Origin of the sequence: Allobosea sp. Root381, assembly GCF_001429395.1 — a bacterium.
In the GTDB taxonomy this organism is placed as follows: Bacteria; Pseudomonadota; Alphaproteobacteria; order Rhizobiales; family Beijerinckiaceae; genus Allobosea.
In genome coordinates, this window is record NZ_LMJT01000011.1 from 57672 (window position 1) to 104138 (window position 46467).

The window sequence follows — 46467 nt, forward strand, 5'->3', positions numbered from 1 at the left end:
CCGCCGAACTCGTAATTGGTGACGCTGAGCAGCAAAAGCACAGCGAGCGGCCCGAGGATCGTCAGCAGCAGCAGGATGAAGGCCGGCAGCGCGAAACCGAGCCCGGTAAAACGTTCGATCCGGAACCTGCGGCGGGCGGTGGGCGCGAACGCCGCCGGCGATGTGAGGGCAAGCGTCATGCTCCGGCCCTCAGCGGGACGACGGAGCCGATCGCTCCGGCCTGGCCGCGCGGCTCGATCCGGTCGCCATCGGCGCCGAAGACATGGGCAGCCGTCTCGTCGAAGCCGAGCATGACTTCGGCGCTCTCATTCACCCCGGCGGCCGTTGCGGGCGTCGCGCGCATCGTCACGCCCTGCGTATGGCCGGCAAGGTCGAAATGCAGGATGTATTCGGAGCCGAGATTCTCCTTGCGTCGGAGCCGCGCCGAGAACGAGGCACGCCCGGTCTCGCCATGGGCGAGCGACAGAGCTTCCGAGCGGATGCCGAGCGTCACCGTCTGCCCCTGCGCCGCGGGCACGGCCAGAGCCATCGGCCGCCCGAAGAATTCGAGGCGGCCGCCGGCCGCAACCGTCGCGGGCAGGAGGTTGATCGCCGGGCTGCCGATGAACTGCGCGACCTTGAGCGAAGCCGGCTTCTCATAGAGCTGCGATGGCGTGCCGAGCTGGAGGATGGCGCCTGAATCCATCATCGCGACGCGGTCGGACATCGTCATCGCCTCGACCTGGTCGTGCGTGACGTAGACGAAGGTGGCGCCGAGCCGCTTGTGCAGCTCCGCCAACTCCGTGCGCATGTGGACGCGCAGCTTGGCATCGAGATTCGAAAGCGGCTCGTCCATCAGGAAGACGTCGGGGCTGCGCACCATGGCGCGGCCGAGCGCGACGCGCTGGCGCTGGCCGCCGGAAAGCTGGGACGGCTTGCGATCGAGCAGATGGTCGAGCTGGAGTTGCGCCGCAACCGCGTCGACATCGGCCCCGATGCCGCGCATGACCTCGCGGCGCTGCCCGGAGAGCAGCTTGAGCAACGGCAAGCGCTGCCAGAGCTTCAGCCGCGACATCGTCAGCGGCAGGGCCATGTTCGCCCGTACGCTCATATGCGGGTAGAGCGCGTAGGACTGGAACACCATCGCAACGCGCCGCTCATGCGGGCGCAAGTGATCGACACGGTTGCCGCCTATGGCGACGCTGCCGCCGTCCTGATGCTCAAGCCCGGCGATGATCCGGATCAAGGTCGACTTGCCACAGCCGGACGGGCCGACGAGCGTCAGGAACTCGCCCTCGGCGATCTCGAGATCGACGCCGCCGAGCACCTTCGTGGACCCGAAGGATTTGGCGATGGAGGACAGCGCGACTGTTGCCATGTCGTTCGCCTCTTTCCTGTAAAGCTCGGATCGCAGAGTGGGCCGGATGCGGCGCGGGATACCGCCGACAGCGTCTCGTCAGGCCGCGCGGGGCGGATAGACCTCGTGGATCACATCGTCGATCCAGAGCGTCTTCAGCGCCGCGATCTCGTGGATCGTGGCCGCGAAATCCCTGCCGTCGAAATCATAGGTGACGGCGCCGAGCGTGGTCGAACCCGCCATGCCGGGCTGCAGCTCGGGACCAACGACGAAGCCGGAGGACGGCCCCCAGATGTAGCGGGTGCCGCCGACCGTGAAGTCGTGGGCGCGGTGCAGATGTCCGCTGGCGACGAAGGCGACATCGTGTCGGACGACGAGATCAAGCAATTGCGCGCGCGGCCGCGGCGGCACGCTCCAATAGCCCTTGTCGCCTTCGTCCGGCGCCTCGACGAAGAGCGGGCGGTGCAGGAACCAGCCGAGGCGGCGCCCGCCTGCTTCGGCGATCTGGCCTTCGAGCCAGGCGAGCTGGCGTCGCTCCTCGGCTTCGTCGCTGCCGAACAACATCGAGTTGAGCCCAATCAACCGCCAATCTTCGAGGTCGCGGACCCAGAAATCCTCACCAAGATAGCGGCGCCAGCGGGCGAGGCGCTGATCGTTGACCGGCTGGTGCGGGTGATAGGCTTCTCCGACATCGTGGTTGCCCGGGATGCTCAGCACCGGCACGCCGATGGCATCGAGCAGCCCCCGGCAATGCGACATGTCCTCGTCGATATCTGCGCCATCGACGGTAACGTCTCCGGTATGGATCACGAGCGCCGGCCTCTCCGCCGCGAGCCAGGCGGTCAGCGGCTCCCAGTTGCAGGCGAAATGCGGCTTGTTCGGACTGAGATGAGTGTCCGAGATTTGCACGACACGGTGCATGGCGTCCCTCCAGACACGCGCCCCTCACGGGGTGCGGGCTGCCTCGTGGGCAGCGGTTTTGCCATGAACCATACAGATGAATGTTTGATGACACAAATGTATTTCAGGGGTACCAGGAACTCCCCGAAGCCCTGTCGCGATGCGAGTGTCCGCCGCGCCACACACGGCTTGCCGCTTAGTCCCGCTCGCCCAAGGAAGCGATCATTGCATAGCGGGACGCGCGCCGCCGCGATGACGGCGCGAGCCGGCCCTGCCCATCAAGCCGCCTTCTTCCGTTCCGCGATGCGTGCAAGGTCCGTCAGCAGGCGGCGCGTACCCTTGAGGCGTGCTTCCGCCGTCTCGAAATCATCGATGAAGACGACGCGCATGTCGGGGCGGACCTTGGCCAGCATGCCGATCTTCGCGACATAGGAGACGAGGCCTTCCGGGTTGGCGAACTCGTTGTCGCGGAAGGCGACGATGATGCCCTTCGGGCCGGCCTCGACCTTCTCGACATTGGCGCGCTTGCACAGCGCCTTGATCGCGACGATCTCCAGCAACTGCTGGACCTCCTCGGGCAGTGGCCCGAAACGATCGACCAGCTCCGCCCCGAAGGACTGGATGTCGCCGTCATCGTCCATGGTCGAGAGGCGCTTGTAGAGCGTCAGCCTGAGCGTCAGGTCGGCGATGTAGTGCTCGGGGATCATCACCGGCGCGCCGATCTGGATCGACGGCGACCACTGCGCCTCGCTCTCGAATTCGACGCCGGCCTTGAGCGCCGCGACGGCCTCCTCCAGCATCTGCTGGTAAAGCTCGTAGCCGACTTCCTTGATATGCCCGGACTGCTCGTCGCCGAGCAGGTTGCCGGCGCCACGGATGTCGAGATCGTGGCTCGCAAGCTGGAATCCGGCGCCCAGCGTGTCGAGCGACTGCAGCACCTTGAGCCGGCGCTCCGCCTGGTCGGTCAGCTTGCGGTTGGCCGGCATCGTGAAGAGCGCATAGGCGCGCACTTTCGAACGGCCCACGCGGCCGCGCAGCTGATAGAGCTGGGCCAGGCCGAACATGTCGGCGCGGTGCACGATCAGCGTGTTCGCGGTTGGGATATCGAGCCCGGATTCGACAATCGTGGTCGAGAGCAGGATGTCGTACTGGCCCTCGTAGAAGGCCGTCATCACGTCCTCGAGCTGGCCCGCTGCCATCTGGCCATGGGCGATGCCGACCTTGGCCTCCGGCACCTGCTTGTCGAGGAAGTCCTTCACATCGGCGATGTCCTCGATGCGCGGCACGACATAGAAACTGCGGCCACCCCGATAGCGCTCGCGCAGCAGCGCCTCGCGCACGATCAGCGGGTCGAAGGGCGTGACGAAGGTGCGCGTGGCAAGACGGTCGACCGGCGGCGTCGCGATGATCGAGAGCTCGCGCACGCCGGTCATGGCGAGCTGCAGCGTGCGCGGGATCGGCGTCGCCGAAAGCGTCAGCATATGCACCTCGGCACGAAACTCCTTGAGGCGTTCCTTATGGGCGACGCCGAAATGCTGCTCCTCGTCGACGATGACGAGGCCGAGATCCTTGAACTCGACGCCCTTGCCGAGCAGCGCATGGGTGCCGACGACGATATCGAGCGTGCCGTCCTTCGCACCCTGTTTCACCGCCTTGAGATCGGGAGCCGAGACGAAGCGCGAAGCCTGGCCGACCTGCACCGGCAGGCCGCTGAAGCGATCCGCGAAATTGCGGTAGTGCTGGCGCGCCAGCAATGTGGTCGGCACCACGACCGCAACCTGCTTGCCGTTGAGCGCGCAGGCGAAGGCGGCGCGCAGCGCCACCTCGGTCTTGCCGAAGCCGACATCGCCGCAGACCAGTCGGTCCATCGGCCGCCCCGCCGCCATGTCGTCGAGCACGGCGTCGATCGTCGCCTGCTGGTCCTCCGTCTCCTCGAAGGGGAAGCGGGCGCAGAACTCGTCGTAGAGCCCCTCCTGCGGGATCAGGCGCGGCGCCTCCTTCAAGGCGCGGGCGGCGGCGATCTGGATCAGCTTGCCCGCCATCTCGCGGATGCGCTGCTTCAGCTTGGCCTTGCGCGCCTGCCAACCGCCGCCGCCGAGCTTGTCGAGCTGGACCTCGGTATCCTCCGAGCCGTAGCGCGAGAGCAGCTCGATATTCTCGACCGGCAGGAAGAGTTTCGTGTCGCCGGCATAGTGGATCTCGCAGCAATCATGCGGCGCGCCCGCTGCGGTGATCGACTTCAGCCCGATGAAGCGGCCGATGCCGTGATCGACATGGACGACGAGATCACCCGGTGAGAGCGAGGACAGCTCCGCGATGAAATCCTGCGGGCGCTTCGCCTTGCGGCGCGGACGGACGAGCCGGTCGCCCAGGATGTCCTGCTCGCCGACGACCGCGAGCTTGCCGGCCTCAAAGCCGGTCTCGAAGCCCCAGACCGCGAGCGCCGTCGTGCCGGGCTTGAGGTCGAAGGCGGCGCGCAGCGAGCCGGTCATCTGCACGTTCTTCAGGCCGTGGTCGGCCAGCACATGCGCCAGGCGCTCGCGCGAGCCCTCCGACCAGGCGGAGAGAATGACGCGCTTGCCGTCCTTTTCGAGCGCCTTCACATGCGCCACGGCCGCATCGAAGACGCTGCCGGCATTGTCGGCGCGCTCGGCGGCGAAGCTTCTGCCCTGTCGCGCACCCAGGTCGATGATCAGCTTGCCGTCGCTGTCGGGCAGCTGAAACGGCGTCAGCGCCGCGACGCCGGACTGGTCGATGACGCCGCGCCAGTCGGCCGGCGAGAGATAAAGCGCATCCGGCTTCAGCGGCTTGTAGGGCATGCCGCCCGCGCTCGGCTGCTCCATCGCCGCCTTGCGGGCATCGTAATAATCCTTGATCAGGCTGATGCGCTCGCCGACGGCATCCTCGACCTGATGGTCGAGCACCAGCGGCACGTCGGGCAGATAGGTGAAGAGCGTATCCAGCCGCTCCGCCAGCAGCGGCAACCAGTGTTCGAGACCGGCCGGCCTGCGCCCCTCGCTGACCGCCTCGTAGAGCGTATCGTCGCGGCCGGGCGTGCCGAAGGTCGTGATGTAGCTCTGGCGAAAGCGCGTGATGCTCTCGCTCGTCATCTGCGCCTCGGACATCGGCACGAGGTCGAGCCCGCGCAACTGCCCGGTGGTGCGCTGCGTTTCGGGGTCGAAGGTCCGGATCGATTCCAGCGTGTCGCCAAAGAAGTCGAGCCGGATCGGCGCCGGCATGCCCGGCGGGAACAGGTCGACGATGCCGCCGCGCACGGCGAATTCGCCGGTCTCGCGCACGGTCGAGGTCCGCAGATAGCCGTTCATGTCGAGCCAGCGCGCGAGCTGCTCGATATCGACCATGTTGCCCGGCGCGGCCGAGAAGCTCTCGGAGGCGACCTTGGAGAAGGCCGGCACGCGCTGCAGCGCGGCATTGACCGTCGTCAGCAGCAGGCGCGGCCGGTCGCCCGACTTGGTCTTCGCCAGCCGCGACAGTGTCGTCATCCGGTGCGCCACGATGGCCGGCGCGGGCGAAACGCGGTCATAGGGCTGGCAGTCCCAGGCCGGGAACGACATCACCTCGAGATCGGGCGCCACGAATTGCAGCGCGTTCTCCAGCACCTGCAGGCGCTGCCCGTCGCGGGCGACGAAGACGAGCATCGCCGCGCCTTCGGCCTTCTTGGCGCGGGCGCGAGTGAGGTCCGCGAGGACGACGGCGTCGAAGCCGTCCGGCACGCTGGCCAGCGTCGGCTTGTCGCCGCGTTTCAGCGCGTCGAGGATGCGGTCGCTCTGCAGCTTGGCGATCTGGGAGGGAGGCGGAATGCTCATGGGGATAACGATCGTCAGGAGAACTTGGCGCGGGGAACCCCTCTCCCGAATGGGAGAGGGGCAGGGGTGAGGGCCTGCCCTCTGAAGCTTAGGCGGCCGCGGCGCCGTTGCGCCTATTGCGGAGCGGGCGGGCCCTCATCCGGCGCTACGCGCCACCTTCTCCCATCCGGGAGAAGGAAGGCGTCGCGAGTGTCCCGAGGAAGAGCGGCACTTAGAATCCATCAAACATGGATCGGCTTCTCGTGATGGTGGAAAGCCTTCAGGCGCCGGAACAGTTCCGTGTCGTAATTCTCCGGCACCTCCGCCTCGCCGGTGATCCAGCTCAGCAGGTCGCGGTCCAGCACCTCGATCAGCCGCTCGAACTCGTCGAGCTCGGCATCGGTTAGGCCGGCGATATGCGCGTCGGCGAAACCGCCCATGATCAGGTCGTTCTCGCGCATGCCGCGATGCCAGGAGCGGAACAGGATCTTGCGCCGGCGCGGGTCGAGATCGGCGCTGGTTCGGGTCGAGCCACTCATGGACACCTCGGAGACTGAAAGCACGGGATGGCGCAATGACGAACGGGCCGGCCCCGTCGCGGAGCCTGCCGATGCAGGCTATATAGCCATCGCATCCCGCGGAGTCAGCGGCCTTGCGGCCGCAAATCTTCGCGCTCCTGACAAGACCCGGTGACTGCTTGCGCCCCTCCCTGCTCGATCCCCTGTTCGCTCCGGTCACGACGCTGCCAGGCGTCGGCCCCAAGACGGCCAAGGCGCTCGACAAGCTGCTGGGCGACGAGACCCGGCCGGCGCGCGTCGTCGACCTGTTGTTCCATCTGCCGACAGGCGCGATCGACCGGCGCCCCAGTCCCTCGATCGCCGATGCACCGATCGGCGGGGTGGCGACCTTCGCCGCGCGCGTGACCGAGCATCGCCCCGCGCCCACCAGCAAGGGCAAGGCGCCCTATCGCATCCTCGTCGAGGACGAGAGCGGCGACGTCACGCTCGTCTTCTTCCATGCCGATGTCCGCCATCTGCTGCAGACCATGCCTGTGGGTGCCTATCGCATCATCTCCGGCAAGCTCGAACTCTGGGAGGGCATGCGCCAGATGGTGCACCCCGACCGCGTCCTCGACCCCGCCCAGGCCGCGACCCTGCCCGCGATCGAGCCGGTCTATGGCATGACCGAGGGCGTCGGACCGCGGGTGATGACACGGATCGCCGCGGCAGCGGCCGAGAAATGCCCAGACCTCGCCGAATGGCAGGACCTGCCCTTCCTGGCGAAGGCCGGCTTCGCGCCCTTCGCAGAGGCGATGCAGGCGCTGCATCATCCGCCCGATCTTAAGGCGGTCGAAGGCGATACGGTGATGCGCCGACGCGTCGCCTATGACGAGTTGCTGGCGAGCCAGATCGCGCTCGCTCTGGTGCGTCGCCAGCAGAAGAAGATCGCCGGCCGCGCCACCAGCGGCGACGGGCGGATCAGGCGGTCCATCGAAGGCGCCCTGCCCTTCACGCTGACCGATGGCCAGCGGCAGGCGCTCGCGGACATCCATACGGATATGGAAAAGCCCGAGCGCATGCTGCGCCTCCTTCAGGGGGATGTCGGCTCGGGCAAGACCGTGGTCGCGCTGATGGCGATGGCGGCCGCCGCCGAGGCCGGCCGCCAATCGGTGCTGATGGCGCCGACCGAGATCCTGGCCCGCCAGCACGCCGAACGCCTGGCGCCGCTCGCCGAGAAGGCCGGGCTCAAGCTCGCCCTCCTCACCGGGCGCGAGAAGGGCGCCGGCCGGGCGCGTGTGCTCGAAGGACTGGCCAATGGCGAGATCACCATCGCCGTCGGCACCCATGCTCTGTTCCAGGAGGGCGTCGCCTTCCAGGACCTCGCGCTCGCGATCGTCGACGAGCAGCATCGCTTCGGCGTCCACCAGCGTCTCCTGCTCGGCTCCAAGGGCGAGGCGGTCGACGTGCTGGTGATGACCGCGACGCCGATCCCGCGCACGCTCTCACTGACCTGGTTCGGCGACATGGACATATCGGTGCTGTCGGAGAAGCCGGCCGGCCGCAAGCCGATCGCGACCAAGGCGATCTCGTCCGAGCGGCATGGCGAAGTCGTTGGAGCGGTCGGGCGCGCCGTGCAGTCGGGCGCGCAGGTCTACTGGGTCTGCCCGCTGGTGCAGGAATCCGACACGCTCGACGTCGCCGCCGCGCAGGAACGCTACGAAGGCCTGCGCGAACTCTTCGGCGACAAGGTCGGCCTCCTTCACGGCCAGATGCCTGGGCGCGACAAGGACGCCGCCATGGCGGCGTTCCTCGCCGGAGAGACGCGCATCCTGGTCTCGACGACCGTGATCGAGGTCGGTGTCGACGTGCCGAATGCCAGCGTGATGGTGATCGAGCATGCCGAGCGCTTCGGCCTTGCCCAGCTTCACCAGCTCCGCGGCCGGATCGGCCGCGGCTCTGCGGCCTCGACCTGCCTCCTGCTTTACAAGGGCCCGCTCGGCCCTGTCGCCGAGGCGCGACTGACGATCATGCGCGAGACCGAGGACGGCTTCCGCATCGCCGAGGAGGATCTGCGCCTGCGCGGCGAGGGCGAGGTGCTCGGCACCAAGCAGTCAGGCTCGCCGGACTGGCGCATCGCCCGGCCGGAGGTCGATGGCGACCTGCTGGCGGCGGCGCGCGACGACGCGCGCCTCCTAATCGAGCGCGATCCGCATCTCGACGGCGAGCGTGGCAAAGCCGTCCGGACCCTTCTCTACCTGTTCGAACGCGACGTCGCGATCCGGCTTTTGCGGGCGGGCTGAAGCCACGCTCAGTGCTACGCGCCCGTGCGGTTTTAGGCCGCCTCCGGGATGCGGGCGATCACCTTGAGCTCGAAATCGAAGCCGGCCAGCCAGGTCACGCCGACCGCGGTCCAGGTCGGATAGGGCGGATCGCCGATCTCCTCGGCTCTGATGGCCATGACCGTGTCGAACTGCGTCTGCGGGTCGGTGTGGAAGGAGATGACGTCGATGACGTCGTCGAAACTGGCGCCTGCCGCCGCCAGGACGGCACGAAGATTTGCGAACGCCCGGCGAACCTGGTCTTCGAACACCGGCTCGGGCGATCCATCCTCGCGGCTGCCGACCTGTCCGGAAATGAAGAGCAGGTCGCCGGATCTGATAGCGGCCGAATACTGATGGAGATCATAGAGGGCATGTCGATCGGCGGGAAAGATCGCGTCGCGTTTGGCCATGTCGGCTCCTTTGCGGGTTTGAGGACGACGCGGCGAGCGCCGTCTCCTCTTGCCGGCTGGAGATAGGGCTGCGACATTGTTCGGATAATGCTCGATGACCGACATGGCTTGATGCAAAATTGCCATCAGTAACCCGCCCTTCGTTGAGCGACCTGACCGCGTTCGTGACCGTCGCGACGCGACGCAACTTCCGGCGTGCAGCCAACGATCTCGGCACGGCGCCATCGACCTTGAGCCATGCCATGCGGGGTCTCGAGGAGCGCCTGGGCGTGCGTCTGCTCAACCGCACGACACGCAGCGTTTCACCGACGGAAGCGGGCTTCGAACTGCTCGCCCGCCTTCAGCCGGCGTTGGCGACCTTGGACCAGGCGCTCGACAGCGTCGCCGGCTTTCGCGGCCGCCCCTCCGGGACCGTTCGGATCAACGCGCCGCGGCTTGCAGCGGCACTCCTGGTGCGCGACATCCTGCCGGTCATGGCGGAGCGCTTTCCGGACGTCGTCGTCGATCTGGTCGTTGAAGGGAAGCTGATCGACATCGTCTCGGCCGGGTTCGACGCCGGTGTTCGCCTCGTCGAATCGATTCCGAGGGACATGATCGCCGTGGTCTTCGCCGACGCGGTCAGCTTCTTCTGCGTCGCATCACCGGACTATCTCGAACGCTTCGGCGAGCCGATGACGCCCGATGAACTGACGAAGCATCGCTGCATCGGCCACCGCGTACCAAACGGCAAGCTCTACCCATGGGAATTCGATCGGGCCGGCCGGCCGTTGATGGTCGACACGAGCGGGCCGGTCATCCTCGACGACGAGGAATTGATGGTAGAGGCCGCCATCAAGGGGCTCGGCATTGCCTATGTCGCCAGTCCAGCCGCCGATGCCGCGCTGGCAGCGGGGCACCTGCGTCGGCTTCTACCGGCCTGGACGCCAGCTCCCGAGAAAATCGCGATCTACTATCCCGGACACCGGGCGGTGCCACCCGCGCTGCGGGCTTTGCTCGACGTCATCAAGGCGGCGCGGTAACACCCCCGAAGGGGCGGTCGAGAACGCGGCCCCAGGCTGCGCTATCTGCCGGCTTGAGGCACTATGCGCGCCGCCACCTCTCCCGGCTGGATCAGCCCAGCCGACATGATCAGCTTGGCGCCGTCCTCGACCGAGATCGACAGTTCCACGACCTCGCGGCGCGGCAGGTAGAAAAAGAAGCCGGTCGTCGGGTTCGGAGTGCAGGGCAGGAAGACGCCGAGTTGCTGGTCGCTATCCGGCAGCTTGCCGGCGATCTCGGGGGCAGCCTCCTGCGCGATGAAGACGATCGACCACATGCCCGGCTGCGGGAACTGCACCATCCCGACCTTGCGAAAGGATGTTCCCGACTGAGAGAAGATCGTCTCGAAGACCTGCTTGATGCCCTTGTAGAGGCTGCGCACGACGGGCATGCGGCCGAGGATCGCCTCGCCGGCATTGACCAGCGAGCGGCCGACCAGATTGGCCGTGAGGAAGCCGAGCAGCATCAGCCCGATGATCCCGATGACCAGGCCGATTCCGGGAATGGGAAAGGGCAGATAGGCATCCGGCAGGTAGGAGTTGGGGATCAGCGGCTTCACCCAGCCGTCGATCAGGTTGACGAACCACCAGGTCACCGAAGCCGTGATCGCGAGCGGCGCGGCCAGCACCAGACCGGTGAAGAAATAGCGCCGCAGCCTTGTGCCGAAGCTCGGTCTCAAGAGGTCGGGTTGGATGATCAGCCGGGGGTCGAGCGGGCTCTGATTCATTCGAAATGTCCGATCCGGCTGGCCTCGCGCGGCCGCTTCACGAGCGTGATGCGACAGACGTGCCAGTCGCCCCGGCAGAATTCAAGGATTGCGGGACCTTTCGCCGTCTTGCAGCTTGAATAGATACGGTGTTTCGCTGCCGCTGGTGCAAAATCCAACACGAATCGGCACGGCGATCCAGGCGATGACGCGCGGCGTTAGACTATTTCGCCGCCCGCTGCTTTTCGCGGCCGGCTGGATCCTCACCGCGATCGGCGTGGTCGGGTTGATCCTGCCGTTGATGCCGGGCACGATCTTCCTCATCGCTGCGGCGTGGTGCTTCTCGCAATCCTCGCCGCGCTTCGAGGCCTGGCTGCTCGGCCATCCTCGGCTCGGCCCGCAGGTTCTACGCTGGCGCGAGCGGGGCGCCATCGCACGCAGGGTCAAGTACATCGCCTGCGGCTCGATGGCGCTGAGCTTCGCGATCCTGACCCGGACCGATGCGCCGCCCATCGCCCTATGGCTGAGCGGCGCCTGCCTACTGGCGGCGGCCGGCTATGTCGCGAGCCGGCCGGAGGCGTAAGCGAGGCCCACGGCCTCACTCGACCGTGACGGACTTCGCCAGGTTGCGGGGCTGATCGACGTCCTTACCCATGAAGACGGCGGTCTGGTAGGCGATCATCTGGATCGGCAGCGCGTAGGCGATGGGTGCGAAGGTCGGGTCCATCTCCGGCATGATGATCGTCGCCTCCGGCACGATGCCGCATTCGGCAGCGCCCTTTGCGTCGGTGATCAGGATGATGCGGCCGCCGCGGGCTGCAACCTCCTGCATGTTGGAGGCGGTCTTCTCGAACAGGGTATCATGCGGCGCGACGACGATCACCGGCATGGATTCGTCGATCAGCGCGATCGGGCCGTGCTTGAGCTCGCCCGCCGGATAGCCCTCGGCGTGGATATAGCTGATTTCCTTGAGCTTCAGCGCTCCCTCCAGCGCCAGTGGGAAGGAGGTGCCTCGGCCGAGATAGAGCACGTCGCTCGCCTTGGAGAGCTCGCGGGCGAGCTTCTCGATCTGCGGCTCGAGTTCGAGCGCCTTGGCGATTAGGCCCGGCAAGGCTATCAGGCTCTGGACGTGGCGTGCCTCCTCCCCGGCAGAGAGCGTGCCGCGCCCACGCGCCGCGGCGAGGGCCAGGCAGGCGAGCGCGGTGAGCTGGCAGGTGAAGGCCTTAGTGGAGGCGACGCCGATCTCGGGGCCGGCGAGCGTTGGCGCAACGGCGTCGCTCTCGCGCGCGATCGTCGAGGTTGGAACGTTGACGATGGAGAGTACCTTCTGCCGCTCCTGCCGGGCATAGCGCAAGCAGGCGAGCGTGTCGGCCGTCTCGCCCGACTGCGAAACGAACAGGGCAAGCCCGTTCTCCGGCAGCGGCGCCTCGCGATAACGGAACTCGGAGGCGACATCGATCTCGACCGGCAGGCGGGCGAGCTTCTCGAACCAGTATTTTGCCGTCAACCCGGCGTAATAAGCGGTGCCGCAAGCGGAAACGGACAGGCGCGAGAGCGACTTCCAGTCGACCGTGCCCTCGAAGGGCAGGCGAACAGTGCCGGTAGCCATGTCGAGATATTGCGTCAGCGTATGGCCGACGACCTCGGGCTGCTCGTAGATCTCCTTCGCCATGAAGTGGCGGTGATTGCCTTTCTCCACCAGGAAGGCCCCGGCTGCGACGCGCTGGGCCCGGCGCTCGACCGTGTTGTTGGCCTTGTCGTAGAAGGTCGCGCCCTTCCGGTTGAGCACGACCCAGTCGCCCTCCTCCAGATAAGCGATGAGATTGGTGAAGGGCGCCAGCGCCAGCGCATCCGAGCCGAGATACATCTCGCCATCGCCCACGCCGACCGCGAGAGGTGAGCCCTTGCGGGCGCCGATCAGCAGGTCCTCCTCGCCTTCGAACAGGAAGGCGAGCGCGAAAGCACCGTGGAGGCGCGGCAGGCTCGCGCCGACCGCGTCGACCGGCGTCAGGCCGCGGTCGAGCTCGCGGGTGACGAGATAGGCGACAATCTCGGTGTCGGTCTCCGTCTCGAAGACATAGCCGTCCGCCTGCAGTTCGGCGCGCAGCTCGCGGAAATTCTCGATGATGCCGTTATGGACGACGGCGAGCTTGGCGGTCGCATGCGGATGCGCATTGGTCTCGTTGGGCTTGCCATGGGTGGCCCAGCGGGTGTGGCCGATGCCGATCAACCCTTCGAGAGGCTCGCTGGAGAGGCGCACCTCGAGATTCCTGAGCTTGCCTTCGGCACGGCGACGGGTGAGCTGGCCCCGCTCCAGCGTCGCGACGCCGGCGGAATCATAGCCGCGATATTCGAGCCGCCTGAGCGCCTCGACGACCTGGGTCGCGACCGCTTCCTTGCCCAGTATCCCGACGATGCCGCACATGCGAGAACCTCTTCAGACGTTGCCGTTGCGAGCCGGCATAGCGGGCCGGCTCGACGAAGCAAAATCACTCTAAATGTCGAACTATGAACGCGGGCCTGCGCGAACGGCGCGGTTTCAGGGCTTCTTGGCCGCGGCCTTCCGCGCCTGCGAGGCTTCGCGGAAGGCGTGCGCCCAGCCTTCCTTGGTGACCTGACGGCCGCGCCCAACCGCGAGCGAATCCGGCGCGACGTCCTCGGTGATGACCGAGCCGGAGCCGATGAAGGCACCGTCCCCGATCGTGACGGGCGCGACCAGCGAGGAATTCGAGCCGACGAAGGCGCCGGCCCCGATCATCGTGCGATACTTGAAGAAACCGTCGTAATTGCAGGTAATTGTTCCGGCTCCGATATTGGCGTTGGCACCCACGGTGGCATCGCCGATATAGGTCAGGTGATTGATCTTGGCGCCGGCGCCGATCTCGGCAGCCTTCACCTCGACGAAATTGCCGACCCGGGCCTTGGCGGCGAGCCGCGCGCCCGGTCGCAGACGGCCATAGGGCCCCACCGACGCCCCCGGGCCGATCTCGGCGCCCTCCAGATGCGAGAAGGCGTGAATCACAGCGCCATCGGCGACGCTGACGCCAGGACCAAAGACGACATGCGGCTCGATCACCACGTCGCGGCCGATAAGCGTATCGTGACTGAAGAAGACCGTCTCGGGCGCCGTCAGCGTCGCGCCTTCCGCCATAACGGCGAGACGCTTGCGCCGCTGGAACTCGGCTTCCGCCGAAGCGAGCTGGATGCGGTCGTTGATGCCCTGGACCTCGCTCTCCGGCGCTGTCAGCGCGCCTGTGGCCAGCCCGCGCGAGCGCGCGACCGCAACCGCGTCGGTCAGGTAGAACTCGGACTGGGCGTTGTCGTTGCCGATCGCATCCAGCAACGACAGCGCCTGCTTGCCATCGAGCGCCATCATGCCGGCATTGCAGAGGCGGATCTCGCGCTGTTCCGGCGTCGCATCCTTGTGTTCGACGATGGCCTCGAGTTCGCCGTCGCGCGTAACGAGCCGGCCATAGCCTGACGGGTCGCGGGCTTCGAAGCCGAGCGCGACGACGGCCTTGCCGCCGGAGAGCGCGGCACGCAGCGCGCCGAATGTCTCGGGGCGGAGCAGCGGCGTGTCGGCGAAGGCGAGGATGACATCGTCGTAGCCCACTGCCAGCGCCTCACGCGCCGCCAACGCCGCATGGGCTGTGCCGCGCCGCTCGGCCTGGATCGCGATCTGCGCATTTGGAAGCAGCGCCTGCGCCTCGCGCGCGACCTCCGGCCGATCGGGGCTGGTGACGACGACCACGGCATCCGCGCCGGCCTCGGACAGCGATGCCAGCGCATGCGCGAGCAGCGAGCGGCCACCGACCTCATGCAGAACCTTCGGCCGCCCGGATTTCATCCGTGTCCCCTCGCCCGCTGCGAGGAGAATCGCGAGGCAGGACCGGCCGGACTGCATTTCCGTCATGATTGTCGTTTCCTTTGCGGCGAATGGCTGGCCGCGCGGCGCCGAACGCGGGCGCTGGCGGTTGGTGCCGCGCGGAGCCTCGCAGGTGCCGTCGATAGACGATTCGGCCGGCATTCGCCAAAGTCAACATGGTAGCCGCCTCGTCCGGCTGAGACCAGCACAAGGAGACGAGCGATCCGCTACGAATTAGCGATACTGCCGCTTTTCAGATCACGGCGAAATGCTCTAGAAGCGCGAGTGGGCGAGGGTAGCGCCCGCTGATGTTGGATATGATGTCGAAACCCTTGAATCGTCGGCAGTTTCTCGAAGCCTCCGGCGGCGCGGCGGCAGCCTCGCTGATCGCGGCCGGCGCAGCCCATGCGCAGACGCTCTCGCCGACCGCAGCGATCAACCAAGCCTTCCTTTTCGAAGGGAAACAGTTCGACGCTTCGCTGGTGGTGGATGCTGCGCGCATCCTGGCGCAGCGCCCGGTCGTGCCGCAGGTCGCGACCGATCTGCCCGACGGCTATGCCACCCTGCCTTTCGACCAATATTCCGGCATCCGGGCGCAGCCGAACGCCCTGATCTGGGCTGGCGATAACCGCGGCTTCACGGTCGAGCCGCTGCATCGCGGTTATGTCTTCGCGAATCCGGTGAGCCTTTTCACGGTCGAGGACCAGACGGTGCGGCGTGTCGCCTTCGACCGCAGCAAGTTCGACTACGGGCGTGTGACGCCGCCGCCGGCCAATGTCGACCTGCAGTTCTCGGGCATGCGGATCGCCACCGGGCTGGAACGACCCTTCGAGGTCGCGACCTTCCAGGGCGCGACATTCTTCCGGTCGCTGGCGCGGGGGCAGAATTTCGGAGCGATCGCGCGCGCCCTGATCCTACGGCCGGGCGAAACGCGCGGCGAAGAGATCCCATTCTTCCGCGCCTTCTGGATCGAGCGGCCGACCCCCGCCTCCGGCCTGCTCGTGATTCACGCCCTGCTCGATTCCGAGAGCCTGACGGGCGCGGTCCGGATGACGCTGCGCCCGGGCGACGTCACGCTGATCGATGTCGAGATGACGCTGTTCGCGCGCCAGGCGCTCGACCATGTCGGCTTCGGCTGCACCATGGGCACCTTCCTTTCGGGCCCGCAAAGCCGGCGCACCTTCGACGATGTGCGGCCGGCCGTTCACGAGGTTTCCGGTGTGCAGATGCGCTCCGGCACCGGCGAATGGATCTACCGGCCGGTCAGCAACCCGGCGACCCTGCAGGTTTCCTCCTTCGTCGACAACAACCCCAAGGGCTTCGGCCTCGTCCAGCGCGAGCGCGACCCCACCGCCTTCATGGATGACGACCAGCGCTTCGAGCTGCGGCCGAGCGTCTGGATGGAACCGCTGGGCGAATGGGCAGCCGGTTCAGTTCAGCTCATCGAGATTCCCAGCGAATCCGACGCCAACGACAACATCATCATGTATTGGCGGCCGCGCCAGCCGCTCGCGGCCGGCAGCGAAACGGCGGTCGCCTATCGCCAGGCCTGGTGCTGGCAGCCGCCGGAGCGACCGGGCCTCGCCCTCACCACGCGCGTGCGCCAGGGACGGGGCACGCAGACGCGGCGGCGCCGCTTCATCGTGGACTTCACCGGCGACAAGCTGGCGGATCCCGCCATGGTCGCCTCGACCCGCGCCAACATCACGACGCAACCGGGCCAGATCCACAATGTCCGGCTCTGGCCCTTCCCCGAGCGCAAGCTGATGCGGGTCGGCTTCGAGGTCGATCCCGGCACGGAAACGCTTTGCGAGCTCAGGCTCGTGCTGGAGTCCGGCGGGCAGCCGGTTTCCGAAACCTGGTTGAACCGATGGACGTGGTAACCGCGATCCGCCCCGACGAGTCCGCACCGCGGACGCGATCCTCCATGGCGGCGCACGAACCTGCGACTCCGCCCGAAAGCCGGCTGGTCATGCCGGTGCAGTCGTTCCGAAGCTGGAGCGCGTCCGACCGGAGGAAGCCGGTCGCGCCGCAAAGCTGGACGACGCCCTGGCTGAAGCGGCTCTTCGTCTTCGGCGGCGGGCTGGTGCTGACGGCTTACGGCGCCTGGGAAATGTACAATGTCGTGTCGGTCAGCCGCACGACATCCCTCCAGTACGTGCTGCTCGTGCTGTTCACGATCAACTTCTCCTGGATCGCGCTCGCCTTCACCAGCGCGGTGCTCGGCTTCTTCGGGCTCCTGTTCGGCAAGAGCCGTTCGGAACGCGTCGAGGCGCTGAAGCACCGCACCGTCGTGGTCATGCCGATCTACAACGAGTCGACGGCGCGCACTTTCGCGGCGCTGGCGGCGATTCGCGAATCAGTCGAGGCAACCGGGCTCGGCGACCATTTCGACTACTTCATCGTGTCGGACACGACGAACCCGGATGTCTGGGTCGCCGAGGAGCGGGCCTTCCTGGCGCTGCGCGAGCGGCTCGGCCCGGATTCGCGGGTCTACTATCGGCATCGTCCCAAGAACCATCACCGCAAAGCCGGCAACATCGCCGATTTCGTGACGCGCTGGGGCGGCCATTACGAGCACATGGTCGTGCTCGACGCCGACAGCCTGATGACCGGCACCTGCATCGTGCGCCTTGCCGCGGCGATGGAGGCCGATCCCGATTCCGGCATCATCCAGTCGCTGCCGCTGATCATCAACCGCAACACCTTTTTCGCCCGACTGCAGCAGTTCGCGGCGAGGGTCTACGGGCCGGTGATCGCGACGGGGCTCGCGATGTGGTCCGGCCGCGACGGCAATTACTGGGGCCATAACGCGATCATCCGCACCAAGGCCTTCGCCGACCATTGCGGCCTGCCCGATCTCAAGGGCAAGCCGCCCTTCGGCGGCCATGTGCTCAGCCATGACTTCGTCGAGGCCGCGTTGATCCGGCGCGCCGGCTGGTCGGTCTACATGCTGCCGGACCTGATCGGGTCCTATGAGGAAAGCCCGCCCTCGCTGATCGACGTCTCGGTGCGCGACCGGCGCTGGTGCCAGGGCAACCTGCAGCATTCGCGGGTGATCGGCGCCAAGGGCTTCGTGATGCCGACGCGCCAGCATTTCGCGACGGGCATCATGGGCTATCTGGCCTCGCCCTTCTGGCTGCTGCAACTCGTCGTCGGTATCCTGATCGTGCTCCAGGTCAGCTATGCGCGGCCGGAGTACTTCACCCAGGAATTCACGCTGTTTCCGGTCTGGCCGCGCTTCGACCCCGAACGCGCCTTGAACCTGTTCGCGTTGACCATGGCGATTCTGCTCGCGCCCAAGCTCTTCGGGCTGCTGCTGACGCTGTTCAACGGCAAGCTGCGCCGGGCCGGAGGCGGCGCGATCCGCCTCGTGACCTCGGCCCTGATCGAGGTCCTGTTCTCGGCCTTCTTCGCGCCGATCATGATGCTCATCCAATCGGGATCGGTGTTCCAGATCCTGCTCGGGCGCGACACTGGCTGGAATCCGCAACGCCGCGACGATGGCTCGATTCCGCTGAAGGACATCATCCGCCGCCACCGTACCCATACCGTACTCGGGGTGGTGACGGGCCTGTCGGCCTTCATGATCGCGACCTCGCTGTTCGCCTGGATGTCGCCCACCATCGTCGGCCTCGTGCTCGCGATCCCGCTGTCATGGGCATCGGGCCAGCTTGCGATCGGGCTTTGGCTCAAGCGGCACAAGCTCCTGGTGACGCCCGAAGAAGGCGAGCCGCCGGCCGTGGCGCTACGCGCCAATGCCCTTCAGGCCGAGTTCGACGAGGCCGGCTTCGACGATGCCGACGGCCTGAGGGCCCTGCATGCCGATCCGGCACTGCGCGAGGCGCATGAAGCGATGCTGCCGGCGAATGCTCCACGCCGTCGCGGCGAGATCGAGCCCGACCGTGCCGTGGCACAGGCCAAGCTGGTCGACGCCGAGACCATCGACGACGCGGCTATCTGGCTGAAGCCGAAGGAGCGCATGGTCGTGCTGCACGACCGCGCCATGGTGGCGCTTCTGGCCTCCCTGCCCGGCCCGCGCGCCGCCGACTGAAGCCTACTGCGGACGCCCGGCGTTTTATTCAGAAACTCATCGCGGCGGCGTTGATCACGCCGGCCGCCAGCGAGGCCGCGCCGAGGAACAGCGCGGCGGCGAGTTCGCCAGCCGCGATTCGAGCCGAAAGATTGGGCAGGACCAGCCTGACCAGCGCATAGACGATCAATTGCACGACGATGGCGACCGCCCCCCAGATCACGAGATCGGGAATGGTGTTGGCGTGAACGACCGCGCTCGAGAGTGGCAGCGCGAAACCCGTCAGGCTTAGCCCGAGAGACAGCGCCGCCGCGATGTTGTTCTGCCGGATCAGGCCGAACTCGTTATGCGAGGTCGCCAGTGTGTAGACCAGCAGGTAGAGCCCGACCAGGACCAGAGATACCGAGAAGAACAGGAGGAAATCGGGTAGCTTGAGCAGCGCCTGCGCGATCATGGTCGTCTCGAATCCCCCTGAAGCATAGACCCGAAAAGCGCCGCGCGGTTTTCGGCAAATATCGAGGCAAGATCGAATATCCGGATCATCGCTCGATGATCCGGTCGATTGCGTCTACCCCGGCCCTCAACTCAGCTCGAAGGCAATGACGCAGCCATGCGCAGCCTCGGGCGGAACCACGATGCGCTCGTCGCCCTGCGCAAAGGATATGCCTGCCGCCTCGAGCCGTTGCGCCACGGCGTCGAGATCGGGCACGGCAACGCAGAAGCCCAGGAAGCGGGCCGGCGTCGTGTCGGGCTCGACATGGTAGATCGCCTGCGCGGCTTCCGGGTCCAGCACGTCGATGCGCCCGCGCGGCAGGGTCAGGACCAGATCGGCATTGCCCTCCAGCACCTCGGGAGAGCCGGCGAAGGTGGTCAGGAAGTCGCGATGGGCCGCTGGATCGCCGGTGACGATGATGGCCGATGCGAGGCCCGTCGCGCCGTTGCCATGCTGCTGGAACGCAGGATTCCAGAAATTTTGGGGCTCGTGCTGCTGGCAGACGAAGAAGCCGCACTCAGGCGCGAGCGGGTCGGCCGCGAAGGCAAGCGAAAAGGCGACACGCACCTCGCTGCCATCCGGGCGCCTGGCCTGGCGCTCGAAGAAGAACGGCTCGAAGTCCCCGATCCCCGCGCGCTGGAACGCGGCGGCATCGGCCGTCGCATCGGTGCTTTCCAGAACCAGCATGGAGAGCCCCTCGCCACGATCCAGCGCGTCGCGGACGAAGCTGCCGAATGAAAAGGTACGAGGCGTGGGCGGCAGGAGCGCCTTCTCGTCGCCGATCGTGATCAGCTCAAGGAAGGAGCCGGGGAACTGGACGATCCGGTTTTCGGTGCCCCAGGGGTGGCGATTGCGGGCGCCCACCTTGAAGCCGAGCTTTTCGTAGAACGCCCCTGCGGCATCGAGGTCGCGGACCCCGATGACCAGATGGTCGAGCCCGCGTGGGGCTGGCGCGTGGATCGGGGCGGTCTGGACGGTGTCGGGCATGGGTTCGCTCACTGCGGCAGGCTCGGAATCCCACCTCTAGCAGGTCGCCCGGCCCGGGTCAGCCCGGACCCGCCAAAGCCGGGCCGAACCGGCTCAGACGAGCCGGCTCTGCACCACCGCCGCCTCGATGAAGCTGGCGAAGAGCGGATGCGGTTCGAAGGGGCGAGATTTCAGTTCCGGATGGTACTGCACGCCGATGAACCAGGGATGGTCGGGGTATTCGATGGTCTCGGGCAGCAACCCGTCCGGCGACAGGCCCGCGAAGCGCATACCCTTGGCCTCCAGCCGCTCGCGATAGGCCATGTTGACCTCGTAGCGATGGCGATGGCGCTCGGAGATCTCCGTCGCCCCATAGATTTCCGCGATCTTGGAGCCGCTGCCCAGCGTCGAGGCATAGGCGCCGAGCCGCATCGTGCCACCGAGATTGCCGTCGGCGCCGCGCTGCTCGAGTTCGTTGCCGCGCATCCACTCGGTCATCAGGCCGACGACGGGTTCGGTCGTCGGGCCGAATTCGCTGGAATTGGCATTCTCGATGCCGGCGAGCGAACGCGCACCCTCGATCACCGCCATCTGCATGCCGAAGCAGATGCCGAAATACGGCACCTTGCGCTGCCTTGCGAAGGTTGCCGCCTTGATCTTGCCCTCGGCACCGCGATGGCCGAAGCCGCCGGGCACGAGGATGCCGTGGACATGCTCCAGGAACGGCGCCGGGTCCTCCTTCTCGAAGACCTCGGACTCGATCCAGTCGAGATTGACCTTGACCCGGTTGGCGATGCCGCCATGCATCAGCGCCTCGATCAGGGACTTATAGGCATCCTTCATCCCGGTGTACTTGCCGACCACCGCGATGGTGACCTCGCCTTCCGGGTTCTTCACGCGCTCGGAGATGCGGCGCCAGTTGGAGATTTCGGGCTCGGCCGAGGCGTCCATGCCGAAGGCGGCCAGCACCTCGTTGTCGAGGCCTTCCGCGTGGTAGGACAGCGGCACGTCGTAGATCGAAGCGACGTCGCGGGCCTCGATGACCGCGGTCTCCCTGACGTTACAAAATAGCGCCAGCTTGCGGCGCTCCTCGCGCGGGATCTCGCGGTCGGTCCGGCAGAGCAGGATATCCGGCTGGATGCCGATCGAGCGCAGTTCCGCGACCGAGTGCTGGGTCGGCTTGGTCTTCAGCTCGCCGGCGGTCGGGATATAGGGCAGCAGCGTCAGGTGGATGAAGATGCACTGCCCGCGTGGCAGCTGCTGGTTCACCTGCCTGATCGCCTCCAGGAAGGGCAGGCTCTCGATATCGCCGACCGTGCCGCCGATCTCGACCAGGGTGAAGTCATAATCCTCGTTGCCGTCGAGGATGAACTCCTTGATGGCGTTGGTGACATGCGGGACGACCTGGATGGTCGCGCCGAGATAGTCGCCCCGACGCTCCTTGGTCAGGATGTCCATGTAGATTCGGCCGGTGGTGATGTTGTCGCCCTTGTTGCAGGGCCGACCGGTAAAGCGCTCGTAATGGCCTAGATCGAGGTCGGTTTCCGCACCGTCATCGGTCACGAAGACCTCGCCATGCTGATAGGGGCTCATCGTGCCCGGATCGACATTGAGGTAGGGGTCGAGCTTGCGCAGGCGGACCGTATGGCCACGCGCCTGCAGGAGAGCGGCGAGCGCCGCCGCCGCCAGGCCTTTGCCGAGCGAGGACACCACGCCGCCGGTGATGAATACATACCGCGTCATGGGAGGTCACCTTTAACGCCAGGGTTTCGATTCGGTAAGCGCTTCGATGCAGGCCGCCCCCGCACGATACGCTTGTCCACAACGGAGAAGCGGGATCTGTTTTTTCGAAACAGTACCTGCCTCCCCAAAAGAGAGGGGCCGGTCGCCCGGCCCCTGCCCTCGTCCTTACTGCTGCGGCGCCGGAGGCGCCGGCGTCGGCGGTTGCGGCGCGCCGCTCGGCGCCTGCATCTGCCGGAGCTGGTCGAGAACGCCGCCGGCATTGGGCGCGCTCGGGCCGCCGGGTGTAACAGGCGCATTCGTCGCGGGCGCGCCGTCGATGATCGAGCGCTGGACACGGCCGCTGCTCGCCATCACGGCGAGCACGATCGAGGTCAGGAAGAAGGCGCCCGCGAGAATTGCGGTCGTCCGCGTCAGCGCGTTGGCTTGGCCGCGGCCGGTCATGAAGCCGCCGGCGCCAGCGCCGCCGCCCGAGCCCATGCCGAGCCCGCCGCCCTCGGAACGCTGCAGCAGGACCACGCCGACGAGCGCGACCACGATGATCAGGTGGATGACGATGATGACGTTCTGCATGTTCTCAACAGACTGAGACGGGCTCACGAAATGGGTATGGCGCGAGCCGCCGCCAAGGGCTGCCCGCACCTCCTGCCCGCCTCTCGCCGGGACCCGGCAGGCGAACTCGGCGCGGCACATAGCATGAGCCGGCGAAGCGCACCACCCCGGAAGAGCCGCCATGCGGGCATTCGCACGGCGTCATCCGAGCGGCGCGACTTGTCGGCCTCAGGCGCAGGCGCGGGCGATCGCCAGGAAGTCCCCGGCCTTGAGGCTGGCGCCGCCGACGAGCGCGCCATCGACATTGGCGACATTCATCAGCTCGGCGGCGTTCGACGGCTTGACCGATCCGCCGTAGAGCAGCCGGACACCGGCCGCGGCGGCCTTGCCGAGCAGCCGGGCGAGCTCGGTGCGGATAGCCTCATGCATTTCCGCGACATCGGCCGCAGTCGGCGTCAAACCAGTGCCGATCGCCCAGACCGGTTCATAGGCAACGACCAGCGTCGCCGCCGTCGAGCCCTCGGGCAACGAGCCGCGCAGCTGCTTCTTCACCATGGCGAGCGCCTTTCCGGCCTCGCGTTCATCCTTCGTCTCGCCGACGCAGACGATCGGCACGATCCGGGCCTTCTGCGCCGCCTCGGCCTTGGCCTTCACCGTCGCGTTGCTCTCGCCATGCAGCGTGCGCCGCTCGGAATGGCCGACGATCGCGAAGGTGCCCCCGGCATCCGCCAGCATCGCGGCCGAGATCTCGCCGGTGAAGGCGCCGCTTGCTTGCGTGCTGCAATCCTGGCCACCGGTGGCGATGCGCGAGCCGATCAGCGCGACGCTGGTGGGATAGAGCAGGCTGGCCGGCGGGCAAATGGCGAGGTCGACCGCTCCTGCGAACTCCGCGTCGTAGCCCTTGGCGACCTCGGCCGCGATGGCAAGATCGGCCTTGAGCCCGTTCATCTTCCAGTTGCCGGCCACAAGCGGCCTGATGCTGCGCGTCACGTCGGATCCTCCGTAAATTTGCCCAGCCGCTCTAGCAATGGCCGCCCGCCGCCGCAATCTCGGGCGGCGGGACGTGGCGAATCCGCGCTGGCGCGAATCTGCGCTGGCGATTGCGGCTTGGCGCTCCGGTTCCTATAAGCAGCCCGAACAAAACCGATGGCGGCGAGGTCGGCGCCGCACCAGGCCCAAGGAAAGATACATCCCAATGATGATGCAGGGCATCCGCAAGGCGGGCCAGAGCTTGGTCGGCAAGCTCATCATCTTCACGCTGTTCGGCTTCCTCATCTTCTCCTTCGCGATCTGGGGTATCGGCGACATCTTCCAGGGATATGGCCGCAATTCCGTGGCCCGCGTCGGCAAGGCCGAGATCGGCCTCGAGCAGTTGCGCACCGCCTACCAGAACGACGTGCAGAATCTGACGCGCCAGCAGCGCCGCCAGATCACGCCCGACATGGCCCGCGCCCTCGGCCTCGACCGGCAGGCGCTGTCGCGCCTGGTGACGGAATCGGTGTTCGACCAGACGACGCAGCGCATGGGGCTCGCCGTCTCCGACGAGACGATTCGCCAACTGATCTTCGCCGATCCCGCCTTCCGCGATGCCTCGGGCAATTTCTCCGCCGCCCGCTTCAACGAGCTGCTCCGCTCGAACGGCTTCACCGAGCAGGTCTATGTCCGCGAGCAGCGCGCCACGATCCTGCGCCAGCAGCTGGCCGAGATGGTCGTCGGCGCGGTCTCCGCGCCGGTCGCCCTGCAGGAGCTCGGCCACCGCCTGCGCAACGAGCGCCGCAGCGTGAGCTTCGCGCAGATGGCGCCCAGCCTCGCCGGCGAGATTCCCGCGCCGACCGAAGCCCAGCTGAAATCCTTCTTCGACGAGCGCAAGGGCGCCTTCCGCGCCCCCGAGCAGCGCACCGCCGACATCCTCGCGATCACGGCCGAAACGCTGGCGGATGCCGGCACCGTTGCCGACGAGGATGCGAAGGCCCGCTACGAGGAGCTGAAGGCGCAGCGCTTCACCACGACCGAGACTCGCACGATCCAGCAGATCGCCTTCCCGAATGCCGAGGAGGCACAGGCTGCCAAGGCGCGTATCGACGCTGGCGAAACCTTCGAGGCAATCGCAGCCGCGCGCAATGTCGCCGACGCCGATCTGACGCTCGGCACCTTCACGCGGACGCAGATTTTCGACCCCGTGGTGCGGGAAGCCGCCTTCGCCCTCGCCGAGGGCGCGGTCAGCGCGCCGGCCGCCAGCGCCTTCGGGCCGGTGCTGCTGCGCGTTACCGTGGTCACGCCGGAAAACGTGCGCGCCTTCGAGGACGTCGCCGCCGAGGTCCGGGCCGAGGTTGCGACCAGCCGCGCCGCAAGCCGGATCAGCGAGATGCACGACAAGATCGAGGATCAGCGCGCCAGCGCCAAGCCGCTGGCGGAGATCGCCAAGGAATTCAACCTGCCGCTGCGCAGCGTCGGGCCCGTCGATTCCGGCCTGCGCCGGCCGGACGGTTCGGCTGAGCCGGCTCTGCCGGGTGGCGATGCGACCGCGCAGGCGATCTTCCGCTCCGACATCGGCGTCGATAGCGAGGCGATCAGGCTGCCGCGCGACGCCGGCTATGTCTGGTACGCGGTGACGAAGATCGATCCCGCGCGCGACCAGAGTTTCGAGGAGGTCAAGGCGCAGGTCGAGGCCCAGTGGCACGCCGACGAGGTGTCGACGCGGCTCTCCGCCAAGGCGCGCGAGCTGGTCGAGCGGCTCGACAAGGGCGAGGCCTTCGATGCGGTCGCGGCATCGGCCGGGCTGACCATCGAGCAAGCGCAGGACATCGGCCGCCAGGACCAGCGTCCGGACCTGCCGGCCAATGTCGTCAGCCTGATCTTCGGAACGGCGGCCGGCAAGAGCAACTCGGCTTCCGTCACCGATGGCGGGCGCATCCTGTTCCGGGTCGATACGGCGACGGTGCCGAGCTATGCCCGCACCACACAGGAGGCTGATAATTTTGCCCGGCAGCTCGGCGCGAGCATCAGCGAGGACATCCTGGCCCAGTACGTCGCCAAGCTGCAGAGCGATCTCGGCGTGACGGTCAACGAGACCGCCTTCCGGAACGCCACCGGCGGCACTCAGAACTGATCATGTCGACGGCGCAGGATCACGATGGTTTCGCGGCCGCCTACGAGGCCGGCACGCCGCAGTTGTTGCGGCAGGTTCTGGTCGGGGATTGCGAGACGCCGGTCGCCGCCTTCCTGAAGCTGCGCCACGCCACGGCGGGGCCGGCCTTCCTGCTCGAATCGGTCGAGGGCGGAGCCGTGCGCGGCCGCTACTCGATGATCGGGCTGGAGCCGGACCTGATCTGGCGCTGCCATCGCGGCGAGGCGGCGATCTGCCGCCCTGCATTGGGCGACGACTTCCTCGCCGATCCGCGGCCGGCCTTCGAGAGCCTGCGCGCCCTGCTCGAGGAGAGCGCCATTCCGGGAGCAGATGCGGAGAGCGACCTGCCACCGATGGCTGCTGGCGTCTTCGGCTATCTCGGCTACGACATGGTCCGCCTGATGGAGCGCTTGGCCGAGCCGAAGGAGACCGGGACCGGCGTCCCGGACGCGATCCTGACCCGGCCGACGCTGATGGTCGTGTTCGATTCGGTCCGTGACGAGATCCATGTGGTGACGCCCGTGCGCCACCAGCCCGGGGTGCCCGCACGGGCCGCCCATGAGCGCGCGCAGGACCGGCTCGACGCCGTCGTGCGGGCGCTCGAAGGCCCCCTGCCCGCGGAGGCTGCGATCGACATCGCCGCCCTGCCCGAGCCGGCGATCGTCTCGAACACCAGCGAAGACGAGTTCCACGCCATGGTGGCACGGGCGCAGGACTATGTCCGCGCCGGCGACATCTTCCAGGTCGTGCTGTCGCAGCGCTTCGAGGCGCCCTTCGCACTGCCGCCTTTCGCGCTCTACCGCGCGCTGCGGCGGGTCAACCCCGCGCCCTTCCTGTGCTATCTCGACTTCGCCGACTTCCAGATCGTCTGCTCGAGCCCCGAGATCCTGGTTCGGCTGCGCGAAGACACCGTCACCATCCGCCCCATCGCCGGCACGCGCCGGCGCGGCGCGACGGCGGCCGAGGACGACGCGCTGGCTCAGGAACTGCTGGCCGATCCGAAGGAGCGCGCCGAGCATCTGATGCTGCTCGATCTCGGGCGCAACGATGTCGGGCGCGTCGCGAAGATCGGTTCGGTGAAGGTCACCGACTCCTTCTTCATCGAGCGCTACAGCCAGGTCATGCACATCGTCTCGAATGTCGAAGGCGAGATCGACCCGCGCCATGACGGGCTGGCGGCGCTCTCCGCCGGTTTCCCGGCGGGCACGGTCTCCGGAGCGCCGAAGGTCCGGGCCATGGAGATCATCGACGAGCTCGAGCACGACGCGCGCGGCGCCTATGGCGGCTGCATCGGCTATTTCGGCGCCAGCGGCGAGATGGACACCTGCATCGTGCTGCGCACGGCTGTCGTCAAGGACGGGCGCATGCATGTCCAGGCCGGCGCCGGCATCGTCTACGATTCGGACCCGGCCTCCGAGCAGACGGAATGCGTCAACAAGGCGAAGGCGCTGTTCCGGGCCGCCGAGGAGGCGATCCGGTTCGCGGCACGGACCGGCCGGGGGCAATAGGGGCAAGGACATCCTCCTCGGGCTCGACCCGAGCATCGCCTGCCAGAGATTACCGGGCCTGCGCCTTGCTTAGCCCGGTAATGCCCTTTTCCTGTCAATGCGCCTTGCCTGGCGATACCGTCATCTTGTCCACCCAGGCGATGCCGATCGCCGAGAGGATGAAGACGACATGGATCATCGTCTGCAGCAGCACGCCAGTCTCGGTGTAGTCCGTCGTCCGAGTGGTGCCGCCAATATTGCCGGCCTCGATGAAGGTCCGCAGCAGATGGATCGACGAGATGCCGATGATCGCCATGGCGAGCTTGATCTTCAAAACGCTGGCGTTGACGTGGCTGAGCCATTCAGGCTGATCGGGGTGCCCCTCGAGTCGCAGGCGCGAGACGAAGGTCTCATAGCCGCCGACGATGACCATGATCAGCAGGTTCGAGATCATCACCACGTCGATCAGCCCCAGCACGACCAGCATGATCTGCTGCTCGCTGAAGGAGAACGAGTGGGTAACGAGGTGCACCAACTCCTTGAGAAACAGGAAGACGTAGACGCACTGCGCGACGATCAGCCCCATATAGAGCGGCAGTTGCAGCCAGCGTGAACCAAAGATGATGAAGGGCAATGGCCGCAGCGCCCTGGCCATGGTGGGATCGGCAGCCTTCGGGCCGGGATGCGACATCGGAGCTAAAGTCCTTCGAATGTATGGTGCGGCGCAAAATATGCCGAGGCTAGATGGGGCGCCAAGAGCGAACGTGCAACCGCCCGCGCAAAAAGTATCGTCTGCGCAAAAAATCTTCTGTCTGGCGACGAATTTTTGACGATATCGCGTGCAAGGCTTTCGCAAGACCAGCGTAGAAGCTACGCTTGGAGATCTCATTCAGAGGAATGCGCAAGCTTCCTGCCGAATCGGAGAGGAAAGGATTTCCAGTGATCAAGACCTTGACCATTGCTGCCGCTCTCGTCGGTGGAGCCCTGTTGGCGGCACCTGCGAGCGCGGCGCCCATCGGTGCCGCCGGGGCGCCGGCTCTGGCCGGCGGCGGTAGCGACCTCGTCGAGACGGTGCAGTATCGCCGCTACGGCCCGCGCTACGGATACGGACCGCGCTACGGTTATGGCCCGCGTTACGGCTATCGTGGCGGGTACTACCGTGGCGGCCGCGGCGCGGCCGTCGGCGCCGGAATTGCGGCCGGCGTAATCGGCGGAGCTCTGGCGGCGGGTGCGCTGGCCGGGCCGCGCTATGTCGAACCGGTGCCGGTCTATCCGGGGCCCGTCTACGGTGTCGAGGATGTCGACGCCGTGGCGTATTGCTCGCGCCGCTTCCGCACCTACAACCCGGAGACCGGAACCTACATCGCGACTGGCGGCGTGGTTCGTGCCTGCCCCTGACATCGCCTGACCACGCGGACAGGCAAGCCTCCCGGCAACGACGCCGGGAGGCTTTTTTGTCGCTGCGTTTTCCTTACGCCGTGAACGCGCCTATCCTCGCGACGTATTCCATCCACTCGGAGCCGGCCCTTGCGCATCGCCACCTGGAACGTCAATTCCGTCCGCCAGAGGCTCGGCCATCTGCTCGACTTCCTGAAGGAAGTGGAGCCCGACGCGCTATGCCTGCAGGAGATCAAGTGCCTCGACGGCGATTTCCCGCGCAGCGAGATCGAGGAAGCGGGCTGGCAGGTCGAGACGCTCGGGCAGAAGACCTTCAACGGCGTCGCCATCATCTCGCGGGCGAAACTCGAGGACGTCCGGCGTGGCCTGCCGGGAGATGAGGCTGACGAGCAGGCGCGCTATCTGGAAGGAGTATTGCCGCTCGGGAATGGCGTCGTGCGCCTCGCCTCGATCTACCTGCCCAACGGCAACCCGCCCAACACTGAGAAATATCCCTACAAGCTCGGCTGGATGAGGCGGCTGACCACCCATGCGCAGATGCTGCTCACCCATGAGGAGCCGCTGGTCCTGGCGGGCGACTACAACGTCATTCCCGAAGCAAGGGACGCACGCGACCCTGCGGCCTGGGTGTCCGACGCGTTGTTCCTGTCGCAGACGCGCGCCGCCTTCCGCGAGCTGATCAATCTGGGACTGACCGAGGCCCTGCGTGCCTCGACCGACGCCAGCGGGCTCTACACCTTCTGGGACTATCAGGCTGGTGCCTGGCAGCGCAACAACGGCATCCGCATCGACCATCTGCTGCTGTCGCCTCAGGCGGCCGACAGGCTGACCGGCGTCCAGATCGCCAAGCATGTGCGCGGTTGGGAAAAGCCGTCCGACCATGTCCCGGTCATGATCGAACTCCGGGCGGCCTAAGAACAGCCCGAGACCGACGGAAGCGCCTTGCCGTAGCGAGGGAGCGCCCTCAGCGCAGCGACCGCGCGCCCGCAACCTGCTGACGTTCGACCAGGGCCAGCGCTGCCGTCCGGTCGCCGGTGGAAGCCGCGGCAAAGGCGGCGTCATGGCGCTCGATGATCCAGCCCTCGCGGCTGGGGTCGACGCCCTCGCGGGCCAGTGCCAGCCACATCAGGCCGATGACCGGCTGGCGGGGCACGCCTTCGCCTCCGCGCAGCAGCATTTCGCCAAAGACGGCGCGGGCCGGCGCATAGCCCTTCTCGGCCGCCAGCTTCATCCAGCGTGCCGCCTGGCGTGCGTCCCGGCGGGTGCCCTGCCCGTTCATATAGAGCCGGCCTAGATTGTACTGGCCTTCCGGGTCGCCGAAATAGGAAGCGGCGTAGTGATACATGTCGAAGGCCCGGTCGGCATTGGGCCTGACATAGCTGCCCTTGATGCCGTCGGTGAAATAGCCTCCGAGCGCGACGAAGGCACCACCGACGATGCGGCCATCGGCCGTGCCCGGAATGGCGTCGGCATTCTCATCCGCGATCTTCGAGAAATACTCGAACGCCTTGAGATCATTGGCAGGAACGCCCTCGCCGCCGGCATACATCCGGCCGAGCTTGAACTGTGCCGTCAAATGCCCTTGGGCCGCGGCGTATTCCAGCGCACGCACGGCACCGGCCTGGTTTCCGGCGGTGGAATCGCGCATCCAGGCCCGGATCGCGTCGCGGGCGCTGCTGAAGGGCGCCATCGGCAGGGCGGTGTGAGCAGCCGGCCCGCTCGGCGCGGGCGCGATGGCCGGGACGTCGACGGCATCCTCAGGCCCGCTCTCGGGCTCGGGCAAGGCGATGCCCGGGATCGGGCGGGGCGGAACCAGCGCGCGACCGCTCGCGTCCCCCTGCGCCCAGGCAGTCGATTGACTGCCCAGGACCAGGAAGAGTGCTGCGATCGTGAGGTCAGATGTCCGCATAACAATGGGTCTCGGCCGCGCCGCCGGGGTGGGTTACGGCCCCCCCTTGGGCAGGGCCGACCGTCTGCGCGTATTTCCAGAGCGCGCCCGAGTTGTAGTCGGTCTTGCGCGGCTTCCAGCTCTTACGACGCTCCTGAAGTTCGGCATCAGAAAGGCGGACTGCGAGCTTTCCTGTGATGGCGTCGAGTTCGATGATGTCGCCGTCGCGGATCAGGCCGATCGGCCCGCCGACCGCGGCTTCCGGCCCGACATGGCCGACGCAGAAACCGCGGGTGGCGCCCGAGAAGCGGCCGTCGGTGATCAGCGCGACCTTGTCCCCCATGCCCTGCCCGTAGAGCGCTGCGGTGGTCGAGAGCATCTCGCGCATGCCCGGCCCACCCTTGGGACCCTCGTAGCGGATCACCAGAACGTCGCCTTCCTTGTAGCTACGCTCGGTTACGGCCTTGAAGGCATCCTCCTCGCAGTCGAAGCAGCGCGCCGGTCCGGTGAAAACGAGTTTGTCCTCGGGCATGCCGGCGATCTTCACGATTGCGCCCTCGGTTGCGAGATTGCCTGAGAGGCCGACGACGCCGCCGGTCGCCGTTATCGGCTTGTCGGTACGGTAGATCACATCCTGCTGGTCGTTCCACTTCACCGAGGCGAGGTTCTCGGCGATGGTGCGGCCGGTCACCGTCAGGCAGTCGCCATGGAGATAGCCGCCATCGAGCAGGCTCTTCATCACCAGCGGGATGCCGCCGACCTCGAACATGTCCTTGGCGACATATTTGCCGCCCGGCTTCAGGTCGGCGATGTAGGGCGTGCTCTTGAAGATCTCGGCAACGGTGAAGAGATCGAAGTCGATGCCGCATTCATGCGCGATCGCCGGCAGGTGCAGCGCGCCGTTGGTCGAGCCGCCAGTCGCGGCGACGACCATCGCCGCATTCTCGAGGGCCTTGCGGGTGACGATGTCGCGCGGACGGATATTGCGGGCGATCAGGTCCATGACCATCTCGCCGGCCGTGTAGCAGAAGGCGTCACGAACATCGTAGGGCGCCGGGGCGCCGCAGGAATAGGGCAAGGCGAGCCCGATCGCCTCGGCAACCGTCGCCATGGTGTTGGCGGTGAACTGCGCGCCACAGGAGCCCGATGACGGGCACGCCGCCTCTTCCAACTCTTGAAGATCCTCATCCGACATGGCGCCGACTGAGTGCTTGCCGACGGCCTCGAAGACGTCCTGCACCGTGACCGGCTTGCCCTTGAACGTGCCGGGCAGGATCGAGCCGCCATAGATGAAGATCGACGGCACGTTGAGGCGCACCATCGCCATCATCATGCCAGGCAGCGACTTGTCGCAGCCTGCAAGGCCGACGAGTCCGTCATAGCAATGGCCGCGCATGGTGAGCTCGACCGAGTCGGCGATGACCTCGCGCGAGGCCAGCGACGACTTCATGCCCTGGTGCCCCATGGCGATGCCGTCCGTCACGGTGATGGTGCAGAATTCCCGCGGCGTGCCGCTGGCGGAGGCAACACCCTTCTTGACCGCCTGGGCCTGGCGCATCAACGAGATGTTGCAGGGAGCGGCCTCGTTCCAGCAGGAGGCGACGCCAATGAAGGGCTGCGCGATCTGCTTCGCGGTCATGCCCATCGCGTAATAATAGGAACGGTGCGGAGCCTTCGCCGGGCCCACGCTCACATGGCGGCTCGGCAACCTCGACTTGTCGAACACAGGCGCATCCATAGCCACTCGTCCCGTTCCCCTGACCCAACACGGCGCAGAGATTTGCCACGCCACGCAAGCCTGGAGCAATCCGCGCCCCCGAAACCCGCGGTCCGCCCGGAACCTCGTCCGAACCCGCGCGTTTAGCTCCAATTTGAATAAATCTCAGGCGCTTAACGCCCTGTTTTGGTGAGCGTCGTTTGTGGCGGCTTCGCGGCACTTATGCTCTGGAGCCGGCGTCATAAGCCGTTCTCCTGCCGATGTTGCGCCGATGTCACAATATCCGGGTGCGGGTGACGCAGCGGCCGCTCAAAGGATGAGGGGCAGTACGAAGAAGCCGCCGACAACGACGACGAGCAGCGCCAGGGCCGTCATCGGCAGGTGCTTCTCGATGAAGATGCGGATGTCGTCGCCGTAGTAGCGCAACGCAACCGCGATCATCAGGAAGAAAGTAGCGCGAGAGACCACCATGCCGATGGTGAACTTCAAGAGGTCGAAGTGCAGGAAGCCGGACATGATCGTGACGATCTTGAACGGGATCGGCGTCAGGCCCTTGGTGACGAGCACCCAGAACCAGTAATCCTGCGAGCTGTTGATGAGGGTCGCCGCCTTGTCTTGCAGCCCGTAGAGGCTGATCAGCCACATGCCCAGCGAGTCATAGAGCAAGGCGCCGATCGCATAGCCGAGATAGCCACCGAGGACGGCGCCGAGCGAGCAGATGCCCGCGTAGAACCAGGCCCTGTCTGGGCGCGCGATGCACATCGGGATCAGCAAGGGGATCGGCGGCAGCGGGCTGACCGAACTCTCGACGAATGTGATGGCGAAAAGCAGCCACGGGGCCGCTGGATGAGATGCGTACGAAACGCACCAGTCATAGGCTCGCTTGAGCATCGTGACGAAACAACCGGTCCTGGGTTATTGGCATCGAGGCGCATGACAGGTTTGCACCCAACGCGCATCTAACCGTCTCGGCGGGAGAATGCCAGCCTTGTCTTACGCGAAGGTCAATTTGAAGACGGAGTCATGGCCGGATGCGGGCGCGGCTCAGGAGAGCCGTGCCAACGCCTCGGCGATCTTCAGCTTGCGCGCCTGCGCGGCGGCCTTGCGGTCGCGGTTCTCCTCGACGATCTCGTCCGGCGCGCGCGCCATGAAATCGGGGTTGCCGAGCTTCTTGTCGACGACCGCGATGTCCTGGTCGAGCTTGGCCATCTCCTTGGTCAGACGGACCCTTTCGACCTCCAGATCGATGATGCCGGCGAGCGGCAGGGCCGCGACCTCGCCCCGCACGATGATCTGCGCCGATTGCCCCGGCGAGGCGGTCTCGAAGGCAATGCCCGAGATGCGGGCGAGCCGCTCGATCATCGGCCGCCAACTCTCGATCGTGCCGCGCGTTGCCGCCGAGGCGTTGACGAGCACGAGCGGCGCCTGGGTGCCAGCCGGAACATTGACCTCGGAGCGCACCGAGCGGATGTCCGAGATCAAATCGACGACGAAGCCGATCTCGGCCTCCGCCGCCGCGTCCTTCAACGCCGAGAGGTCCGGCCACCGCGTCAGGCAGACGAGCGAGGCATCGCCCGCCATCAGTTCGCGGGGAGCCCCCTCGCCCGCCTTCTGGGCCCAGAGCTCCTCGGTGAGGAAGGGCATGAAGGGGTGCAGCAGCTGGCAGATCAGGTCGATAACGTAGGCGGTCGTCGCCTGCGTCTCGGCCTTTTCGGCCGGATCGACGCCCTCGCCCTGCAAAACCGGCTTGGCCAATTCCAGATACCAGTCGCAGAACTGGTTCCAGACGAAACGATAGGCGGCGCCGGCCGCCTCGTTAAAGCGGAAGGTAGGAATGCCGGCCGCGATCTCCTCGGCCGCGGTCGCCGCCTCGCTGAGGATCCAGCGGTTGAGCGGCTGCTTCACCGCTGCCGGATCGAAGCCCGCCGCGCGGGCGCAGCCGTTGAGTTCCGCGAAGCGGGCGGCGTTCCAGATTTTGGTCGCGAAGTTGCGGTAGCCCTCGACGCGCGAAGTCGCGAGCTTGATGTCGCGCCCCTGCGCCGCCATCGCGGAAAGCGTGAAGCGCAGAGCGTCCGCCCCGTACTGATCGACCAGCGTCAACGGGTCGATGACGTTGCCCTTGGACTTCGACATCTTCGCGCCCTTCTCGTCGCGAACGATGGCGTGGATATAGACGTCCCTGAACGGCACCTCGTCCATGAAGTTGAGGCCCATCATCATCATCCGGGCGACCCAGAAGAAGATGATGTCGAAAGCGGTAACGAGCGTCGCCGTCGGGTAGTAGCGCTTGAGCTCGGCCGTATCGTCCGGCCAGCCCAGAGTCGAGAACGGCCAGAGCGCCGAGGAAAACCAGGTGTCGAGCACGTCCTCGTCGCGGGTGAGCGCGACCGGCCCACCATAGTGGTTCACGGCCAGCGCCTGCGCCGCCGTCTCGGATTCGGCGACGAAACACTCGCCGTCCGGCCCGTACCAGGCCGGAATCTGATGTCCCCACCAGAGCTGGCGCGAGACGCACCAGGGCTCGATGTTCTCCAGCCAGTCGTAGTAGACCTTGGTCCAGCTTTCGGGCGTGAACTTCGTGCGCCCGTCCTGCACCGCCTTCAGCGCCCGGTTGGCGAGCGGCTTGACGTCGACATACCACTGGTCGGTCAGCCAGGGCTCGATCACGACGTCGGAGCGGTCGCCATGGGGAACCGTGTTCGTATTAGGCTCGACCTTGGCGAGCAACCCACGCTCGGCCATCAGGGCCACGACAGCCTTGCGCGCGGCAAAGCGGTCAAGGCCGTGCAGGGCAAGCGCCGCCTTCTCGGGCGTGCTGCCGGCCAGGAAATCCTCGTTCTCGTCGAGCAGGATGCGCGCCTCGCCGTCGAGGATGTTGATGACGGCGAGCTTGTGACGCTTGCCGACCTCGAAGTCGTTGAAGTCGTGCGCCGGGGTGATCTTGACCGCGCCGGTGCCCTTCTCGGGGTCGGCGTAGTCGTCAGGAACGATCGGGATGATGCGCCCGACCAGCGGCAGCAAGACGTTGCGACCGATCAATTGCCCGAGCGTCTCGTTCTCAGGATGCACGGCGACGCCCGTGTCGCCCAGCATCGTCTCCGGCCGCGTCGTCGCGACGGTGATGAAGGTCGAGGCATCGTCGGCGTCGTAGACGACGCCTTCGAGCGGATAGTTGAAATAATAAAGATGCCCGTTCGGATCCTTGTTCAGGACCTTGTCGAGCTTGGCGGCGTCGAAGGCCTCCTCGCCGCCGCGCTGCCATTTGAATGAGCCGGTTTTCTCGACCTGCAGGACTTCGAGGTCCGAGATCGCTGTCTGGAACTTCGGATCCCAGTTGACCAGCCGCTTGGCGCGGTAGATCAGCCCCTGCCGGTGAAGGCCGACGAAGACCTTCAGCACGGCGGCGCTCAGACCCTCATCCATCGTGAAGCGCTCGCGCGACCAGTCGCAGGAGGCACCGAGACGCCTGAGCTGATTGACGATTGTCCCGCCCGACTCTTCCTTCCAGCGCCAGACCTCGCCCAGGAAGGCCTCGCGGCCCATGCTGCGACGGTCGGTCTTGTTCTCGGCGGCAAGCCTGCGTTCGACGACCATCTGCGTCGCGATGCCGGCATGGTCGGTGCCCGGCTGCCAGAGCACGTCCTTGCCGCGCATGCGCTCGAAGCGGCAGAGCACGTCCTGCAGCGTGTTGTTGAGCGCATGCCCCATATGCAGAGAGCCCGTCACGTTCGGCGGCGGGATCACGATGCAATAGGGTTCCGCACCAGGCTGCGCACCACGCCCCGCGGCGAAGGCGTTGGCCTCTTCCCAGGCCTTGCTGATCCGCGCCTCGACGGCGGCCGGCTCGAATGTCTTGTCCATCATCGCTTCGCTCGAACGCAAAACGGCCGGGGGCGGGCCCCGGCCGTGAGATTTAAGGCCTGGAAGGTTGGAGGACTTAAGAACCCAAGCAACCCCCTCGCGTCAACCATGGCCCGTGGGGCCACGACACCGCGCGAAGGGCGTTACCCCTCACGCCGGGAGGTTCGACTGCAGGAACCAGAGCGCCTTGTCGAGCATGCGCGAATAACCGGTCAGCAGGTCAGCGGTGCCGGCATCGCCGGCCTCGTCGCTCGCATCGATAGCCTCGCGGACGAGGTTCGCTGCTTCGGCATAACGATCAATGAGCGCGTCGAGGTGATCTTTTACCGCGACGATATCGGTCGGGTAGGGCTTGAGCGAGCTCGATGCGGCGGTCGTCTGGGTCGTGCCGAAGGCGATGCCGCCGAGTTGCGCGATGCGCTCGGCGACCGTGTCGACATGAACGTCGAGTTCGCCGCGGAAAGTGTCCAGCATCTTGTGAATGCCGATGAAGCCCGGCCCCTTCAGGTTCCAATGCGCCTGCTTGGTCAGGAGCGCGAGATCGATCCCGTCGGCAAGCCGCGCATTGAGCAGCCCGGCGACCTGGCTCTTGGTATTCGAGGCGAGATCGACCTTGCTGCTCTTCACGATCTTCGAGCTCGCGGATCCGACCGCGGTCTTGTTCCCAGTCGTTGCCTTGCTACCGGCGGCTGCGGATGCGTGCTTCTTCATGGCGTACTCCCTGGACGGATAGGACGGGTTGCCGGGCAAGCTGATGCCGCGAGGGATACGCGCGAGTGCCATGCGCGTTCCATCCGGCCAGCCTTTAGGAGTTGCGCTGCTCGTTTCGAGAAGCGCGCTGAAGGAACCTGTCGTGCCGTCCGCCAGTTTGAGTCTCCAGACAAGCGAGGAGCTTAACCATGAGCCATCACAGCGACCAGGATCGCGTCTGGGACCTCATCGAAGATATCAAATTCGCGATGCTGGTCACCCATGACGGCGACGGCGACGAGCTGCGTGCCCGCCCGATGCATGCACACGGCCAACGCGAGGACGATTCGATCTATTTCCTGACCGACCGTCGCCATCACAAGGACGACGAGATCAATCTCAATGAGAATGTCTGCGTCGCCTTCGCGGACAATAGCGGCATGCGTTACGTCTCGGTCACCGGAACGGCCACGGTCCTCGACGACCGCGCCAAGGTTCACGCGCTGTGGGATCCCTCCAATAAGGCGTTCTGGGACAGCGAGGACGATCCGAACATTCGCGTCCTGCGCGTGCGCCCCTCGATGGCGGAGTTTTGGGACAGCCCGGGCAAGCTGGTCACGACCGTGAAGATGGCTGCCGCCGCCCTCACCGGCTCCAAGCCGGACCTCGGCATCAACAGGAAGGTGACGCTCTGATGAATCTGCTTGTTCACGCCGTCGGCGCCTGGATCGCCGCAGAAGCCGCCTCGGGCCGCTATCCGCGCCCGGTCGCCGTCGCGCTCTCGATGCTTGTATCGCGGCTCGGAGCGCCGACAGCGGCGATGACCCTGCTCGCTTTCGCCGTCAAGCAGTTGAACGATGCAGGAGCGTTCCGCGCCGTGAAGAGCACGCCGCCTCGGCGCTCGAGGCTGCCGCCCAAGCGCTGACCCACGTCTGGCGCCACGACGAAAGCCGCGTCAGCTCCGCCCGCCGCGCGCCACCCGCTCGATCTCGGCGCGAACGAGCCGTTCGACCATGGTCGGCAGGTTGTCGTCGAGCCAGGATTTGAGCATCGGCTTCAGCATGTCCTTGACGAGATCCTCGAGCGTGCGCGCGTTGTTCGTCAGGACGGTATGGGCGAGATGGCCGAAGGCACTGTTGACCGCCGAGCTGGTCTGGTCGGACAGCAACTGAGCCATGTCGAAGGATGGAGCGGCGTGCTGCGGCATCTCGACGGCAGCGACCGGCTCCCGGACCGGCTCGATCGGCGCCGGGGCGGGCTCTGGCGGTACGGGCTCGATGAAATCGACGTCGCCATCGGGCATGCGCGTCTCTGGCGCTGCCGCGGGCTCCGGCTCGGGCGCCGGAAGCAGAGCGGCCTCGGCTCCGAGATCGAGCACGTCCTCGTCGATGATATCGGCTGAGTTGTCGGCCGGCGCAGGCTGGACCACAGCAGCCTCCTCGGCTGCTCCTTCCGCCTCGGCGGGCTTGCCCTCGTCATCCGCGATGATCCGCCGGATGGAGGCGAGAATCTCCTCCATCGACGGTTCGTTGGGCTTCGGTTGCGCGCTCATCTGTTTCCGGACCACTCGACTCCGGGCGCATCGAACGAATCAAGGCAGCCCCGCCCGTCGAGTATTTCACCGGAGCGATGCCAGGCAAGCCGGCATGTCCTTCCGCCCACAAGGAAATTCTGGCTGTTGCGCTAATGTCGATGCAGGCTGGAGCGGCAGCGTCTCGCCTCCCCGCCTGGAGGCGGCGCAGGCAGACGGCCTGCGCCCTGGCCAGCTCAGCGTCCGTCGGGAGTCTGCGTGCCCCAGAGCAGGCCCTTGACCTGGTCGTAATGCTTGCGAGCGTCGTAGATCTGCGCCCTCAGCTTCAGGGTTTCCGCCGAGAGCCGACCGATGGCCGAAAGCACGGCATAAGAGGCCACGACGCGGTCGCGCTGAGCCGTCACCAGCGTCGAGCGCGCGATCACGAGCTCCTGCTGGGCGTTGAGGACGTCCAGTGTGGTGCGCTGGCCGACCTTGGCTTCCTCGCGGACGCCGGCCAACGCGGTTTCCGCAGCCTGGACCTGAGCCTGCGCGGCGATGATCTGGGCCTTTGCCGCATCATGCGCGCCCCAGGCGGAAACCACAGCGGCTCGGACGGTGTCGCGCTGCGTATCAACCTCGATCCGGCGTTGGCCGGCCGTTTCCTTGGCCTGCCGGGTGCGCGAATAGACTTGGCCACCTTCGTAGATCGGGATCGTGAGCGTGCCGACGATGCTGGCCGATGTGCGGTTGTCGCCGAACTGCTGGGTATCGTAGCGCTGCTGCACGAGGCCACGCACACCGAGCGTCGGGTAAAGATCGGCTTCCGTCACCTTGACCTGCAGCTCCGCCGCATCGACGCCGTGCAGCGATGCGACGATGGCGGGATGGCTGGAGAGAGCCGCGTTGAGGGCGGCCGGCAACGATCTCGGCAGGAACTTCTCGACCGGGCGGCCCGGCGCGAGCTGCCTCGGCTCCGTCCCGACATTCTGCCGATAACGCGCGATCGAGGTCTTGAGGTTCGATTCGGCGAGGATCGCCTGCGACTGCGCCTGCGACAGCCGCGCCTCGGCCTGAGCCACGTCCGTGCGCGTCACCTCGCCGACCTGGAAGCGGTCGCGCGTCTGGCGCAACTGCTCTTCCAGAACTTCGACGTTGTTGCGGTTGAGATCGAGGATCGCGGTGTCCCGCAGCACGTTCATATAGGAGGTAGCGGCGTCGAGCAGGACGTTTTGCTCGGTGTTCTGCAGGGTGGCGCGCGCTCCAAGCACCAGCGATTCGGCCTGGCTGACCGAGCTGCGCGTCTTGCCGCCATCGAAGATGTTCTGGTCGATCTGCACGCCGGCGCCGCGCGGGCCGAGCCGCGTGGTCGAGTTGCCGAGCGCGGGCAACCGGGTATCGGTGATGCTGGCGCCGATGTCGGCGGAAGCCGTGATCCGCGGCCGATAGCCGGACAGAGCCTGCGGCACGTTCTCGTTGGTGGCCCGAACCGAGGCGCGCTGTGCGTTCAGGGTAGGATTGCCGGCATAGGCTCGCGCCAGAGCTGCATCCATGGTCTGCGCCAGCGCTGTGGGCGCCACGCCGGCCGCGAGCGCAAAGCCGAGCGCCGCCGCGAAACCGAGCCCCGTGGTCTTCCCGATATTATGTCTTGTCACTGGACGCCTCATGTGCGGACTCGAGTCGCGCCCAGGCATCGCCCCAGCCTCGGCATACGTGTAGACTATTACATAACCTGACCGGGCATTTGCGCCAATGCGCAGATGGGGCAGGCCAAGCTTTGATTTGCCCAGTGCCGCAAAAATGCGACACTCGGATGAACTCAGAAGACAAAGGCCGGGGCCCGACGGAACTCCGATAAAGCCGGCGCAGCAGCGTCGAAAACCGGCCGCCCCGAGACGTTTCCGCCTGATTCCTGGTAAAGTTTGACCCTCGCCGAGCGGCCCAGCCCCTCGACGACGATGAGCCGCCCACCCTGGCGCAGCAGCGAAAAGAGCGTCTCCGGAGCCGTCTCGCAGGCGCCGCTGACCAGAATCGCATCGAAAGCAGCATCGGCGGGGCGATTCGCCGTGACCGACACGGCAACGCCAGCCTCGCGCAGAGCTGGCTCCGCCAGCGCATGAGCGGCCACGTCGGGCTCCCAGAGCGTGGCCTGCGTGCCCATGCGGGCCATCAGCGCGGCGCCATAGCCGGTTGCCCCGCCATATTCGAGAACGTCCTCACCCGGCTGCAGATCCAGAAGCTGGATCATGCGGGCGATCACCATCGGCGTCATCAGCGCCCGGCCCGTCCCGGGCAGCGGCACCGGCTGATCGAGATAGGCCAGATGGGCCAGCGTTTCGGGCAGGAAGGCCTCGCGCGGAACCTCGTCGGCCGCGGCCAGGACGGCGCGGTCCATCACGTCATAGGTCCGCAGTTGGCAGTCCACCATCATGCGGCGCAGTGCGGCGAAACTCTCCATGTCCCGAAATCTCCGTCCGCGGCTCTTTTGGGCATCGGCCCTGAAACCGACTGCCGGACAGACGCGGCAAAACGCCCGCCCTGCCGGCCCCGTGGCCGCCCGTGTGCTTTCTGTTCGAGTGCGCTGCAAAAGGCAAGCCGCCGCGGCCCGCGTCCACGCCGGCCCGCCGCCTGTTCAATCGAACTCTCTGGGAAAGAAAATTTGGAGGCCTCGCCCGGAATCGAACCGGGGTGCAAGGATTTGCAGTCCTCTGCGTAACCACTCCGCCACGAGGCCTTCCGCGGAGCCCACGTCTAAGCGGGCCACCGAGCGCCGCTATAACCACATGCCGCGGCCGGCTGCAACCGCCAACAGCACAGAATGATGACGGCCGGAACAATCGCGCGCTTTCCTCGGAAAAGGGGTTGCGCCGCAGCATGGGCGCCGCTATTACGCCGCCACCGATCCCGGATAGCTCAGCGGTAGAGCAATCGACTGTTAATCGATTGGTCGCAGGTTCGAATCCTGCTCCGGGAGCCAGCGTTTTGAAGGGTCTGGACGCGCAACGCGACCAGACCCTTTTGCTGTCCGCGCAAACTCCAATTACGCCCGAAAGAAGCATCGGTATCCCTGCCCTGAGCGTCGGCATGGCGATCCGCCTCCGCGCTTCGACCGCGGCGGGAATCACGGCCAGCCTTTTCCCCACCGGTCCAAGGATGGGGTGCGACGTGCCATCACCGCATAGAGCCGCTCGAATCAATCATGCAGATGGCCAGTGTTTCCGGCGAACCGGAGCTGTCGCGCCTTGAGATGAACGGCAGCGAACTGTTCGCTTCATGTGCCGTTGTGATCGGATCTGGTCTCTTCGACCGATACTGCCAACGGCAAGGAGACCGATATGCGTAGACTCATGTTAGCGGCTGCACTGGGCCTTGGCCTCGGAGCCCTGTCCGGCCCCGCCTCAGCCGCCCCCGCCTTCGGGCCGGAGCCGAACCTCGCCGAATCCGCTGGCCTGCTCGTTCAGGAGGTCCGCAATCACCGTGGATACCATCATGGCCGGCGCTACTATTCGAGCGGCCCGCGCTACTATGGCAGGCACGGACGCGGCTATGGACGCTATTACGGTGGCCCGCCGCCGCATGCGCGCGCATACGGCCGGCGCGGTCACTACTATGAAGATCGCCGGTGGGATCGCCGCTGGTGAGCTGACAAGCAACCGCCGGGCGCATCGCCCGGCGGTCAGGGGCTGACTGGATGCCTGCAACTTCCCTCCATTGGTTCCGCGACGATCTGCGGCTGGCGGACAACCCTGCTTTGACGGCTGCCGTCGCCGCCGGCCCGACGCTTTGCCTGTACGTTCTCGACGGGGGCGGCTCCCGCCGGCCTTTGGGGGGTGCCAGCCTTTGGTGGCTGTCGAAATCGCTCGCGGCGCTCGAATCAGCACTGGCGAAGAAGGGCGGGCGGCTCGTCGTGATGCGCGGCGATCCGGCGACAATCATCACGCGGCTCGTCACGCAATGCAGCATCGATCTCGTCACCTGGAATCGCCGCTATGACGGTGAAGCGGTGGCGCTGGACCGCCGCCTCAAGACCGAACTCACTGCAGCCGGCACGACGGTGGAGAGCTTCAACGCGGCCCTGCTGAACGAACCCTGGCAGGTGACCACCAAAACCGGCGATCCGATGAAGGTGTTCACCGCCTATTGGCGCGCGGCGCGCCAGCGCGGCGAACCGGCGGCCCCGCTGCCGCCACCCAAGCGAATCGAGCCGCTGAAGCTGCCGGCGGAGGTCGAAGCCCTGTCGATCACCGATCTCGCGCTCGAGCCGACCAAGCCGGACTGGGCGGGCGGACTGCGCGAAGCCTGGTTTCCGGGCGAGGCCGCGGCCGGCGAATGTCTCGGCGACTTCCTCTCCGGTCCGCTCGACGGCTATGGCGAGCAGCGCGACCGCCCCGACCGCGAGGGAACGTCACGGCTTTCGCCGTATCTGCGCTTCGGCGAGATCAGCCCGCGGCAGATCTGGCACGCGACCCGAACCGCGAGCGAGAGCGGCGAGGCGACGGGAAGCGCGGCCGATGCTGAAAAATTCCTGTCCGAGATCGGCTGGCGCGAATTCTCCTATCATCTGCTTTTCCACAACCCCGCCCTCGCGGCGGAGAACTACAACCGGCGCTTCGACGCCTTCCCCTGGCGGAAGGATTCCGCTGCGCTAAAAGCTTGGCAGCGAGGCCTGACCGGATATCCGATCGTCGATGCGGGAATGCGCCAGCTCTGGACCACAGGCTGGATGCACAACCGCGTCCGGATGATCGTCGCCTCGTTCCTGATCAAGCACCTGCTGATCGACTGGCGGCAGGGCGAGGAATGGTTCTGGGACACGCTCGTCGATGCCGATCCGGCCAACAACCCGGCGAGCTGGCAATGGGTCGCCGGCTCCGGCGCGGACGCCTCGCCCTATTACCGGATCTTCAACCCGGTGACGCAGGGGGTGAAATTCGATCCGAAGGGCGTTTACGTGCGCCGCTGGGTGCCCGAGATCGCAGGGCTGGACGATGCGGTAATCCACGAGCCTTGGAAGGCCCAGGATGCCGTGCTTCGAGATGCAGGCATTGAGCTCGGGGAAACCTATCCCCGGCCGATTGTCGAGCTCGATTTCGGCCGCAGGCGGGCACTGGAAGCGCTGCAGGTGATACGTTCCGCCTGAGCCGGGCTGCCGCTGCCCTGCGCTCTCGATCTCAAGGCGGAGTCGTTCCCTTCCGCCGACCGGCCTGGTCGAGCAGCCAGAAATAGGCCGGGCGAGGCAGCAGGTTCACGCCCTTCAGCAGCCATGACAGCCGGCGCGGAAAGGTGATCTCGAAGCCTGCCCGCGCAAAACCATCGACGATTCGCCGGGCCGCCTGCTCCTGCGGCATGATCAGCGGCATCGCCACGCTCTTGCTTCGGCTCAAAGGCGTGTCGACCCAGCCGGGATTGACGAGCTGCAGGCGGATGCCGTGCCTGTCGCATTCGAATTTCAGCGCCTCGCAGAGATGGATCACGGCGGCCTTGGAGACGCCATAGGCCGAACCGCCGGGCAGGCCGCCGAAACCGGCGATTGAGGCGTTAACGGCGATGTGCCCGCGGCCGCGCGCCGACATGCGCTCCATCACCACCGAGAGGCCGCGAGCGACCCCGACGAGGTTCACCGCGATCGTCTGCTCGAAGGCTCCCATGTCGAGAAGCCCCTTCGATGCCGGCGCGATTCCCGCATTCAGGAAGGCCAGGGCGATCGGCCCGTGAATGCTTTCGATTCCCTCGATCACGGCCGTCATCGAGCCCATGTCGGTGACGTCTCCGGCATGGGCGACAACACGGCCGGGCAGCCCCTGGGCGCGCTGCGCGACATTCTCGAGCAGTTCGAGGCGGCGCGCCGTGATCGCGACCGTCCAGCCCCGCCGCGCCAGTTCCAGCGCCACGGCCTCGCCGATCCCCGAGCTGCCGCCGGTGATCCAGGCGACGCCGTCCTGCGGCAGCATGCGCGGCAATGACATGGAACCTCACGGGTAGCTCGGGCAGCCGGAGCCTGTGTAGGGCCAGCTCTACCTTGGCGGAAGGGGCCGCACCGACACAGCCGCAGGACGCAGCCGCTGCCTCGGCCGGCCGAAACAGCTGTGGCATGCCCTGCCCGATCCGTGCAATCTCCGCTCCCTTTCCGGAGCCTGCGCGCCAGGCCGGCTCCCCGACAGCGAGCCCACGTATCATGCCGACCGACCTGCTCTTTCGCGAGAATGCCTATCTCACCGAGACGAAGGCGGCGGTCGAGGCCGTGAACGAACGCGGCGGCATCATTCTTGACCGCACCGTCTTCTATGCGACCGGCGGCGGGCAACCCGGCGATTCCGGGACGCTGCGGCGCGAGGACGGGAGCACGATCGCGATCGGCACTGCGATCTACGACCCCGAGGATAAGAGCCGCGTGATCCATGTGCCGCTCGAAGGGCAGCCGCTGCCTAGTCCGGGCGAGACGCTGACGGCCGTGCTCGACTGGGAAAAGCGGCTGAAGCGCATGCGCATCCACACCGCGCTGCATCTGCTCAGCGTCGTGCTGGCTTATCCTGTCACCGGCGGCTCGATCGCGGATGGCGACGGCCGGCTGGATTTCGACATTCCGGAGGGCGGCCTCGACAAGGCGGAGATCACTGACAAGCTCAACGCGCTGATCGCCCGCAATGCCGATGTCAGCGAACGCTGGATCACCGACGCCGAACTCGATGCGAATCCGGGCCTCGTCAAGACGATGTCGGTGAAGCCGCCGCGCGGCTCGGGCCGGGTCCGGCTTGTCGCGATCGGTGACATCGACCTGCAGCCTTGCGGCGGCACTCATGTCCGCAACACCGCCGAGATCGGCCTTGTCGCGGTCACCGATATCGAGAAAAAGGGCAAGCAGAACCGGCGGGTACGGATCGCGCTGGCGCTGGCCTGAATTAAATCAATTAGTTAGAGGGCATATGCTGAAACACATACCGGCCCTCCCCGCTTCCCATTGGACGTTGACCAAAAAGCACCGCCTCTGTGATATCATAACGAACAGCCTAACTGACAACGTGGCAAATACGGACAATAAGGCCAATAGGAAACCCGCCCCCATCTCTGAGGGCGGGCTATCGCGGCGCTGCTGCTGCGGGTTTCGCCTCGCGAATGATTCGCTGGTACTCGTTCGCTCGGTAGGCGTAGGATCGTTCGCGCAGGAGTCTCGCGATGCAAAATCAAGGATCGGGCCGCAACGACGTCCAGTATTTTTTTCTAATCTCGTCAGAGCACGGGTACCGAGAGGCGCTATCGCGCATCAGAGTACTGGACGGCGCCAAAGCGAAGAGCCCCGAAGAACACGAGCGCGACGCGCTGGAACTCGCCGTCTCCCGCTATTTGATGGGAGCCGAGCCGCGCACTCACTAGGCATTAGCGCAAGAAAGCCGGCCACCCTTACGAGTGACCGGCCTCGTTGCGGTGGCCTCTGGCGTTTCCGCAGGTTGCCTTCCGCTTTTCACGTAACACGAATAAGGTCGTGGTGCGCCGCATTTCGGCCCTACCCGGCGCGCCGTGTTGCTGGCCGTTGCGGCTTTGGTCGGGCGGTGGCGCCGGGTTATTCAAATTGCCCCCAAGCCTGAACGACCCGGCGTCCCTGAAAGGGGCCACGATTCTCAGGCAGCCTTCCGCTACCCGGTCGTCCTCACATCCGGGTAGCGGGGCTCGGGTGCTGGCTCGTCCCCGAACAGATATTCCTTGATATTATTCTCGAGTTCGCCCGTGTCCTTTCGGGCCTTGATGCCAATCTTCACGCGGAACGGGATAAAGTGGAGCTCCGCGGAATCCTCCGGCGCCAGCACTCCGGTCGCCCGCCGCAGGCCAGCGAATTCGCGCTGTCCGGTCTCCTGCGCCGTGTCGTTCTGGTTCTCGAGGTTGTATTTGATGTAGAACGGGCGGCCGTCGTGATCGCCGCCAACGACCTGGGCCTTGCAGGCCAGCAGCATGCCCGTGCCCTTAGACGTCGCCTTGTACTCGCTCTCCACGATCTCTAGCGTGTATTCACCAGCCGGGAGCGGCGTATATGTGTTTCGGCGTGCAAGTTTGACCCCTTGAGGCGGGGGATCGGCGTCCAACTTTGACCCCCTTGAGCCGGTTTCGGTGAGACTGCCCGTTCTGGTTTC

At 66.4% G+C, this 46467-nt stretch carries 39 protein-coding genes and 2 tRNA genes (1 of these 41 cut by a window edge); 15 read left to right on the plus strand and 26 right to left on the minus strand.

The window, feature by feature from the left end; translation table 11 throughout:
- From ASE63_RS11295 to ASE63_RS11315, 5 genes are all read right to left on the minus strand, one after another.
- A protein-coding gene (locus ASE63_RS11295; protein WP_056800982.1) for a sugar ABC transporter permease crosses the window boundary here: on the minus strand, positions 1 to 179 show its beginning. 745 nt of this gene lie to the left of the window's left edge; 179 of the gene's 924 nt are visible here — the first part of the coding sequence; its start codon is at positions 177 to 179; its stop codon lies beyond the left edge, outside the window.
- Positions 176 to 1357, minus strand: a complete 1182-nt coding sequence (locus ASE63_RS11300) for an ABC transporter ATP-binding protein (RefSeq protein WP_056800984.1) — start codon at positions 1355 to 1357, stop codon at positions 176 to 178. The genes ASE63_RS11295 and ASE63_RS11300 overlap by 4 nt, the downstream gene beginning before the upstream one ends.
- Before the next feature lie 78 nt (positions 1358 to 1435).
- On the minus strand, positions 1436 to 2257 hold the full coding sequence (locus tag ASE63_RS11305; RefSeq protein ID WP_056800986.1) for a metallophosphoesterase: 822 nt from the start codon (positions 2255 to 2257) through the stop codon (positions 1436 to 1438).
- A 257-nt stretch (positions 2258 to 2514) separates the two neighbouring features.
- Positions 2515 to 6063 (minus strand): transcription-repair coupling factor, encoded by a 3549-nt coding sequence (mfd, locus tag ASE63_RS11310; protein WP_056800989.1) that lies wholly within the window; start codon positions 6061 to 6063, stop codon positions 2515 to 2517.
- A gap of 221 nt (positions 6064 to 6284) precedes the next feature.
- On the minus strand, positions 6285 to 6581 hold the full coding sequence (locus ASE63_RS11315) for a succinate dehydrogenase assembly factor 2 (RefSeq protein WP_056800990.1): 297 nt from the start codon (positions 6579 to 6581) through the stop codon (positions 6285 to 6287).
- A 158-nt stretch (positions 6582 to 6739) separates the two neighbouring features.
- On the opposite strand from ASE63_RS11315, the gene recG reads away from it, so the two are divergent.
- Positions 6740 to 8842, plus strand: coding sequence for an ATP-dependent DNA helicase RecG (gene recG, locus ASE63_RS11320; protein ID WP_056800991.1), 2103 nt, complete (start codon positions 6740 to 6742; stop codon positions 8840 to 8842).
- Between the two features lie 32 nt (positions 8843 to 8874).
- On the opposite strand, the gene ASE63_RS11325 is transcribed toward recG, so the two are convergent.
- Positions 8875 to 9273 (minus strand): RidA family protein, encoded by a 399-nt coding sequence (locus ASE63_RS11325; RefSeq protein WP_056800992.1) that lies wholly within the window; start codon positions 9271 to 9273, stop codon positions 8875 to 8877.
- Positions 9274 to 9416: 143 nt separating this feature from the next.
- On the opposite strand from ASE63_RS11325, the gene ASE63_RS11330 reads away from it, so the two are divergent.
- Positions 9417 to 10292, plus strand: coding sequence for a LysR family transcriptional regulator (locus ASE63_RS11330; RefSeq protein ID WP_244491374.1), 876 nt, complete (start codon positions 9417 to 9419; stop codon positions 10290 to 10292).
- A 41-nt stretch (positions 10293 to 10333) separates the two neighbouring features.
- Here ASE63_RS11330 and ASE63_RS11335 read toward each other — a convergent pair whose 3' ends face one another.
- Complete coding sequence (locus tag ASE63_RS11335; protein WP_056800994.1) at positions 10334 to 11038, minus strand: DUF502 domain-containing protein; 705 nt, start codon at positions 11036 to 11038, stop codon at positions 10334 to 10336.
- 184 nt (positions 11039 to 11222) lie between these two features.
- Between ASE63_RS11335 and ASE63_RS11340 the strand changes: the two genes are divergently transcribed.
- A complete protein-coding gene (locus tag ASE63_RS11340) occupies positions 11223 to 11600 on the plus strand; it encodes a YbaN family protein (RefSeq protein WP_056800995.1) in 378 nt (125 codons plus the stop codon).
- A gap of 15 nt (positions 11601 to 11615) precedes the next feature.
- On the opposite strand, the gene glmS is transcribed toward ASE63_RS11340, so the two are convergent.
- Positions 11616 to 13442, minus strand: coding sequence for a glutamine--fructose-6-phosphate transaminase (isomerizing) (glmS, locus tag ASE63_RS11345; protein ID WP_056800998.1), 1827 nt, complete (start codon positions 13440 to 13442; stop codon positions 11616 to 11618).
- A gap of 114 nt (positions 13443 to 13556) precedes the next feature.
- Complete coding sequence (gene glmU, locus ASE63_RS11350) at positions 13557 to 14921, minus strand: bifunctional UDP-N-acetylglucosamine diphosphorylase/glucosamine-1-phosphate N-acetyltransferase GlmU (protein WP_056801048.1); 1365 nt, start codon at positions 14919 to 14921, stop codon at positions 13557 to 13559.
- Between the two features lie 281 nt (positions 14922 to 15202).
- Between glmU and ASE63_RS11355 the strand changes: the two genes are divergently transcribed.
- Both ASE63_RS11355 and mdoH read left to right on the plus strand, forming a co-directional pair.
- Positions 15203 to 16765 carry a glucan biosynthesis protein gene (locus tag ASE63_RS11355; RefSeq protein ID WP_056801050.1) on the plus strand — a complete coding sequence of 521 codons (1563 nt, stop codon included), beginning with the start codon at positions 15203 to 15205 and terminating at the stop codon, positions 16763 to 16765.
- Positions 16753 to 18936 carry a glucans biosynthesis glucosyltransferase MdoH gene (gene mdoH / locus ASE63_RS11360; RefSeq protein ID WP_082609848.1) on the plus strand — a complete coding sequence of 728 codons (2184 nt, stop codon included), beginning with the start codon at positions 16753 to 16755 and terminating at the stop codon, positions 18934 to 18936. The genes ASE63_RS11355 and mdoH overlap by 13 nt, the downstream gene beginning before the upstream one ends.
- Positions 18937 to 18964: 28 nt before the next feature.
- Here the strand turns inward: mdoH and ASE63_RS11365 are convergent, their stop codons facing one another.
- The 5 genes from ASE63_RS11365 to tpiA all read right to left on the minus strand — a co-directional run bounded on the left by ASE63_RS11365 (position 18965) and on the right by tpiA (position 23656).
- Positions 18965 to 19369: a DUF350 domain-containing protein gene (locus ASE63_RS11365; protein ID WP_056801001.1), complete on the minus strand. Its 405-nt coding sequence runs from the start codon at positions 19367 to 19369 to the stop codon at positions 18965 to 18967.
- Positions 19370 to 19495: 126 nt separating this feature from the next.
- On the minus strand, positions 19496 to 20395 hold the full coding sequence (locus tag ASE63_RS11370; RefSeq protein WP_056801003.1) for a VOC family protein: 900 nt from the start codon (positions 20393 to 20395) through the stop codon (positions 19496 to 19498).
- 93 nt (positions 20396 to 20488) lie between these two features.
- Positions 20489 to 22117 carry a CTP synthase gene (locus ASE63_RS11375; protein ID WP_056801005.1) on the minus strand — a complete coding sequence of 543 codons (1629 nt, stop codon included), beginning with the start codon at positions 22115 to 22117 and terminating at the stop codon, positions 20489 to 20491.
- A 165-nt stretch (positions 22118 to 22282) separates the two neighbouring features.
- Positions 22283 to 22687, minus strand: a complete 405-nt coding sequence (gene secG, locus ASE63_RS11380) for a preprotein translocase subunit SecG (RefSeq protein ID WP_056801007.1) — start codon at positions 22685 to 22687, stop codon at positions 22283 to 22285.
- Positions 22688 to 22894: 207 nt separating this feature from the next.
- A complete protein-coding gene (tpiA, locus tag ASE63_RS11385) occupies positions 22895 to 23656 on the minus strand; it encodes a triose-phosphate isomerase (protein WP_056801009.1) in 762 nt (253 codons plus the stop codon).
- Between the two features lie 205 nt (positions 23657 to 23861).
- Between tpiA and ASE63_RS11390 the strand changes: the two genes are divergently transcribed.
- Positions 23862 to 25775: a SurA N-terminal domain-containing protein gene (locus tag ASE63_RS11390; RefSeq protein WP_244491375.1), complete on the plus strand. Its 1914-nt coding sequence runs from the start codon at positions 23862 to 23864 to the stop codon at positions 25773 to 25775.
- A 2-nt stretch (positions 25776 to 25777) separates the two neighbouring features.
- Positions 25778 to 27301 (plus strand): anthranilate synthase component I, encoded by a 1524-nt coding sequence (trpE, locus tag ASE63_RS11395; RefSeq protein ID WP_056801011.1) that lies wholly within the window; start codon positions 25778 to 25780, stop codon positions 27299 to 27301.
- 94 nt (positions 27302 to 27395) lie between these two features.
- Here trpE and ASE63_RS11400 read toward each other — a convergent pair whose 3' ends face one another.
- A complete protein-coding gene (locus ASE63_RS11400) occupies positions 27396 to 27971 on the minus strand; it encodes a TIGR00645 family protein (protein WP_056801013.1) in 576 nt (191 codons plus the stop codon).
- A gap of 248 nt (positions 27972 to 28219) precedes the next feature.
- On the opposite strand from ASE63_RS11400, the gene ASE63_RS11405 reads away from it, so the two are divergent.
- Positions 28220 to 28678, plus strand: a complete 459-nt coding sequence (locus ASE63_RS11405; protein ID WP_244491376.1) for a BA14K family protein — start codon at positions 28220 to 28222, stop codon at positions 28676 to 28678.
- 129 nt (positions 28679 to 28807) lie between these two features.
- Positions 28808 to 29593: an exodeoxyribonuclease III gene (gene xth, locus ASE63_RS11410; RefSeq protein ID WP_056801015.1), complete on the plus strand. Its 786-nt coding sequence runs from the start codon at positions 28808 to 28810 to the stop codon at positions 29591 to 29593.
- 49 nt (positions 29594 to 29642) lie between these two features.
- Here the strand turns inward: xth and ASE63_RS11415 are convergent, their stop codons facing one another.
- From ASE63_RS11415 to dps, 5 genes are all read right to left on the minus strand, one after another.
- Positions 29643 to 30587: a tetratricopeptide repeat protein gene (locus ASE63_RS11415; RefSeq protein ID WP_082609850.1), complete on the minus strand. Its 945-nt coding sequence runs from the start codon at positions 30585 to 30587 to the stop codon at positions 29643 to 29645.
- Entirely contained in the window at positions 30574 to 32304 is a 1731-nt protein-coding gene (gene ilvD, locus ASE63_RS11420; RefSeq protein ID WP_056801017.1) for a dihydroxy-acid dehydratase, read from the minus strand. Before ilvD ends, ASE63_RS11415 begins: the two co-directional genes overlap by 14 nt.
- A 288-nt stretch (positions 32305 to 32592) precedes the next feature.
- Positions 32593 to 33174: a DedA family protein gene (locus ASE63_RS11425; protein WP_056801019.1), complete on the minus strand. Its 582-nt coding sequence runs from the start codon at positions 33172 to 33174 to the stop codon at positions 32593 to 32595.
- A 153-nt stretch (positions 33175 to 33327) separates the two neighbouring features.
- Positions 33328 to 36147, minus strand: a complete 2820-nt coding sequence (locus ASE63_RS11430) for a valine--tRNA ligase (protein WP_056801021.1) — start codon at positions 36145 to 36147, stop codon at positions 33328 to 33330.
- Positions 36148 to 36294: 147 nt separating this feature from the next.
- Positions 36295 to 36774 carry a DNA starvation/stationary phase protection protein Dps gene (gene dps / locus ASE63_RS11435; RefSeq protein WP_244491377.1) on the minus strand — a complete coding sequence of 160 codons (480 nt, stop codon included), beginning with the start codon at positions 36772 to 36774 and terminating at the stop codon, positions 36295 to 36297.
- A gap of 269 nt (positions 36775 to 37043) precedes the next feature.
- On the opposite strand from dps, the gene ASE63_RS11440 reads away from it, so the two are divergent.
- Complete coding sequence (locus ASE63_RS11440; RefSeq protein WP_056801023.1) at positions 37044 to 37529, plus strand: pyridoxamine 5'-phosphate oxidase family protein; 486 nt, start codon at positions 37044 to 37046, stop codon at positions 37527 to 37529.
- Positions 37529 to 37759: a hypothetical protein gene (locus ASE63_RS11445; RefSeq protein WP_056801024.1), complete on the plus strand. Its 231-nt coding sequence runs from the start codon at positions 37529 to 37531 to the stop codon at positions 37757 to 37759. The genes ASE63_RS11440 and ASE63_RS11445 overlap by 1 nt, the downstream gene beginning before the upstream one ends.
- A gap of 30 nt (positions 37760 to 37789) precedes the next feature.
- On the opposite strand, the gene ASE63_RS28815 is transcribed toward ASE63_RS11445, so the two are convergent.
- From ASE63_RS28815 to ASE63_RS11465, 4 genes are all read right to left on the minus strand, one after another.
- Positions 37790 to 38386: a DUF2497 domain-containing protein gene (locus tag ASE63_RS28815; protein WP_056801026.1), complete on the minus strand. Its 597-nt coding sequence runs from the start codon at positions 38384 to 38386 to the stop codon at positions 37790 to 37792.
- Between the two features lie 215 nt (positions 38387 to 38601).
- Entirely contained in the window at positions 38602 to 39999 is a 1398-nt protein-coding gene (locus ASE63_RS11455; protein ID WP_056801028.1) for a TolC family outer membrane protein, read from the minus strand.
- Positions 40000 to 40163: 164 nt separating this feature from the next.
- Complete coding sequence (locus ASE63_RS11460; protein WP_056801030.1) at positions 40164 to 40802, minus strand: protein-L-isoaspartate O-methyltransferase; 639 nt, start codon at positions 40800 to 40802, stop codon at positions 40164 to 40166.
- A 202-nt stretch (positions 40803 to 41004) separates the two neighbouring features.
- A tRNA-Cys gene (locus tag ASE63_RS11465) sits at positions 41005 to 41078 on the minus strand.
- Between the two features lie 168 nt (positions 41079 to 41246).
- On the opposite strand from ASE63_RS11465, the gene ASE63_RS11470 reads away from it, so the two are divergent.
- The 3 genes from ASE63_RS11470 to ASE63_RS11475 all read left to right on the plus strand — a co-directional run bounded on the left by ASE63_RS11470 (position 41247) and on the right by ASE63_RS11475 (position 43484).
- Positions 41247 to 41321: transfer RNA gene (locus tag ASE63_RS11470), tRNA-Asn, on the plus strand.
- Positions 41322 to 41679: 358 nt separating this feature from the next.
- Positions 41680 to 41985 carry a hypothetical protein gene (locus ASE63_RS27200; protein WP_156410304.1) on the plus strand — a complete coding sequence of 102 codons (306 nt, stop codon included), beginning with the start codon at positions 41680 to 41682 and terminating at the stop codon, positions 41983 to 41985.
- A gap of 50 nt (positions 41986 to 42035) precedes the next feature.
- Positions 42036 to 43484 carry a deoxyribodipyrimidine photo-lyase gene (locus tag ASE63_RS11475; protein WP_056801032.1) on the plus strand — a complete coding sequence of 483 codons (1449 nt, stop codon included), beginning with the start codon at positions 42036 to 42038 and terminating at the stop codon, positions 43482 to 43484.
- A 31-nt stretch (positions 43485 to 43515) separates the two neighbouring features.
- On the opposite strand, the gene ASE63_RS11480 is transcribed toward ASE63_RS11475, so the two are convergent.
- Positions 43516 to 44310: an SDR family NAD(P)-dependent oxidoreductase gene (locus ASE63_RS11480; protein WP_056801034.1), complete on the minus strand. Its 795-nt coding sequence runs from the start codon at positions 44308 to 44310 to the stop codon at positions 43516 to 43518.
- Between the two features lie 209 nt (positions 44311 to 44519).
- Between ASE63_RS11480 and ASE63_RS11485 the strand changes: the two genes are divergently transcribed.
- Positions 44520 to 45242 (plus strand): alanyl-tRNA editing protein, encoded by a 723-nt coding sequence (locus tag ASE63_RS11485; RefSeq protein WP_056801036.1) that lies wholly within the window; start codon positions 44520 to 44522, stop codon positions 45240 to 45242.
- Positions 45243 to 45975: 733 nt separating this feature from the next.
- Here the strand turns inward: ASE63_RS11485 and ASE63_RS11495 are convergent.
- A partial coding sequence (locus ASE63_RS11495) for a DUF669 domain-containing protein (RefSeq protein WP_210169313.1) occupies positions 45976 to 46467 on the minus strand: 492 nt, incomplete at its 5' end.

Excerpts from the sequence above, each read along its gene's own strand:
- ASE63_RS11355 (WP_056801050.1), top strand. The coding sequence starts at position 15,203 with ATGTCGAAACCCTTGAATCGTCGGCAGTTTCTCGAAGCCTCCGGCGGC.
- ASE63_RS11430 (WP_056801021.1), bottom strand. The coding sequence starts at position 36,147 with ATGATGGACAAGACATTCGAGCCGGCCGCCGTCGAGGCGCGGATCAGC.
- ASE63_RS11485 (WP_056801036.1), top strand. The coding sequence starts at position 44,520 with ATGCCGACCGACCTGCTCTTTCGCGAGAATGCCTATCTCACCGAGACG.
- ASE63_RS27200 (WP_156410304.1), top strand. The coding sequence starts at position 41,680 with ATGCGTAGACTCATGTTAGCGGCTGCACTGGGCCTTGGCCTCGGAGCC.
- ASE63_RS11390 (WP_244491375.1), top strand. The coding sequence starts at position 23,862 with ATGATGATGCAGGGCATCCGCAAGGCGGGCCAGAGCTTGGTCGGCAAG.
- ASE63_RS11480 (WP_056801034.1), bottom strand. The coding sequence starts at position 44,310 with ATGTCATTGCCGCGCATGCTGCCGCAGGACGGCGTCGCCTGGATCACC.
- ASE63_RS11370 (WP_056801003.1), bottom strand. The coding sequence starts at position 20,395 with ATGCCCGACACCGTCCAGACCGCCCCGATCCACGCGCCAGCCCCACGC.
- ASE63_RS11475 (WP_056801032.1), top strand. The coding sequence starts at position 42,036 with ATGCCTGCAACTTCCCTCCATTGGTTCCGCGACGATCTGCGGCTGGCG.
- ASE63_RS11445 (WP_056801024.1), top strand. The coding sequence starts at position 37,529 with ATGAATCTGCTTGTTCACGCCGTCGGCGCCTGGATCGCCGCAGAAGCC.
- ASE63_RS11305 (WP_056800986.1), bottom strand. The coding sequence starts at position 2,257 with ATGCACCGTGTCGTGCAAATCTCGGACACTCATCTCAGTCCGAACAAG.
- ASE63_RS11335 (WP_056800994.1), bottom strand. The coding sequence starts at position 11,038 with ATGAATCAGAGCCCGCTCGACCCCCGGCTGATCATCCAACCCGACCTC.
- ASE63_RS11375 (WP_056801005.1), bottom strand. The coding sequence starts at position 22,117 with ATGACGCGGTATGTATTCATCACCGGCGGCGTGGTGTCCTCGCTCGGC.
- glmU (WP_056801048.1), bottom strand. The coding sequence starts at position 14,921 with ATGCAGTCCGGCCGGTCCTGCCTCGCGATTCTCCTCGCAGCGGGCGAG.
- ASE63_RS11415 (WP_082609850.1), bottom strand. The coding sequence starts at position 30,587 with ATGCGGACATCTGACCTCACGATCGCAGCACTCTTCCTGGTCCTGGGC.
- ASE63_RS11460 (WP_056801030.1), bottom strand. The coding sequence starts at position 40,802 with ATGGAGAGTTTCGCCGCACTGCGCCGCATGATGGTGGACTGCCAACTG.
- trpE (WP_056801011.1), top strand. The coding sequence starts at position 25,778 with ATGTCGACGGCGCAGGATCACGATGGTTTCGCGGCCGCCTACGAGGCC.
- ASE63_RS11425 (WP_056801019.1), bottom strand. The coding sequence starts at position 33,174 with ATGCTCAAGCGAGCCTATGACTGGTGCGTTTCGTACGCATCTCATCCA.
- ASE63_RS28815 (WP_056801026.1), bottom strand. The coding sequence starts at position 38,386 with ATGAGCGCGCAACCGAAGCCCAACGAACCGTCGATGGAGGAGATTCTC.
- ASE63_RS11400 (WP_056801013.1), bottom strand. The coding sequence starts at position 27,971 with ATGTCGCATCCCGGCCCGAAGGCTGCCGATCCCACCATGGCCAGGGCG.
- ASE63_RS11300 (WP_056800984.1), bottom strand. The coding sequence starts at position 1,357 with ATGGCAACAGTCGCGCTGTCCTCCATCGCCAAATCCTTCGGGTCCACG.
- ilvD (WP_056801017.1), bottom strand. The coding sequence starts at position 32,304 with ATGGATGCGCCTGTGTTCGACAAGTCGAGGTTGCCGAGCCGCCATGTG.
- ASE63_RS11325 (WP_056800992.1), bottom strand. The coding sequence starts at position 9,273 with ATGGCCAAACGCGACGCGATCTTTCCCGCCGATCGACATGCCCTCTAT.
- ASE63_RS11365 (WP_056801001.1), bottom strand. The coding sequence starts at position 19,369 with ATGATCGCGCAGGCGCTGCTCAAGCTACCCGATTTCCTCCTGTTCTTC.
- glmS (WP_056800998.1), bottom strand. The coding sequence starts at position 13,442 with ATGTGCGGCATCGTCGGGATACTGGGCAAGGAAGCGGTCGCGACCCAG.
- secG (WP_056801007.1), bottom strand. The coding sequence starts at position 22,687 with ATGCAGAACGTCATCATCGTCATCCACCTGATCATCGTGGTCGCGCTC.
- mdoH (WP_082609848.1), top strand. The coding sequence starts at position 16,753 with ATGGACGTGGTAACCGCGATCCGCCCCGACGAGTCCGCACCGCGGACG.
- ASE63_RS11340 (WP_056800995.1), top strand. The coding sequence starts at position 11,223 with ATGACGCGCGGCGTTAGACTATTTCGCCGCCCGCTGCTTTTCGCGGCC.
- ASE63_RS11315 (WP_056800990.1), bottom strand. The coding sequence starts at position 6,581 with ATGAGTGGCTCGACCCGAACCAGCGCCGATCTCGACCCGCGCCGGCGC.
- ASE63_RS11440 (WP_056801023.1), top strand. The coding sequence starts at position 37,044 with ATGAGCCATCACAGCGACCAGGATCGCGTCTGGGACCTCATCGAAGAT.
- mfd (WP_056800989.1), bottom strand. The coding sequence starts at position 6,063 with ATGAGCATTCCGCCTCCCTCCCAGATCGCCAAGCTGCAGAGCGACCGC.